Raw genomic sequence first — 55,702 nt, 5'->3', positions numbered from 1 at the left:
GTCGGTGGTCGCCGTGGACGAGTCCGGGCTGGTGATCGGACACGCCCTGCTGACCCGGCTGCGGGTCGGCGACGGCGGTGGCGGCGTCGGCGGCGGTGACGCGCTGGCGCTCGCGCCGGTCGCGGTCGCGCCCGAGTGGCAGCGCAGGGGCGTCGGCGAACTCGTCGTCCGGGCCGCGCTGTCGGCGGCCGAGGGGGCGGGGGAGAAGCTGGTGGTCGTCCTCGGCGATCCCGACTACTACGGCCGGTTCGGCTTCACCCCGGCCGGGCGGCACGAGGTCACCGGCCCGTTCGAGGTGCCGGACGCGTACCTCCAGGTGCTGCCGCTGGCGGCGTACGACGGCGGGCCGCGCGGGCTCTGTCGCTATCCGGAGCCCTTCGTCGGGGCCTGACCGCCCTTTTCGTTCCGCGCCGACCTGCGAGGTCACCGTTTCGCGCCTACGGTGAAGGGTCATCGGCAGCAGTCGGACGGAGGACCCGAGGGTGACCACCGAGCAGCGGACCGCGAAGCCGGAGCCACTGGCGAGGAAGCCGTACGAGCAGGAGCTGTTGCGGCTGCAGCAGGAGTTGGTGAAGCTCCAGGAGTGGGTGCGGGTCGAGGGGGCCCGCGTGGTGGTCGTCTTCGAGGGGCGGGACGCGGCCGGCAAAGGCGGCGCGATCAAGCGGGTGACGGAGTACCTGAACCCGCGCATCGCCAGGATCGTGGCGCTTCCCGTCCCGACCGAGCGGCAGAAGACCCAGTGGTACTTCCAGCGGTACGTCGAACAGCTGCCGGCGGCCGGGGAGATCGTGCTGTTCGACCGCAGCTGGTACAACCGGGCCGGGGTCGAGCGGGTGATGGGCTTCTGCACCGACGAGGAGTACCGGCAGTTCCTGCACCAGTGCCCGACCTTCGAGCGGATGCTGATCGAGGCGGGCATCCTGCTGCGCAAGTACTGGTTCTCGGTGAGCGACATCGAGCAGGAGCGGCGGTTCCGGGACCGGCTGGAGGACCCGATGAAGCGCTGGAAGCTCTCCCCGATGGACGTCGAGTCCATCAAGCACTGGGAGGACTACTCGCGGGCCAAGGACGAGATGTTCCTGCACACCGACACCCCGGACTCGCCGTGGCACGTGGTGGAGAGCGACGACAAGCGCCGGGCCCGGATCAACATGATCGCCCATCTGCTCTCCACCGTGCCGTACCACGAGATCACCCCGCCCATGATCGAGCTGCCGCCCCGCCCGGCCCCGCGCGGCTATCAGCGGCCCCCGCGCGATCTGCAGAAGTACGTTCCGGATCACGCTGCCGGACTGGAGTAGGCGGGGCTTCCGGGCGGCGGCGGTGGGCGCGCTGGGCGCCACCGCGCGGTCGGTGGAGGAGTTCGAGGTGGTCCTGCCGGACCGCCGTACCCCGCGGGGATACCGGGCCCGTCTCCGGGGTTCTGTCGGGACCCGGCAAGGAACCAGGAGTCAGGCTCCGGTGTCGGCGGCCTCAACTAGGCTTCCGGTGTGGACGAACCGGACCTCTTCACCGCCGCCGCCGAGGAACGCCAGAGCAAGGAACCCGGGCGGGCGCCCCTGGCCGTACGCATGCGCCCGCGCACCCTGGACGAGGTGGCCGGCCAGCGGCAGCTGCTGAAGCCCGGCTCCCCGCTGCGGCGGCTGGTCGCGAACTCGCGCGGGCCGGCGGCCACCAGCTCGGTGATCCTCTGGGGGCCGCCCGGCACCGGCAAGACCACCCTTGCCCATGTGATCAGCCAGGCCGTGGAGGGCCGCTTCGTCGAGCTGTCCGCGATCACCGCCGGGGTCAAGGAGGTCCGGGCGGTGATCGACGGCGCCCGGCGGGCGGTCGGCATGTCCGGCCGGGAGACGGTGCTCTTCCTGGACGAGATCCACCGCTTCTCCAAGGCCCAGCAGGACTCGCTGCTGCCGGCCGTGGAGAACCGCTGGGTCACCCTGATCGCGGCGACCACCGAGAACCCGTACTTCTCGGTGATCTCCCCGCTGCTGTCCCGCTCGCTGCTGCTCACCCTGGAGTCGCTGACCGACGAGGACGTCCGGGCGCTGCTGCGCCGCGCGGTGGCCGACGAGCGCGGCCTGGAGGGCGCCCTGGAGCTGACCGCGGAGGCCGAGGACCACCTGGTGCGGCTGGCCGGTGGGGACGCCCGGCGGGCGCTCACCACGCTGGAGGCGGCGGCCGGGGCGGCGCTGGAGAAGGGCGAGGCGAGCATCACACTGGCTACCACCGAGACCGCCGTCAACCAGGCGGCGGTGCGCTACGACAAGGACGGCGACCAGCACTACGACGTGGCCAGCGCGTTGATCAAGTCGATCCGCGGCAGCGACGTGGACGCCACCCTGCACTACCTGGCCCGGATGATCGAGGCGGGGGAGGACCCGCGGTTCATCGCCCGGCGGCTGATGATCTCGGCCAGCGAGGACGTCGGCCTGGCGGACCCGACGGCGCTGCAGACGGCGGTGGCGGCGGCCCAGGCGGTGGCGCTGATCGGCTTCCCGGAGGCCCGGATCATCCTGTCCCAGGCGGCGATCGCGCTGGCGCTGGCGCCGAAGTCCAACTCGGCCTACCTGGCGATCGACGCGGCGCTGGCGGACGTCCGGCAGGGTCTGGCGGGCGCGGTGCCGCCGCACCTGCGGGACGCCCACTACGGCGGTGCGGGCAAGCTCGGCCACGGCAAGGGCTACCAGTACCCGCACGACCTGCCGGAGGGCATCGCGGCCCAGCAGTACGCGCCGGACGCGGTGCACGGCAGGGAGTACTACCGGCCGAACCGGCGCGGCGGCGAGGTCCGGTACGCGGACACCGTGGAGTGGACGCGCGGGCGGCTGCGGGGGGAGCGCAGAGTGGAGAAGAAGGCGGAGAAGGTGGAGCAGGTCGACAAGGCGGACAAGGCTGAGAAGAAGGCGGATCAGCAGCCCGGGGAAAAGGGCGACTGAGCCGCCGGTATACTTCGTCGGAGTGCCGTGTCCCGGGACGGCGGCGGGGGAGACCCCACCGACCGGCCGCACCAGCGGGGCATCGGCCGTAGGCCTCCGTCAGGAGGCCCGCACCAGGAGCGTCGCGCACCGTTTTCGGTGTCGCGGACGGCCCGGCTTCCGGGCCCTTCGTGTGACCAGCACTTTCGTGCCCGGCTCCGGAGAGCGGCTGATCCCTTCGCGCACGCGTCGGGGTTTTCTCCGGGTCGCGACATGCGACCTCCGTCAACACCTGGTGAAAGCCGTATTCGCAAGCAAGGAAGGTTTGGTTCATGGCGAACCAGAAGCGTCCCAAGGTCAAGATCGCGCGTGCGCTCGGCGTGCCGCTGACCCCGAAGTCCGTCAAGTACTTCGAGGCCCGCCCGTACCCGCCCGGCCAGCACGGCCGTGGCCGCAAGCAGAACTCGGACTACAAGGTCCGTCTGCTCGAGAAGCAGCGTCTGCGCGCCCAGTACGACCTGAGCGAGAAGCAGATGGCGCGCGCGTTCGACCGCGCCAAGAAGGCCGAGGGCAAGACCGGTGAGGCGCTCGTCGCCGACCTGGAGACCCGTCTGGACTCCCTGGTCCTGCGTTCGGGCATCGCCCGCACCATCTACCAGGCCCGCCAGATGGTCGTCCACGGCCACATCGAGGTCAACGGTGGCAAGGTCAACAAGCCGTCGTTCCAGATGAAGCCGGGCTACGTGGTCACCGTCCGCGAGCGCAGCAAGGAGAAGGTCCCCTTCCAGGTCGCCCGTGAGGGTGGCTACGCGGGTGAGGGCCAGACCCCGAAGTACCTCGAGGTCAACCTGAAGGCCCTGGCCTTCCGCCTGGACCGTGCGCCGCAGCGCAAGGAGGTCCCGGTGATCTGTGACGAGCAGCTGGTCGTCGAGTACTACTCGCGCTGACCCGCGCTCGGTTCCGCAGTTCGCGAAACCACAGCGAGCCCCCGTCGCCTTTCGAGGCGGCGGGGGCTCGCTGCTTGGTGCGGTCAGATGCTCTCGCCGGTCATCGCGGCGGCCAGCCGCAGGTGCGGGCGGGCCTCCTCGGCGCGGCCCTGGCGCTCCAGGGTGCGGCCGAGCATCAGCCGGGCGTAGTCCTCGGCCGGGTCGAGGTCGAGGATCCGGCGCAGTTCGGCCTCGGCGCGGCCGAGCTGGGCGGAGTGGTAGTAGCTGCGGGCCAGCAGCAGCCGGACGGAGAGGTTGGCCGGCTCCTCGGTCAGCACGCCTTCGAGCGCGCGGGCGGCATCGGCGTACGCCTTGGACTCGAAGTAGAAGTTCGCGAGCCGGTACTCGTCGTGGACGGCCATGGTGTTCCTTCCGGGCGGTTCCTTGCCTCCTCCAGCAATGGACAAGTTTCAACTATTCCGCACCGGCGAGGGTGCCGGCGCGGGCGGCGCCGAGCAGGGGCGGGGGCCCGGCTCCGGGCCGTCCGCCGAGCCCCCGTCGCCGAGCGCCCGGGAGACGGCGGCGTCCAGGTCCAGCCGGGTGCCGGCCCGGTAGCACTCCTCGTACTCCTGCTCGGTCAGCCCGGCCCGGGCCCGCTCGGCGCACTCCTGGTGGGTGCCGAAGAAGGAGCGCGAGCCCAGGAAGGGGTTGCCGACCGTCCGCCAGATCCGGTGCGCGGAGCCCTGCAGCACCCGGGCCTCGCACAGGTCGGCGGGCTCGCCCGGGCCGGCCGGCTCGGTCTCCAGCAGCGCCAGCAGGTCGATCCCCAGCACGATGCCGAGCAGGTCGTGGAAGAGGTGGTTCAGCCGCACGCACTCCCGGGCCATGGTGCGGGCCGGCTCTACCGCGCCGTCCAGGTAGTGCGAGTACGCCGTCGCGTACAGCACGTAGGCATACGCCCACTGCTCGCCGTGCTCCTCGCACACCTGCCGGGCCTGGCCGAACCAGAGCGCGCCGCTGTCCCGGTCGCCCTGGAACAGGTAGGCGAGGCCCAGCTCGATCATGCCCATCACGACGTTGCTGTTGAGCTCGCCGATGGTCCGGTAGTGCCAGAGCGCCTCCTCGAACAGCTCGGCGGCGCGCTCCGGGTCGTCGCCGATCAGGGCGGCGCAGCCCTGGCGGTGGACGGCGTAGGCGAGGGCCCGGTCGTCGCCGGTGTCCAGGGCCTGGCGGCGGCACTCCTCCAGCGCCGGGCGGGCGGCGCCGAGGTCGCCCTGCAGGGTGGCCATGTAACCGGTCACCCAGAGGGCCTTGGCGCGGGCCTCGGTGGGTTCGCGGCCCAGGGTGAGCGCCCGGTCCAGCCAGTGCCGGCCCTCGCCGAGGTGGCCGCAGCCGACCCAGTAGAACCACAGGGTGCCGGCCAGCAGCAGGGCGATCTGCTCCTCGCCGGGCTCGGCGAGGCAGAACTCCAGCGCGGCCCGCAGGTTGGTGTGGGCGAGCCCGGTGCGTTCGGCGGTCTCGGCCTGCCGGGGGCCGAACCACTCGACCTCGCCCCAGGTGGCGACGCCCAGGTACCAGTCCCGGTGGCGGCGCAGCAGCCTCTGCTCCTCGCCGGCGGCGCGCAGCCAGTGGCCGCCGTACTCGCGCAGGGTGTCCAGCAGGCGGAAGCGGACGCCGAAGGTGCTGTCCTCACGCAGGACGACGGACTTGGCGATGAGTTCGTCGAGCAGGTCGAGCACGTCCTCGGGCTCGATGCCGTCGCCGGCGCAGACGTACTCGGCGGCCTCCAGGTCGAAGCTGCCGGCGAAGATCGACAGGCGGGCCCAGAGTAAACGTTCCTGCACCGCGCAGAGCTCGTGGCTCCAGCCGATCGTGGTGCGCATGGTCTGGTGTCTGGGCAGCGCCGTGCGGCTGCCCCCGGTGAGCAGCCGGAACCGGTCGTCCAACCGGGCGGTGATCTGCTCCACCGACAGCGCCCGCAGCCGCCCGGCGGCCAGCTCCACGGCCAGCGGGATGCCGTCCAGCCGGCGGCAGAGCTGGCCGACGGCCTCCGCGTTGGCCGCGGTCACCTCGAAGGAGGGCAGCACCGCCCGGGCCCGGTCGGCGAACAGCCGCACCGCGTCCGGCAGCGCGCCCGTCGGTCTGTTCGGCAGCGGGTCGACCGGCAGCGGGGCCAAGGTCAGCACGTGCTCGCCCGAGGCCCGCAGGGCGGAGCGGCTGGTGGCCAGCACCCGTAGCCCGGGCAGCGCGCGCAGCAGCGCGTCGGTCAGCTCGGCGCAGGCCTCCACCAGGTGCTCGCAGCCGTCCAGCACCAGCAGCAGGCGGCGCCCGGCCAGCCGCTCGCCCAGCACGTCCAGCGGCGGGCGGGCGGTGCCGTCGGTCAGTCGCAGCGCCTCCAGCACGGCGTGGCCGAGCAGCAGCGGGTCCTGCACCGGGGCCACGTCCACCAGCCAGGTGCCGTCCGGGAAGGCGCCAGCCGCCCGGGCCGCGGCGCGCAGCGCGAGCCGGCTCTTGCCCACCCCGCCGGGCCCGGTCACGGTCACCAGCCGGGCGCCGGCCAGCAGGCCCGCCAGCTCGGCCAGTTCCCGCTGTCGCCCGACGAAGCCGGTCACCTCGGCCGGCAGCCGGCCGGGCTCCGGCTCGCGCGGCCACGCCGCGGGCTGTGCTGTCCAGTCGCCGGCCAAGCGCTGCTCCCCGTTGTTCCGGGTCCGGACCGTCGCGGTCCGGATGTGCGTCGGGCCGTACGGGCGACGGCCTGCCTGGCAGAACGAGGTGACCGGCCGGTAGGTTACGCGCGCGGTTCGCACACCCGGGCGAGGCCACCGGCGACAGCCCGGTCCGGAAACCGGGTGTGGGCGCGATAGGGTTCGGTTTGGAGAACAGCAAGGCGAGGGAGCGCGCAGAAGTGTCCGTGGGAGAGCTGGCCGGATTGCTCGTCGCCGTGTTCTGGGCGGTCCTGGTCACCCTGCTCGCCGTGGTGCTGGTCCGCCTCTCGCGGGTGCTGAAGGAGGCCGCCGTCCTGGTCTCCGCCGTCACCGAACAGGCCGTGCCGTTGCTGACCGAGGCGGGCGCCGCGGTGCGCAGTGCCAACGAGCAGCTGGAGCGGGTGGACGAGATCACCGCCAACGTGCAGGACGCCGCCGCCAACGCCAACGCGCTGTCCTCCACCGTCGCCGCCACACTGGGCGGACCGCTGGTGAAGGTCGCGGCCTTCAGCTACGGCGTCCGCAAGGCCGTCGCCAAGCAGCAGGGCGGTCTGTCGACCGTGCCGACCCAGGCCGGTGACCGCGAGGAACTCGCCCGGCTGATCAGGGCCGAGGTGCGCGCCGCGACCGCGCCGAGGAACGGTTTGCTCTCCAGGGTCCGGCGCGCGGTGAGGGGCTGACGACATGGCACGCATCTTCTGGATGGCGGTCGGCGCCGGCGCCACCGTCTGGGCCATGAAGAAGGCCAACGCGGCCGTCCACCGGCTCACCCCGGACAGCCTCTCCGGCACCGCCGCGCGCGGTGCGCTGCACCTGGGCGACCTCGCCAAGCAGTTCGCCCAGGACGTGCGGGCCGGCATGGCCGAGCGCGAGGAGCAGCTGAAGGACGACCTCGGGCTGCACGGCACCGCCGTCGTCGAGCCCCGCAGCACCCGCCGGGTACTGCGCGGCGAGCCGCAGTACCGAGCTATCTCGGCGGCGCCCGGTCGCCCGGCCGCCGCCCTGCCTCCCGCTCGCAGTGCTCGAACCACCCCACAGACCATTGAAGAGACGCCCCGCCGAGCCCTGCCGCGGGGCGGAACGAACCGGAAGGACCACTAATGGAGTCGGCTGAGATCCGCCGCCGCTGGCTGCGCTTCTTCGAGGAGCGCGGCCACACCGTCGTTCCGTCGGCGTCCCTGGTCGCCGACGACCCCACGCTGCTGCTCGTCAACGCCGGCATGGTGCCGTTCAAGCCCTACTTCCTGGGCGAGGTCAAGCCGCAGTTCTCGCGCGCCACCAGCGTCCAGAAGTGCGTGCGCACCCTGGACATCGAGGAGGTCGGGAAGACCACCCGGCACGGCTCCTTCTTCCAGATGTGCGGCAACTTCTCCTTCGGCGACTACTTCAAGGAAGGTGCCATCAAGTTCGCGTGGGAGCTGCTCACCACTCCCGTCGCGGACGGCGGCTACGGCCTGGAGCCGGAGAAGCTCTGGATCACCGTCTACAAGGACGACGACGAGGCCGAGCAGATCTGGCGTGACGTCATCGGCGTGCCCGCCGAGCGGATCCAGCGCCTCGGCATGAAGGACAACTTCTGGTCGATGGGCGTCCCCGGCCCGTGCGGCCCGTGCTCGGAGATCAACTACGACCGCGGCCCCGCGTACGGCGAGGAGGGCGGCCCGGCCGTCAACGGCGAGCGCTACCTGGAGATCTGGAACCTGGTCTTCATGCAGTACGAGCGCGGCCACGGCGACGGCAAGGACGGGTTCGAGATCCTCGGCGACCTGCCGAGCAAGAACATCGACACCGGCCTCGGCCTGGAGCGCCTCGCCGCCATCCTGCAGGGCGTCGACAACCTCTTCGAGATCGACACCAGCCGGATGATCCTCGACCGCGCCGCCGAGCTGACCGGCCACACCTACGGCGCCGACCACAAGTCGGACGTGTCGCTGCGCGTGGTCACCGACCACATCCGCACCGCGCTGATGCTGGTCGGCGACGGCGTCACCCCCGGCAACGAGGGCCGCGGCTACGTGCTGCGCCGCATCCTGCGCCGCGCCATCCGCAACATGCGCCTGCTGGGCGCCACCGAGCCGGTGGCCAAGGAGCTCATCGACGTCGCGATCAAGGCGATGGCGCCGCAGTACCCCGAGCTGGAGACCGACCGCAAGCGCATCGAGACGGTCGTCATCGGCGAGGAGTCGGCCTTCCTGCAGACCCTGAAGGCGGGCACCAACCTGCTGGACGTCGCGGTCACCGAGACCAAGCAGTCCGGCGGCGTGGTGCTCTCCGGCGAGCAGGCGTTCAAGCTGCACGACACCTACGGCTTCCCGATCGACCTCACCCTGGAGATGGCCGAGGAGCAGGGCCTCCAGGTGGACGAGGCCGGCTTCCGCCGCCTGATGCAGGAGCAGCGGGACCGCGCCAAGGCGGATGCCAAGGCCAAGAAGATGGGCCACGCCGACGTCGCCGCGTACCGCGACGTCGCCGACAAGTCCGGCGCCAGCGTCTTCACCGGCTACACCCTGACCGAGGGCGAGGCCACCGTGGTCGGCCTGCTGGTCGACGGCGTTCCCTCGCCGGCCGCCACCGAGGGCGACGAGGTCGAGATCATCCTCGACCGCACCCCCTTCTACGCCGAGGGCGGCGGCCAGCTCGCCGACCACGGCCGGATCCGGCTGGAGTCCGGCGCGGTGGTGGAGATCCGCGACGTGCAGCAGCCCGTCCCGGGCGTCATCGTGCACTCGGGCGGCGTGCTGTTCGGCGAGGTCGTCCTCGGCGCCTCGGCGTACGCCACCATCGACACCGACCGCCGCCGGGCGATCGCCCGCGCCCACTCGGCCACCCACCTGACCCACCAGGCGCTGCGCGACGCGCTCGGCCCGACGGCCGCCCAGGCCGGCTCCGAGAACGCCCCGGGCCGCTTCCGGTTCGACTTCGGCTCGCCCGCCGCCGTTCCGGGCAGCGTGCTGGTGGACGTCGAGCAGAAGATCAACGACGTGCTGGGCCGTGAGCTCGACGTCACCGCCGAGGTCATGACGATGGACCAGGCCCGCAAGGCCGGCGCCATCGCGATGTTCGGCGAGAAGTACGGCGACGAGGTCCGGGTCGTGACGATCGGCGACTTCTCCAAGGAACTGTGCGGTGGCACGCACGTCGGCAACACCGCCCAGCTGGGCCTGGTGAAGCTGCTCGGCGAGTCCTCGATCGGCTCCGGCGTGCGCCGCGTGGAGGCGCTGGTCGGCGTCGACGCGTACAAGTTCCTGGCCCGTGAGCACACCGTGGTCTCCCAGCTCACCGAGCTGGTCAAGGGCCGCCCGGAGGAGCTGCCGGAGAAGATCTCGGGCATGCTCGCCAAGCTCAAGGACGCCGAGAAGGAGATCGAGCGCTTCCGCGCCGAGAAGGTGCTGGCCGCCGCGGCGGGCCTGGTCGACTCGGCCGAGGACGTGCACGGCATCGCCGTGGTCGCCGCCCAGGTCGCCGACGGTGTCGGTGCGGACGAGCTGCGCAAGCTGGTCCTGGACGTGCGCGGCCGACTGGGCTCGCGCCCGGCCGTGGTCGCCGCGTTCACCGTGGCGGGCGGCCGCCCGCTGACCGTGATCGCCACCAACGAGGACGCCCGCGGCCGCGGCATCAAGGCCGGCGAGCTGGTCCGGACCGCCGCCAAGACCCTCGGCGGCGGCGGTGGCGGCAAGGACGACGTCGCCCAGGGCGGCGGCTCCAACCCGGCCGCGGTCGGCGAGGCCATCGCCGCGGTGCGCGGCCTGGTCGCGGAGCGCGCCTCCTGATGACCGAGCAGGAGCCGAGGCCCTTCCGGCGTGGGCGGCGGATCGCCGTCGACGTCGGCGACGCCCGGATCGGGGTCGCGTCCTGCGACCCCGACGGGGTGCTCGCCACGCCCGTGGAGACCGTCCCGGCCGGGGTGAAGTCGCAGGCCCGGATCGCCGCGATCGTCGAGGAGTACGACGCGATCGAGGTGGTCGTCGGGCTGCCGCGCTCGCTCAGCGGCAAGGAGGGCCCGGCGGCGGAGAAGGTTCGCGCGTACGCCGCCCGGCTGGCCAACCGGCTCTACCCGGTGCCGGTACGGCTGGTGGACGAGCGGATGTCGACCGTCACCGCGACCCATGGGCTGCGTGCCTCGGGGGTCAAGGCGAAGAAGGGCCGCTCGGTGGTCGACCAGGCCGCCGCGGTGGTGATCCTGCAGACCGCCCTTGAGTCCGAACGGGTGAGCGGACGCCCGCCCGGTGAGAGCGTCGAGGCGGTCGGTTGATCGGCCTGCTCTAACGTCCCGTTGAGGGGTCCGTGCGGACGCGTCCGCACGGACCCCTTTTCGTTTGATTCCGTGTCCGTTTCGGGTCGGTCCAGATCGATGCAGATCCATGCAGATCCATGCAGGTCCATGCAGATCGGTGTGAGTGACTCGGATCGGTTCGGACCGCTTCGAAGCGATTCGGGACCGCAGAGGGGGCGCAAGCCATGACCGACCAGGACTTCCACCCGGGGCTCACGCCCGGACACCTGGGTGCTCCGGTACTGGAGCCGGAGGGCAGTCCCCAGGGCGCGCCCCGGCCGCGCTTCGATGCGCCGGATCCGCACCGACGGCGCAACGAACTGGCCTGCGGGCTCACCGCGCTCGCGCTGGTCGCGGTGTTCGGCGGGATCGGGCTGACCGGCTACACCTGGCTCCAGGGGCAGCGCAAACCCTTGGCCGCCGCCGACTACGCGGGGCAGGGCACCGGCAGCGTCCAGGTCTCGGTGCCGGAGGGCGCGGGCCTGGCCCAGATCGCCTCCGCGCTGGTCCGCAACGGGGTGGTGGCCAGCTCGCTCGCCTTCACCAGGGCGGCGAAGGGCAGTGCGGCCGCCGCCGGGCGGATCCAGCCCGGGACCTACACCCTGAAGCAGAAGATGTCGGCGGTCGCGGCACTGGCCGTCCTGATCGACCCGGCCAACGCCAACGGCCTCACCATTCCCGAGGGTTGGCGCGGCTACCAGATCTTCGCGGCGATCGACAAGAAGCTGAACCTGCCCGAGGGCACCAGCCGGAAGACCGCCCAGGAGCAGGCCGCCGAACTGGGCCTGCCGGACTTCGCCAAGGGCAGCCCCGAGGGCTACCTGTTCCCCGCGACGTACAGCGTCACCGACGGGACCACCGCGCTGGACCTGCTGAAGCAGATGGTCGGGCGGGCCGGCAAGGAGTTCAGCCGGGACGACGCCAACGTCGTGGCGCAGACCCTCGGCCAGAGCCTGTACGGGCTGGTCACCGTGGCCAGCATGGTCCAGGCCGAGGCCGACAACACCGAGGACATGGGCAAGGTGGCCCGGGTCATCTACAACCGGCTGGCCAAGGGCATGCCGCTGCAGCTGGACTCCACGATCAACTACGCTCTCGGCCGCTCGACCCTGAACACCACCGTCACCGACACCAAGCTGGACTCCCCGTACAACACCTACCTGCACCCCGGGCTGCCGCCGTCGCCGATCTCCAACCCGGGGCGGCAGGCGATCACGGCGGCCCTGGACCCGACGCCGGGGGACTGGGTGTACTTCGTCACCGTGAAGCCGGGGGACACCCGCTTCACCGACAGCTTCGAGGTGCAGCAGCGCAACGTGGCGGAGTTCAACGCCGGCCGGGCCTCGGCGAAGCCGAGCGCCACGCCCGCCGCTCCGGCTGCCGCGACGCCCTCGGCCACGGCCGCCACGACGCCGTGACGGGCCCGTTCGCCGAGGGTGAGGTCGCTCACTGACGGTACGTCCCGTCCGGGCCGGGCTACGGCTGCGGTACGGTAACGTCTCCTCCCAGGCGCTGCGCTAGCACGCCGGTTCGAGAATCAGCCGGGACGACGTCGTCCCGGACGGCCGGTCCGATCCTCCGGTCGTCACCGTCGGTTAAGGGGATCAATGACCGATCTGGGTCGGGGCTACGGCCCCCAGGGCGAGCCGTGGCACCCCGGTGATCCCGGGTACGGCGGCCAGCAGCCGGTCCCCGGCCAGCAGGACGGCCAGTGGCAGCAGCAGTACCCGCAGCAGGGCCAGCAGGTCCAGCAGCCGTACGGTGACGTGCAGCAGCAGGCGTACCAGCAGCAGGCATACCCTCAGGGGTACGAGCAGCAGATGCCGCAGCAGGGCCACCCCCAGCAGATGATGGCGCCGCAGCAGATGATGGCGGCCGAGGGCTACCAGCAGCAGATGCCCCAGCAGGGCTATCCCCAGCAGCAGATGCCGATGCAGCCGGGCATGCCGCAGCAGGGCATGCCCCAGCAGCAGATGCAGCAGATGCAGCTGGGCCACCCCCAGCAGATGGCGGCCCAGCAGCAGATGCCGATGCAGCAGCAGGGCATGCCGCAGCAGCAGGTCCAGCAGCCGCCCGTCCAGCAGCGGGGGCCGCAGCAGGCCCAGCCGGCCGCGCCCGCCTCCGGCCCCGGTCCGGACGGGATCGACTGGGAGGCCGAGGCCGCCGCGCTGGAGTCCGGTGCCGACCCGGTCGGCGCGGCGCACGAGCCCGCGGTCGAGGAGTGGGACGGCCACGAGGACGGCCACCACGAGGAGGACGGGTACCTCGAGGAGCACGCCGAGGCCGAGGAGGTCGGCTTCCTCGGCGAGCAGGACGACTCGCGCGAGGCCAAGAAGAAGCGCAAGGAGAAGGGCAAGAAGGCGGGCCGCCGCAACGGCGGCGCCTGCCTGCTGGTCGCGCTGGTGCTGCTCGGTGCCGTGGGCGGCGCCGGCTGGTGGGGCTACGGCTTCTACCAGCAGCACTTCGGCCCGCCGCCGGACTTCACCGGTGACGGCAGCGGCTCCGTCCAGGTCGAGGTCAAGCAGGGCGCGGTCGGCGGCCAGATCGGCCTCGCGCTGAAGAACGCCGGTGTGGTCAAGAGCGTCGACGCCTTCACCAAGGCCTGCAACAACGAGCCCAAGTGCGGCACCATCCAGCCCGGCTTCTACGGGATGAAGAAGGAGATGTCGGCGGCCGCCGCGCTCAAGGAGCTGCTCGACCAGGCGGGCGGCGCGGCCCTCGTGGTCCCGGAGGGCAAGAACTCCTCCGAGATCTACACGATGATCGACACCAAGCTGAAGCTGCAGAAGGGCACCACGGCGAACGTCGCCAAGGCCCAGGTCAACGACCTCGGTCTGCCCGCGTACGCCCAGGGCAACGTCGAGGGCTTCCTCTGGCCGACCCGCTACAACATCGCCGACGGCATGAAGCCCGAGGACCTGCTCAAGGCGATGGTGAAGAACGCCACCGACAAGTACGCGAGCCTGGACGGCCAGGCCGCCTCGGTGGGCCTCAAGAACGGCTACGAGGTGATCATCGAGGCGAGCATCCTGCAGCGCGAGGGCAACAACACCGCGGACTTCGCCAAGATGGCCAAGACCATCCAGAACCGCCTGGCCAACGAGCCCGAGACCCATCACCGCCTCGGCATGGACACCACGCTGCAGTACTCGCTGGGCCGCAAGGACCTCAACAAGAGCGACATGGACAACGCGTCCAACAAGTACAACACCTACCTCAACCCCGGCCTGCCGCCGACGCCGATCTCCAACCCCGGCGACGACGCGATCAACGCGGTGCTGCACCCGGCGGACGGCAAGTGGCTGTACTTCATCGCGATGTCGCCGACCGAGACCCGCTTCGCCGAGACGGCCAAGGAGCACTACGCCAACGTCAAGGAGTACTGCCAGGCGGCCGGCCAGGGCTTCGACGAGGCCCGCGGCCACTGCACCACCAAGTAGTCCGCACCGGTAACCCGCCCACGGAGAGGCAGCGTTGACCACCAAGCACCGGGCGGCCGTCCTCGGCTCGCCGATCGCCCACTCGCTCTCGCCGGATCTGCACCGGGCCGCCTTCGCGGCGCTCGGGCTGGACGACTGGTGCTACGACCGCTTCGAGATCGACGAGGCCGGCCTGCCCGGCTTCATCGCCGGACTGGACGAGGCCGAGTGGGCCGGGCTGTCGCTGACCATGCCGCTCAAGCGGGCGGTCATCCCGCTGCTGGACGAGGTCAGCGCGACGGCCCGCTCGGTGGACGCGGTCAACACCGTGGTGTTCACCGCCGACGGGCGGCGCACCGGGGACAACACCGACGTGCCCGGACTGGTCAACGCGCTGCGCGAGCGCGGCATCACCGAGGTGAGCGCCGCGGCAGTGCTGGGCGCCGGGGCCACCGCCTCCTCGGCGCTGGCGGCGCTCGCCCAGATCTGCACCGGCGAGGTGACGGTCTACGTGCGCAGCGCCGAGCGGGCCCGGGAGATGGCCGAGCTGGGCGAGCGGCTCGGCGTCGTCGTCCGGACCGCCGACTGGGAGCGCGGGGCCGAGGCACTGGAGCGGCCGCTGACCGTCTCCACCACGCCGGTCGGCGCGACGGACGGCTTCGCGGCCGCCCTGCCCGCCGCGCCGGGGGCGCTGTTCGACGTGCTCTACCACCCGTGGCCGACGGCGCTGGCCGCCGCCTGCGCCGAGCGCGGGGCGACCGTCCTGGGCGGGCTGGACCTGCTGGTGCACCAGGCGGTGCTGCAGAGCGAGGCCTTCACCGGGCGCGGGCCCGGGCCGCTGGCGGCGATGCGCGAGGCGGGCGAGAAGGCGTTGGCGGGGCGCTGAGTCGCAGCTTGCGGCCACCCCACGGCCGGATGGTGACCGGTTGCTGTCCGTCACGCGGACTGTGACCCCGGGTGCCGCTGGGGCATGAAAGGATTCAGGCACAAGGCACGTCCGGGGCGGGCCGCGGCGGTGCCGTGGGCCGGTCCGCTGATGAAGGAGCTCCGTTGGGTACGTTGCGCTGGCTGACGGCGGGGGAGTCGCACGGCCCCGCACTCGTCGCGACGCTGGAAGGCCTGCCCGCCGGTGTACCGGTCACCACCGCCATGGTGGCCGACGCGCTGACGCGCCGCCGGCTCGGTTACGGCCGCGGGGCGCGGATGAAGTTCGAGCAGGACGAGGTGACCTTCCTCGGCGGCGTCCGGCACGGTCTGACCATGGGCAGCCCGGTGGCGATCATGGTCGGCAACACCGAGTGGCCGAAGTGGGAGCAGGTCATGTCGGCCGACCCGGTCGACCCCGAGGTGCTGGCCGGTCTGGCCCGCAACGAGGCGCTGACCCGCCCCCGGCCCGGCCATGCCGACCTGGCCGGCATGCAGAAGTACTCGATCGACGAGGCCCGGCCGATCCTGGAGCGCGCCAGCGCCCGCGAGACGGCCGCCCGGGTCGCGCTGGGCGCGGTCGCCCGCTCGTACCTGAAGGAGACCTGCGGGATCGAGATCGTCAGCCACGTGGTCGAGCTGGCCGCCGCCAAGGCGCCGGCCGGCGTGCTGCCGCTGCCCTCGGACGAGGCCCGGCTGGACGCCGACCCGGTGCGCTGCCTGGACGCGGACGCCTCGAAGGCGATGGTCGCCGAGATCGACCAGGCCCACAAGGACGGCGACACCCTCGGCGGCGTGGTCGAGGTGCTCGCGTACGGCGTGCCGGTGGGCCTCGGCTCGCACGTGCACTGGGACCGCCGCCTGGACGCGCGGCTGGCCGCCGCGCTGATGGGCATCCAGGCGATCAAGGGCGTCGAGGTCGGCGACGGCTTCGAGCTGGCCCGGGTGCCGGGTTCGAAGGCGCACGACGAGATCGTCCCGACCCCCGAGGGCGTCAAGCGCACCTCCGGCCGCTCCGGCGGCACCGAGGGCGGCCTGTCCACCGGCGAGGTGCTGCGGGTGCGCGCCGCGATGAAGCCGATCGCCACCGTGCCGCGGGCGCTGCAGACCCTGGACGTGCGCACCGGCGAGCCGGCCAAGGCGCACCACCAGCGCTCGGACGTCTGCGCGGTGCCGGCGGCCGGGATCGTCGCGGAGGCGATGGTCGCGCTGGTGCTGGCCGACGCGGTGAACGAGAAGTTCGGCGGTGACAACGTGTCGGAGACCCGCCGCAACGTGGAGAGCTACCTCGACCACCTGATCATCAAATGAGTGGGCGAAGCGAGCTCATCACCAGGAGGCGCCCGTTGTGGTCATCGCCTGCCGAGCTCAGCGAGGCGGGGGCATGACCAACCCCGTCGTGGTGCTGGTCGGCCCGCCCGGCAGTGGCAAGTCCACCGTCGGGCGGGCCCTGGCCGAGCGCCTGGGCGTCGGCTTCCGGGACACCGACGCCGACATCGAGGCGCTGGCCGGCAAGCCGATCCCGGAGATCTTCATCGACGAGGGCGAGCCGCACTTCCGCGAGCTGGAGGTGGCCGCCGTGCGGACCGCCGCCACCGAGCACGGCGGGGTGCTGGCGCTCGGCGGCGGCGCGGTGATGGCCGGGGCCACCCGTGAGCTGCTGCGTGAGCTGCCGGTGGTCTTCCTGGAGGTCCCACTGGGCGACGCGGTCAAGCGGGTCGGCCTGGACGCCCCGCGCCCGCTGCTGGCCGTCAACCCGAGGGCCCGCTGGCGCGAGCTGATGGAGGCCCGCCGCCCCCTCTACCTGGAGGTGGCCACCGCCGTGGTCGACACCGCCGGCCGCACCCCCGCGCAGGTCGCGGACGCCGTACTGGAAGCACTGGAGCTGAAGACCCCCCATGACTGACAACATCGTCAGGATCCACGTCGGCGGCAGCGCCGGCCATGACCCGTACGACGTGCTGATCGGGCACCAGCTGCTCGGTGAGCTGGCGCCGCTGATCGGCGGCCGTGCCAAGCGGGTCGCGATCATCCACCCGGAGGCGCTGGCCGCCACCGCCGACGCCATCCGGGACGACCTGGCCGGCGAGGGGTACGAGGCGATCGCGCTCCAGGTGCCCAACGCCGAGGACGCGAAGAGCGTCGAGGTCGCCGCGTACTGCTGGTCGGTGCTCGGGCAGACCGGGTTCACCCGCAGTGACGTCATCGTCGGCCTCGGCGGCGGCGCCACCACCGACCTGGCCGGCTTCGTCGCCGCGACCTGGCTGCGCGGGGTGCGCTGGATCTCCATGCCCACCACGCTGCTCGGCATGGTCGACGCGGCCGTCGGCGGCAAGACCGGCATCAACATCGCCGAGGGCAAGAACATGGTCGGCGCCTTCCACCCGCCGGTGGGCGTGCTGGCCGACCTCGGCACCCTGGAGACCGTGCCCAAGCACGACTACGTCTCCGGCCTCGCCGAGGTCATCAAGTGCGGCTTCATCGCCGACCCGGCCATCCTCGACCTGATCGAGGCCGACCCGGAGGGAGCGAAGACCCCGGCCGGCCCGCACACCGTCGAGCTCATCCGCCGCGCCATCCAGGTCAAGGCCGACGTGGTCTCCGGGGACCTCAAGGAGTCCGGCCGGCGGGAGATCCTCAACTACGGCCACACCCTGGGCCACGCCATCGAGCGCAACGAGCGCTACAAGTGGCGGCACGGCGCGGCGATCTCCATCGGCATGGTCTTCGCCGCCGAACTCGGCCGGCTGGCCGGGCGGTTGGACGACGAGACGGCCGACCGGCACCGCACCGTGCTGGCCTCGGTCGGCCTGCCGCTGAGCTACCGGGCGGACGCCTGGCCGAAGCTGCTGGACGCGATGAAGATCGACAAGAAGTCGCGCGGCGACCTGATCCGCTTCATCGTCCTGGACGGCCTCGGCAAGACCTCCGTGCTGGAGGGCCCGGACCCGTCCCTGCTGGTCGCCGCGTACGCGGAGGTCTCGGCGTGACCCGGGTGATGGTGCTCAACGGCCCCAACCTCGGCCGGCTGGGCAGCCGTGAGCCGGACGTCTACGGCGCCACCTCGTACGCCGGACTGGTCGAGCGCTGCACCGCGCTGGGCGAGGAGTTCGGCTTCGAGGTCGAGGTGCACGAGACCAACTCCGAGCAGCAGATGGTGGAGTGGCTGCACGAGGCGGCCGACGGGAAGGTGCCCGTGGTGATCAACCCGGGCGCGTTCACCCACTACTCGTACGCGATGCGGGACGCCGCCGCGCAGCGCACCGCGCCGCTGATCGAGGTGCACATCTCCAACCCGTACGCCCGGGAGACCTTCCGGCACAACTCGGTGATCGCCGCGGTGGCCTCCGGCACCATCGCCGGGTTCGGGATCGGCTCGTACGAGCTGGCGCTGCGTGCCCTGGCGGAGCAGCTCACCACGCGGTGAGCCGCTACCGATCTGAAACGGCGTGGGACGAGCGGAGTTGATCCGAACCGACTCGAACCGACCTGACCCGTTCTGAGTTGCCCCGGGCCGCCTGCGGGTTGACCTGAGCTGATGTCGGCCGAGGTCGGAGCGGAAGGGACGAACCGGTGGCCCGGTGGCGGACTGTGCCCGCCGCCGGGCCGCCGTGTAGTGTCCCCGCTGAGAAGGTGTCGGGAGGTGCCGTGACGCAGTACGCCGGAGGTGGGCAGGTCCCGCCGCGTCCCGCCGCTCCGCCGGTGCCGCCGGGGGGCGGTGCGGGGGTGTCCCCGTCGGGGGCGCCGGTTCCGCCGCCTCAGCCTCCGCCGCCGACGGTTCGGCCGACCGCTGCTCCCGCGCCTTCCAGCGCTGCGGCTCCCGCGCCGGTTCCCGCTCCCGCGCCGGTTCCCGCTCCGGTTCCCGCTCCGGTTCCCGCTCCCGGTCCGGTGCCCGCCGCCGCTCCCGCCGCTGCCCCGGTGCCGCCGCCTCCGGTGGCTCCCGCACCGGCTCCGGCACCCTCTCCGGCACCGGCTCCGGCTCCGGCTCCGGCTACTGCGCCGCCCGCACCCGCACCGGCTGCTGCGCCCGGACCCGCTCCGGCCGCTGCGCCTGCGCCCGCGCCGAGCGCGCCCGTTCCAGCCGGGGGCACCGGGCACTTCGTGCTGCCCACCGGCGCACCCGTCCAGCTCCCCGTCCACCCTCCGCGGCGGCACGCGCCCGCCGGTCCGATCGCCGTGCTGCTGATCGGCCCCGCCGGGGCGGGCAAGACCACCGTCGCCCGGTACTGGGCCGAGCGCCGGGCGACCCCGACCGCGCACATCAGCCTGGACGACGTCCGCGAGTGGGTGCAGTCCGGCTTCGCCAACCCGCAGTCCGGCTGGAACAACGCCTCCGAGGCCCAGTACCGGCTGGCCCGCCGCACCTGCGGCTTCGCCTGCCGCAACTACCTGGCCAACGGCATCTCCTGCATCATCGACGACGCCGTCTTCCCGGACCGTCCGGCGATCGGTCTCGGCGGCTGGAAGCGGCACATCGGCCCCGGCATGATCCCGGTCGTCCTACTGCCCAGCCTGGACTCGGTGCTGCGCCGCAACGCCCGCCGCAGCGGCACCCGGCGGCTCGGCGACGAAGAGGTGGCGCGGATCCACGGGCGGATGGCCGGCTGGTACAACTCCGGGCTGCCGATCATCGACAACTCCTACCTGGACGTCGCCGGTACGGCCGCCGAGCTGGACCGGGTCATCCTGGCCCGGCTGATGGGCATGCCGGTCCGCTGACCTGCGCAGTCGTGGAGCTGTCGGTGGCGGCTGCGATGATGGACCCCGTCCTGCCGTACCACTTCTCGGGGAGCTGACGCCCGTGCCGGAAGGCCACATCATCCACCGCCTCGCCGCCGAGAACCGCAAGGCCTTCGGTGACCGCCCGGTCGCGACCTCCAGCCCGCAGGGCCGGTTCGCCGACGAGGCCAAGGTGATCGACGGGCAGTTGCTCACGGGCGCGGAGGCCACCGGCAAGCACCTCTTCCTCGGCTTCGAGGAAGGCGCCTGGGTGCACATCCACCTCGGCCTCTACGGCGGTCTCACCTTCGGCACCGGTCCCGCGCCCGACCCGGTCGGGCTGGTCCGGCTGCGGCTGGCCAACGACGACGGCTACGCCGACCTGCGCGGACCCAACACCTGCAAGCTGATCACCGATGCCGAGAAGGCCGCCGTCGCCGCCCGGCTCGGCCCGGACCCGCTGCGCGCCGACGCCGACCCGGAGGCCGCCTGGCGCCGGATATCGGGCAGCCGTACGACCGTCGCCGCGCTGCTGATGGACCAGAAGGTGCTGGCCGGGGTGGGCAACGTCTACCGCGCCGAGGTGCTGTTCCGGCACCACATCAACCCGCACCGGGCCGGCCGTGACCTCACCCGCGGCGAGTGGGACGCGATCTGGGCCGACCTGGTCGCCCTGATGCGCGAGGGCGTCGCCGCCGGCCGGATCGACACGGTCCGCCCCGAGCACACCCCCGAGGCCATGGGCCGCCCGCCCCGGGTGGACGACCACGGCGGCGAGGTGTACGTCTACCGCCGCGCCGCGATGCCCTGCCTGGTCTGCGGCACGGACGTCCGGACCGAGGAGCACGCCGCCCGCAACCTGTTCTGGTGCCCGACCTGCCAGGCGGCCTGAACGGCTGATCCGCCCACCGGCCGGAGCCCCGGCCCCGTAGGCTGGGCCCCGACCGGCCGGAGGGAGCACGCGGATGGATCGGCGCGAGGTGACGAACACCGTGTCAGGCGCCACGGTGGGCGGCCACGTGGTGCAGGCCGACAGCATCGGGGCGGTGCACCTCCACCAGCCCGAGCCGGTGCCGAGGCCTCGTCAGGTCCGGCCGCCGCGCGGCCCCTTCGTCAACCGCGAGCCGGAACTCGCCGCGCTGACCGGGGCGTTGGATCGGGTGGAGGCGGGCGGGCTCGGGATCGTGGTGTTCACCGGCCTCGGTGGGGTCGGGAAGACGGAGCTGATCGCCAAGTTCACCGAGGAGCACCGGGCCAGATTCCCGGACGGAGACCTCTACGCGGACCTGCTGGCCTACCGGCACCAGGGCGGGGTGGACCTGCCCGAACTGTTGGCCGGCTTCCTGCGCGCGCTCGGCTCCGAGCCCCCGGCGGTGGAGGCGGAGCGGTTCACCAAGTTCCGGACCGTCACCGCCGAGCGCCGCTGCCTGTTCTTCCTGGACAACGTCGAGCACGCCGCCGAGGTCCGGGCGCTGCTCCCGTCCAGCGGGCTGGTGGTCGTCGCGGGCCGGCGGCGGCTGCCCGCGCTGCGGATGGACGGCGCCGAGGTGCGGCAGCTCGGGCCGCTGAGCGGGACGGCGGGAACGGAGCTGGTGCGCCGGTGGCTGGGCGCCGGGCGGGGCACCGAGGTGGAGTTGGCGGCGCTGGTCGAGGAGTGCGGCGGGCTGCCGCTCGCGCTGAACGCGGTCGGCAGCCAGCTGCTCGACCGGGAGCACCTGCCGGTCGGCCGGGTGGTAGCCGAACTGCGCCACCGGGAAGGCGGGTTGGCCATGCTGGACGACGAGGGGAGCGACCTCGGCCCGACCTACGACGCGGTGTACGAGCGGCTGTCGCCGCAGGGCCGGGCGCTCTACCGGCTGATCGGTGTGCACCCCGGCCCCTTCCTGTCGGCCGAACTGGCGCGCGCGGCGGGCGTCGAGCAGGCCGCGAAGGCGCTGACGGAGCTGCGGGCCGTGCACCTGGTGGACGAGGTGCTGGACGCCGACGACTCCGAGGAGCGCTTCCGTGCCCATGACGTGGTACGGCTGCACGCCTACGGCCGTACCCGCGAACTCCCGGGCCGGGCCGAGCTGCTGGCCCGGGTGGTGGCGTACTACCGGGGCCGGTCCTCGCTGGCCGACCGGGCGATGGGGTCGCGGCTGCGGCTGCAGGAGGCCGGCGGCGCGGGGCTGCCCGGCTTCGCCTCCGGGGCGGCGGCGCTGGAGTGGCTGCACGCCGAGCGGTCCAATCTGCGCGCGGTGGTGGAGGCGGCGGCCGAGCAGCGCTGGCACGGCGAGGTGTGGCGGCTCTGTGAGTCGCTGTGGCCGCTCTACCACGGCCGCAAGCTCTATCAGGACTGGATCGCCACCCACCGGCTCGGTGTCGAGTCGGCCCAGTGGGACAACCAGCCGGACGCCGTGGTCCGGGTGCGCAACCAGCTCGCCCGCGCCCACTACGAGCGCAAGGAGTACGGGCCGGCCGCCGAGCAGTTGGCGCTCGCCGCGGAGCAGCTGCCGCTGGTGGTCGAGCGTCGGGTGGCGGGGGTGCTGCTCGAGACGGACGGCCTGCTCTGCCTGGCCGACGGCCGCCCGGGCGAGGCGGTGGACCGGTTCACCCGAGCCCTGGCGGAGAACCGGGGCGATGCGCACGGCGAGATCGTGCAGAGCTACAACCTGGCGCAGGCGCTGATCGCGGACGGCCGCCCGGAGCAGGCGCTGACCGTGCTGGCCGAGGCCGCCGCGCGGGCCGAGGCCACCGCGGACCACGACATGCTGATGAAGCTGCCGCTGGTCCGCGCCCGGGCCCACCAGGCGCTCGGGCAGCTCGACCTCGCCGTCGCGGCCGCGGGCGACTGCGCCCGCCGGGCCGGGGAGCGCAAGCAGTACCCCAAGGAGGCCCAGGCCCACACCCTGCTAGTGGCTCTGGCCGAGGAGCTGGACGACCCGGAGCTGGCGGAGCGCAGCCGGGCCCGCCTGCGGGAGCTGCGGCCCTGAGGCCCGTCTAAGGACCGGTCCGGAAGGACACCCGGGTGCGGTGCTCGCCGGTGCGGACGGTGAGGCCGTGTTCGGGGAGGCCTGCCGGGTCGCCGCCGTCGGCGAGCCAGGAGGCCACGGCGGAGCCGAGCAGCAGCGGGTCGAGGACGGGCTCGGCGCGGCCGAAGTCCCGTTCGGCGAGGGCCTCCAGCAGCTGGCCGGTGTGCAGCCTGAGCAGGTGGCGGGCCGGGCCGAGGGCGGCCACCACGACGGCGAGGCCGGGGAGTTCGGCGGCGGTGTCGGCGAGCCAGTGGACGGCGGGGTGTTCGGCGTGCGGCTCGGTGCGGGCGAGGACCTCGGCGGTGTAGCGCAGGGCGTCGCCCGGGTGGTCGTCGGTGAGCGCGTGGAAGCCGCGCGGGGTGGGGTCGTTCGGGTCGAACGGGTAGCGCCGCAGGCTGACCTCCGTCCCCTCGCTCTTGCCCTCGACGTCGTACGCGGTGGGCCGGTCGGTGCCGCCGGGGCGCGGGACGGGCTTGGGGTAGGGCGGCAGGACGGGTTCGCCCTCGGGTTCGTCCAGGCGCTCCAGGAAGGAGTAGAGCAGCGGGCGCAGCAGCCGGGCGGATTCGCCGCGGTGGGCCAGCGAGCGGTCGGTGATGTCGCTGAGGTCGGCCGGGTCCCGGGCCAGGGCCTGTTCGAGCTGGGCGGCGAGGTCGCCGTCCGGGTCGAGGACGGGCGCGGCCTGGCCGAAGGCGTAGCTGGGGGAGTGCGGGTCGAGTTCGGCGGCGCCGGTGGCGACCAGCAGGGTGCGGCGGCCCAGGGCGGCGCCGTAGACGGAGACCGAGCCGTGGTCGCCGATCAGGCAGTCGGCGGCGACCAGCGCGGCCTGCCAGCCCTGGTGCGGCGGGATCAGCCGCAGGCCCATCCGGCGGGCGTCGTCGAGCAGGGCCTCGGGGTCGTGCCGGCTCCAGATGTTGGGGTGCAGCACGACGGCCACCGTGTACTCGTCGGCGGGCAGCCGGCGGACCAGGCGGCGGGGCAGGTCGGGGCGGCGGCCGAGTAACGAGTGCCCGCTCCAGGTGGAGTTGACGACGACGAGCCGGCGGCCGTCGACGGCGCCGAGTGCGGCGCGGTAGGCGTCCCGGGAGCGTTCGCTGCCGAGGATCCGGTCGAAGCACGGGTCGCCGACCACCCGGGCGACGTCCAGCGCCTCGGGGCAGGAGACCCGCAGCCGGTCCAGCTGCTCGGGGTGGGAGAGGCCGAGGACGTCCACGAACACCCGCCCCCGGTGGGTGAGTTCGTTGCGGGACAGGCCTGCGGCGCTGACCGTGTCACCGGTGGACTCGGTGACCAGGCGGTTGTAGCCGGCGCCGTGCGGGAGGACGACCAGGTGGGCGTCCAGCCGGTGCATGGAGGCGTGGACGGCGCAGGCGACGGCCAGGTCGAAGCGGCGGCGGACGGCGTCCTCCCACTCCAGCACGGTGTAGCCGGGCAGGCCGCGCAGGTAGTCGGTGAGGCCGCGGTCGGCGAAGGCGGAGCCGGGGTTGACGGTGAAGTACCGTTCGATGCCGTCCTGGTTCAGCAGGGTGAGGACGTCCAGGACCCGGGTCGCCGAGGTGAGGGTGCGGGCGACCGCCAGCACGCGGGCCTTGACCGGGCGGGTGTTCCAGCGGTCGGCGGGCCAGACGTGGGGGTGGGACGGCACCTCATGATCGTACTCATCCAGCCGCTCCCGGGGTGCCCCTTGCGAGAGACGGCCGGCCCCGAGTGTCGGTCAGCCCGCCGCTGCGGTGGGTTCGTGGTGCTCTCCGGCGGCGCACTCGTCGAGGAGGGGGCGCATGCTGTCGTCCACGAGCCGGTAGCGCACCACGCGTCCGTCCTTGTCTCCGGTGACCACGCCCGCCGTGCGCAGCAGCCGCAGGGCCTGGGACACGGCGGGGTCGCGCATGCCGGTGGCAACCGCCAGGTCGGTGACGGCGAGCGGGCCGGCCCGGTTCAGGGCGAGCAGCAGGGCGAGCCGTCCGGGGTCGGCGAGCAGGGAGAACCGCTCGGCCCAGGACCGGACGTGCGCGGTGTCGCCGATCGCGGCGATGGCCTCGCAGACCCGGTGGCCGTCGATGGTGCGGTGGCCCGCGCGGTCGGCCGGTACGAGATGCATGCGGACATTCTTGCAGGCAGGGGCCTGTGATCCTGGACACCTGCACAGGTGCGCAACCTTGCGAGGGTGAGGCCGGAGCCCTACGGTGTTCCCCGCCGTGGTGCTCGGGAAGACCGGTGACGGACCCTCAGGGGTCCCAGTCCGGAGCGGCCCTCGCCACTGTGATCGGGGGAGAGTTGTCCGTACCCACGTGCCACTGGGCGCCTCGTGCGCTTGGGAAGGCGGGTCCGGAAGCCCCGTAAGCCAGGAGACCGGCCACGGCATCTCACGAAGTCATTCCACGAGGTGCTGGAGCGTGATCCGAAGATGACCCTGCCCGAAACCGCCACTCCTGCTGAGGCGGCCCCCTCCGTCCTGCCCACCTTCAGGTGGAAGCGCGAGGACACCATCCGCACGGCCGGGCTGATGGGGGTGATCCTGGCCATGCACGTGGTGGCCTTCGGGACGCTCATCTTCCTGGTCGCGCCCCACAACTACGCGGTCGGTACCCAGGTCTTCGGGGTGGGCCTGGGCATCACCGCGTACACCCTCGGCATGCGGCACGCCTTCGACGCCGACCACATCGCGGTGATCGACAACACCACCCGCAAGCTGATGGCGGACGGCAAGCGGCCGGTCTCGGTCGGCTTCTGGTTCGCCCTCGGGCACTCCTCGATGGTGGTCATCATGGCCGCCCTGGTGGCGGGCGGCGCGCAGCTGGCGAACACGCTGATGGACGACGACTCGGCCACCCACAAGTGGCTCGGGCTGGTCGGCACCACGGCCTCCGGCGCCTTCCTCTACCTGATCGGCGCGCTCAACCTGGCGGCGCTGCTCGGCATCCTCAAGGTGTTCCGCTCGATGCGGGCCGGGAAGTACGACGAGGCGGAGCTGGAGGAGCACCTCAACTCGCGCGGCTTCATGGCCCGGCTGCTGAACCGGGCGACCCGCTCGATCACCCGGCCCGGGCAGATGTTCCCGGTGGGCATGGTGCTGGGCCTCGGCTTCGACACCGCGACCGAGGTCACCCTGATGGTGATGGCCGGCTCGGGTGCGGCGGCCGGGCTGCCCTGGTACGCGATCGTCTGCCTGCCGCTGCTGTTCGCGGCGGGGATGAGCCTGTTCGACACTCTGGACGGGACCTTCATGAACTTCGCGTACCAGTGGGCGTTCTCCAACCCGGTGCGCAAGGTGTACTACAACCTGACCATCACCGGGCTGTCGATCGCGGTGGCCTTCATCATCGGCACCATCGAGCTGGTCGGGGTGCTGCACGAGAAGCTCGACCTGACCGATCCGGTCACCGGGTTCATCGCGGACATCTCGCTGGACAACGTCGGGTACGCGATCGCCGGGCTGTTCGTGGTGGTGTGGGCGATCGCGATCGCCTACTGGAAGCTGGCCGGGGTCGAGAAGCGCTGGACGCCCGCGGAGTAGTCCGTCGGTCACGCTGCCGCGAGCAGCAGCGTGCCCGCGACGGCGAGCCCGGCGCCGACCACCTGGACCGCGCGCAGCCGCTCCTTGAGCACTCCCCGCGCCAACAGCGCGGTGACCACGGGGTAGAGCGAGGCGAGCACGGCGGCCACCGCCGCCGAGCCGCCGTGCGAGGCCATCGCGAACGTGGCGTTGCCGGCGACGTCGGCCAGCCCGACGGCGGTGAGCAGGGGCAGCCGGGCGCGCAGCTCCGACAGCAGTCCGGAGGTGTCGGTACCGCGCAGGCCGAACAGCAGCGCGGTGCCGCCGACGGCGATGTTGACGAGCCGCTGGACGCACAGCATGAGCAGCAAGCCGCCGCCGGCCGAGGCCTGGGCGAGCAGGGCCATGTTGGTGCCGAAGCCGAACGCGGCGGCCAGGGTGAGCAGCAGGGCCGTGCGGGCGGCGGACGGCCCGCCGCGCTCGGGGCCGCCGGCCAGCACCACGCCGGCCACGGCCACCGCGGTCCCGGCCACCTGGCCGGGACCGGGCCGCTCGCCGAGCGCCAGCCCGACGCCGACCGGTACCACGACGCCGACGGTGGCCAGCGGGGACACCACGCCCATCGGGCCGAGCGCGAGCGCCCGGTAGAAGGCGAGCATCGCGAACGGGCCGAACACCCCGGCGGCGACGGCGTACCAGAGGGCGGGGGAGGCGTCCGCCCAGCCGCCGGTGGCCAGGACCGCGAGGAGGAGGACGACGGTGGCCGCGGCCTGGGAGACGACCACGACGGCGAGCGCGGGCAGTCGGCGGGTGAGGACGCCGCCGCCGAAGTCGCCCAGGCCGGTGAGCAGGCTGGCGGAGAGGGCGAGCAGGACGGTCACTGGAGGTGCCAGGAGATCGAGGACAGCACAATGCACTCCGAAGTACAGTCGGATGGACTCGTTGCCGAGAAGGCAGCGTAGTTCACTGAACTGAACCTCGACGAACAGTATTCTGCACTTTCCGTATTGTGGACACCGGAGGACTGCCCGCGTGCCGGACCCCGACCTCGTCTCCCAGGCCCTCGCCCGGAACCTCAAGCGGCTGCGCGCCGAGCGCGGCCACACCCTGGACGCCCTCGCAGCCCGCTCCGGGGTGAGCCGCGGCATGATCGTCCAGATCGAGCAGGGCCGCACCAACCCGAGCGTGGCCACCGTGGTCCGGCTCGGCGACGCGCTCGGCGTCTCCATCGCCACGCTGCTCGACTACGAGGAGGGCCCGGACGTCCGGATCATCCCCGGCGACCAGGCCGTGCCGCTCTGGACCGGTGCGAGCGGCGGGACCGGCACCCTGCTGCACGGCATCGAGGCGCCCGGGCCGCTGGAGCTGTGGGAGTGGCGGATGGAGCCGGGCGAGGAGTACTCCTCCGAGCCGCACCCGGCCGGGACGGTGGAGATCATCCGGGTCGACGAGGGTGAGCTGACCCTGGTGCACGACGGTGCGGACCATCCGGTGCCGGCCGGCAGCACGGTCTCCTTCGACGCCTCGTACGCGCACGTCTACCGCAACGCGGGGGAGCGGGCGCTGCGGCTGACCATGGTGGTGTCGGTTCCGCCGCCGCGCTGAGGCCCCTTCCGTACGCCGAAACGGCGCCTCCCCCGGGGGAGGCGCCGTTTCGCTCGTCGTCAGTGCCGGTCGCCGTAGCGGCGGCGGAACTGCTCGACCCGGCCGGCCGTGTCGAGCACCCGGGACCGGCCCGTGTAGACGGGATGGCTCGCCGAGGAGATCTCGACGTCGATCACCGGGTAGGTGTTGCCGTCCCCCCGCTCGACGGTGCGGTCACCGGTGACCGTCATGGGGGTCCCCCCGGCCGAAGGCTGGGGAGGGTGACGAAGGCGAGGCCGCCGACCTTGTCGCGGAAGACGACAGGGCGGTAATCGGGGTGGATTCCGGACTTCACGGCTGGGCTCCTCCAAGGCGGATGCGGGGTGGGCGGGTCAGCGCTCCTCGCGGAAGTCGACGTGCCGACCCGCGGCCGGGTCGTACTTGCGCAGGAGCATCCGGTCCGGGTCGTTCCGGCGGTTCTTGCGGGTCACGTACGTGTAGCCGGTGCCGGCGGTGGAGCGGAGCTTGATCACGGGGCGTAGTTCGCTGCGGGCCATGGGGTTTCCTCCTGGAGCCTCGGGTGCCGGGTTCCGTGGGCTGGGCCGAAACCGTGCACCAAAATGGAAGTCGTTTTCACCGAGTTGGAACGTGAGCTCCCCCCTGCCCATTCCCGGAGGCGCGGGGGGGGTCTGATGGCCGGGAACGCGCAGCGGTGTGCGACCGTCGTCCTCCCCCGGGGGTGCTCGGCGGGCGGTTCGGGCCGGAGGTTCGTAGGCTCGACGCATGGCCGATGCGTACACGGGGCGGCGGGAGCGGGTGAGGGAGCACTGCGGTGCGGCCGGGGCCGATGCGGCGCTGGTCACCCGGGCGGCGAACGTGCGGTATCTGACGGGCTGCGCGCCCTGCGGGGCGACCTTGCTGCTGACCAGGGAGCGGGCGTTGCTGGCAGTGCCGGACGACCTGCCGCCGGACGACTCGGGGGAGCACCTGATCGCCGCCGACATCACCCAGATGCCGGTGCCGGCCGGGGCGGACACCGCGCTGGCCGCCACGGCCGCGGCCGCGCGGCTGGGGGTGCGGGGCCTGGCGGTGGAGGAGCACGACCTGACCGTCACCCGGCACCGGGCGGTGGGGAGTCTGGCGGAGGGCGCCCGGCTGGCGGACCTCGGCCAGGTGGTGGAGCGGCTGCGGGTGGTGAAGGACGAGCACGAGATCGCCGACCTGCGGATCGCCGCCGAGATCGCCGACCAGGCGCTCGGCGAGCTGCTGGAGTCGATCCTGGTCGGCCGCACCGAACGGCACCTGGCGATGGAGCTGGAGCGCCGGATGATCGACCACGGCGCCGACCGGGCCGCCTTCCCGGTCTCGGTCGGCACCGGCAGCCACTCCGGCCAGCCCGCCCACCAGCCGACCGACCGCCGGGTGGAGGAGGGCGACTTCCTCACCGTGGTGATGGGCGCCCAGTACCGCGGCTACCGCGTCTCGACCGCCCGGACCTTCGTGATCGGCGCCGCCCCCGCGCCCTGGCAGGTCGAGCTGCACCGGTTGGTCTTCCGTGCCCAGCGGGCCGGCCGGGAGGCCCTCGGACCGGGCGTGGAGCAGTGCGTACCCGACCGGGCCGCGCGCCAGGTCCTGGAGGCGGCGGGCCACAGCGAGGCCTCGCCGCACCCGGTGGGCCACGGCATCGGGTTGGAGATCCGGGAGGCGCCGCGCCTCGGTCCGTCGGACATGGGTAAACTGGACAGCCGCGTACCGGTCACCGTCGGCCCAGGGGTTCACCTCCCGGGCAAGGGCGGGGTCCGGATCGAGGACACGCTCGTCGTGCGCCCCCTCGAAGAGGGCGGGCCCGAGCTGCTCACCATTACCACCAAGGAGCTCCTCGCCCTGTGACGGCGGCCCCCGAAGGCCGTCGGCGGCAGGACGCGAACCCTTGGTTCCTTGACAGCTATATCCAGGAGTAAGTGCGCCCGTGGCTTCCACGAACGATCTCAAGAACGGCATGGTCCTCAAGCTGGAGGGCGGCAAGCTCTGGTCCGTCGTCGAGTTCCAGCACGTCAAGCCCGGCAAGGGCCCGGCCTTCGTTCGGACCAAGCTCAAGGAGGTCCTGACGGGCAAGGTCGTCGACAAGACCTTCAACGCCGGCACCAAGGTCGAGACCGCCAACGTCGACAAGCGCGGCATGCAGTTCTCGTACAAGGACGGCGAGAACTTCGTGTTCATGGACATGGACACCTACGACCAGCTGACCGTCGAGCCGGCCGTCGTCGGCGACGCGGCCAAGTACCTGCTGGAGGGCTTCGAGGCCCTGGTCGCCACCAACGAGGGCGCGGTCCTGTACATCGAGCTCCCGGCCGCCGTCGAGCTGGTCATCGCCGAGACCGAGCCGGGCGTCCAGGGCGACCGCTCCACCGGTGGCACCAAGCCGGCCACCCTGGAGACCGGTGCCGAGATCCAGGTCCCGCTCTTCATCACCACCGGTGAGAAGGTCAAGGTCGACACCCGCGACGGCAGCTACCTCGGCCGGGTGAAGTAAGTCCGTGTCGGCCGCACGTAGCAAGGCCCGTACCCGGGCCTTCCAGATCCTCTTCGAGGCCGACCACCGCGGGGTCGACCCGCAGCAGGTCCTCGCCGACTGGGTGGCCCGCGCCCGCGAGCCGAAGCCCGACGAGGGCACCCCGCAGGTGGGCGAGTACACCATGGAGCTGATCGAGGGGTACGTCCAGCACGCCCGTCGCATCGACGACCTGATCGAGCAGTACGCGGTGGGCTGGACCCTCGACCGGATGCCGATCGTGGACCGCAACGTCCTGCGGCTCGGCGCGTACGAGCTGATCTGGGAGGACGGCGTCCCGGACGCGGTCGTCCTGGACGAGGCCGTCGAGATCGCCAAGGAGTTCTCCACTGACGACTCCCCGGCCTTCGTGAACGGCATGCTCGCCCGCTTCCTGGAGCTGAAGCCGAGCATCCGCCGGTAACGGTCATGCCCTGCGAAACGGCCGTCGGATCCGGAATCTCGGATCCGACGGCCGTTTCGCTCACCCGGTAGGCGCAAGGTGCACCCGGCAGGCGTAGTGTGGAGCCCTACTCGCCAGTAACTTGAAGGGCAGGCCACCCCAATGACCACTGCGACCCGCAGCGAGTTCGACCAGGGCATAGCCCTGACCAGACACCCCGACGAGGCCGGCCGCTACGACGCCGAGCTCGGTGCCGGCTGGCAGATCGGCGGCGGGGTCAACGGGGGGCTGCTGCTCGCCGTCGCCGGGCACGCGCTGTCGCTGGAGCACGGCGAGCACTCCGACCCGGTGTCGATCAGTGGTTACTACCTGTCCGCCTCGACCCCCGGCCCGGCCACCGTCCGCACCGAGGTGCTGCGCACCGGTCGCGGCCTGTCCACCGGTACCGCCTCGCTCAGTCAGGACGGCGTCGAGCGCCTGCGGGTGGTGGCCAGCCACGGCGACCTCGCCGCCGCCGAGGGTGAGGTGCGCACCAGCGCCGTCCCGCCGCAGCTGCCGCCGCCGGACCAGTGCATCGGCGTCGAGCACGCGCCCCCGCAGCTGATCGAACAGGCCGCCCTGCTGGAGCGCTTCGACCTGCGGCTCGACCCGGCCACCGTCGGCTGGGCGCTCGGGCAGCCCTCCGGCAACGGGCGGATCCAGGGCTGGTTCCGGCTCCGCGACGGCCGCGAGCCCGACCCGCTGCTGCTCCTGCTGGTCGCCGACGCGCTGCCGCCGGTCACCTTCGACCTCGGCCTGCCCGGCTGGGCCCCGACCGTCGAACTGACCGTCCACCTGCGGGCCAAGCCGACCCCGGGCTGGCTGCGGGTCACCCACGCCACCCGTAACCTGGCCGGCGGCTACTTCGAGGAGGACGCCGAGATCTGGGACGAGGCCGGCCGCCTGGTCGCCCAGTCCCGCCAGCTGGCCAGGGTGCCGCGCCAGGCGTGAGGTGACTCGGAGACGGCGACCGGTATTACCGGTGGTTACATTCCTGTGACACGCCGTACGTGTGTGGCGCGCGGAACTGGGGAGTAACACGGTCAGCGGTGAGCCCCCGCCGCTGACCGTCACACCGCCGACGGTCGTCCGCCGACGCCAGGAGCCTCGATGACCAGCCGCAAGGGCCGCGCCCGCCGTAACTCCGACTGCACCGCCGGCGGCCTGCGGCCCGCGCTGCGGGCGCCGCACCGGCCGCCGGTCGAGGGGGCCGAGCAGGCGTTCGTCATCGGGGTGCTCACCAACGCCGCGGACTTCCAGTGGGCCCGCGCCCGGGGCGTGTGCGACGCCCCCGACTTTGATCGCTACCTGGCCGACACCGCCGAGCTGCTGGCCGACGCGCTGGAGCGGTTCGAGACCGTCCGGGCCCGGATGTTCCACCCGCAGGACTTCGAGGAGTTCTGCCTGCTGCACCGGCTGGACCCGGCCGAGCCCGCCGCGCGCGACCGCTACCTGGTCAACCCGCCGCTGCAGACCCAGCTGCTGGCCTACCGGGGCGAGGAGCTGGCCGGGGACTTCGTGCCGCGCCTGGTCCGGGCCCGGGAGAACGGGCTGACGCTCTGCCACGTCGACCTGCTGCTCGACGGCGGCCTGTACGGGGGCGCGGGCGAGGCCGACGAGGAGCAGGCCCGCTGGGTGCGCGCCGCCTACCAGCGCGGGGGCGAGGTGTTCCGCCGGATGCTGGTCGGCGCGGGCGCCGGGGTGTACGAGCTGCGCCTGCGGGTGGACGCGCCGGACGGCAAGCTCACCGCCGCGGCCCGGGTGCTGCAGTGGGAGGACGGCGTGGTGCGGATCAATGACGAGGACCTGGAACTGGTCTGCGCGGTGCTCTGCGCCGGGCTGGCGCTGGAGCTGCCGGGCGTCGCGGTGCTGCACGGCTCGCAGGGCTCGGCCGCCTCCTGCGGCGAGTACCTGCCGGCCGCCTGGGCCTGGTCCAGCGGCGGGCCGGACTGGGCGCCGGCCTCCCGGCCGGTGCGGCTGGACGGCGTCGCGGCGCGGCCGGGCTACAGCCTGGGCACGGTCTGCTGACCGGACGGGCCTGCTGCCGAGCCGAAGGGCGCGCCGGAGCGACGACCGTCGGCACCGGGTCCGAGCGCCCGGAGGCGAGGTGGCGGTCAAAGCGAGGTGGCGGTCACAGGAGCGCCGCGGCGCGGCCCCCGAACCCCGGGACCGCGCCGTGACGTTTCTGCTTGGTACTACTTGGTGTTGCTCACCGATGGGAGCCGGTGCGGCGAGCGTCAGCTCGCGTCCTCCTCGCGCACCGCGCGGCGCGCGTCGGGGTTGAGCACACCCCAGGAGATCAGCTGCTCGGTGAGGATCGACGGCGACTGGTCGTAGATCACGGCCAGCGTGCGCAGATCGTCCTGGCGGATCGAGAGGACCTTGCCGTTGTAGTCGCCGCGCTGGCTCTGAATGGTCGCCGCGTAGCGCTGCAGCGGGCCGGCCTTCTCGGACGGGACCTGAGTCAGTCTCTCCAGGTCGAGGACCAGGCGCGGCGGCGGCTCGGCCGCGCCGCCCGGCGTACCGCCGGGCAGGAGCTCCTGCACCGGAACGCCGTAGAACTCGGCGAGCTCGGCCAGCCGCTGCACGGTGACCGCACGGTCGCCGCGCTCGTACGAGCCGACGACGACTGCCTTCCAGCGCCCCTGGGACTTCTCCTCGACACCGTGCAGGGAGAGACCCTGCTGAGTGCGGATCGCTCGGAGCTTGCCTCCGAGCTGCTTCGCGTAGTCGCTGGACATTGATCTCCCCGGACGAGATTGCTTCGCGTTCAGTGGTGGGTCACGGGCGATTGCCGACGCCGTTACCGGTGGGTTCGACGCGCGTCTCGTAACTCACTGTGAGGTTACGTAGAGTAAGGTGTTGCGTCAAGCCGAATGGGGCAGTCGTGCGAATAGCCCGCATCGTGGGCGCATCCGGGGCGTTAACCCGGTGAAGCGGAATGATGGACGTCCACTTGCCTCCGGGGGCGCTGATAGGATGACCCGAAGCCCACGCCCGGTTCGGCGGGGGCAGATCCCAGACATCCTTTAAGGCCCGTCCCGTGAGGCGGGGAAGGAGGTCCGCTTCGGCATGACCACACACCAAGAACCGACGCCGCGGCCGCCGCACCAGGTGCTGGACGGCACGGACATCGCCCGGGTCGTCACCCGGATAGCGCACGAGATCGTCGAGCGCGCCAAGGGCGCGGAGGACGTCGTGCTGCTCGGCATCCACACCAGGGGCGTCCACCTCGCCCGCCGCCTGCACGCCCGGCTGGCCCAGATCACCGGGAGCGAGATCCCGCTGGGCACCCTGGACATCACCATGTACCGGGACGACCTGCGGCTGAAGCCCGCCCGCGCCCTGGAGCACACCGAGATCCCGCCCGGCGGCATCGACGGCAAGCTGGTGATCCTGGTCGACGACGTGCTCTTCTCCGGCCGCACCATCCGCGCCGCGCTCGACGCGCTGAGCGACATCGGCCGCCCGCGCGCCGTCCAGCTCGCCGTCCTGGTCGACCGCGGCCACCGCGAGCTGCCGATCCGGGCCGACTACGTGGGCAAGAACCTCCCCACCTCGCTGCGCGAGGCCGTGCAGGTGCGCCTGTCCGACACCGACGGCGTGGACGCCGTCCTGGTCGGCGACCGCGACTACGCCGCCCGCAGCTCGCAGGCCCTGGCCTCCCAGCCCACCGAACCGCACCTCCCGGAGTAGCCCGCGTGAAGCGCCACCTCGTCTCCGCCGCCGATCTCAGCCGCGACGACGCGCTGCTGATCCTGGACACCGCCGAGGAGCTGGCCCAGCTCTCCGGTCGGGCCGTCAAGAAGCTCCCCACGCTGCGCGGCCGCACCGTCGTCAACCTCTTCTTCGAGGACTCCACCCGCACCAAGACCTCCTTCGAGGTCGCCGAGAAGCGGCTCTCCGCCGACGTCATCAACTTCTCCGCCAAGGGCTCCTCGGTCTCCAAGGGCGAGAGCCTCAAGGACACCGCGCTGACCCTGCAGGCGATGGGCGCCGACGCGGTCGTCATCCGGCACCACGCCTCGGGCGCGCCGGCCAGGCTGGCCCAGTCCGACTGGCTGCACGGCAGCGTGATCAACGCCGGTGACGGCACCCACGAGCACCCCACCCAGGCGCTGCTCGACGCGTTCACCATGCGCCGCCACCTCAACGCCGGGCTGGGCAGGGACCTCGCCGGACGCCGGGTGACCATCGTCGGCGACGTCCTGCACAGCCGGGTCGCCCGCTCCAACGTGCACCTGCTGACCACCCTCGGTGCCCAGGTCACCTTCGTCGCCCCGCCGACCCTGCTGCCGATCGGCATCCAGAACTGGCCCTGCGAGATCAGCTACGACCTCGACAGCGTGCTGCCCAAGACCGACGCGCTGATGATGCTGCGGGTGCAGCGCGAGCGGATGAACGCCGCGTTCTTCCCGACCGAGCGCGAGTACAGCCGCCGCTACGGCATGAACGGCATCCGGATGGCCCAGCTGCCCGAGCACGCCATCGTGATGCACCCCGGCCCGATGGTCCGCGGCATGGAGATCACCGCCGAGGTTGCCGACTCGCCGCGCTGCACCGTGGTCGAGCAGGTCGCCAACGGCGTCTCCGTCCGGATGGCCGTCCTCTACCTGCTGCTCGGTGGCGTCACCCTGGCCGACGCTGCCGCCGCCCCCCGCACCGACTCCGTGGAGACCGCTCAGTGACCAGCTACCTGATCCGCAACGCCAAGATCCTGGGCGGCGCCCCGCAGGACCTCCACCTCGCCGACGGTGTCATCAAGGCGATCGGCACCGGCCTGGCGGTCGAGGCGGACATCGAGATCGACGCCACCGGCATGATCGCCCTGCCCGGCCTGGTCGACCTGCACACCCACCTGCGCGAGCCCGGCCGCGAGGACGCCGAGACCGTGCTCACCGGCACCCAGGCCGCCGCGATGGGCGGCTTCACGGCCGTGCACGCGATGGCCAACACCACCCCGGTCGCCGACAGCGCTGGCGTGGTCGAGCAGGTCTGGCGGCTCGGCCAGGAGGCCGGCTACTGCGACGTCCAGCCGGTCGGCGCCGTCACCGTCGGCCTGGAGGGCAAGAAGCTCGCCGAGCTGGGCGCGATGCACGAGTCCGCCGCCTCCGTCCGGGTCTTCTCGGACGACGGCAAGTGCGTGGACGACGCGGTGCTGATGCGCCGCGCCCTGGAGTACGTCAAGGCCTTCGACGGCGTCGTCGCCCAGCACGCCCAGGAGCCGCGGCTGACCGAGGGCGCCCAGATGAACGAGGGCCAGGTCTCCGGCGAGCTCGGGCTCGGCGGCTGGCCGGCCGTCGCCGAGGAGTCGATCATCGCCCGCGACGTGTTGCTCGCCGCGCACGTCGGCTCCCGGCTGCACGTCTGCCACCTCTCCACGGCCGGCTCGGTCGAGATCGTTCGCTGGGCCAAGGCCAAGGGCTGGGACGTCACCGCCGAGGTCACCCCCCACCACCTGCTGCTCACCGACGAGCTGGTCCGCTCCTACGACCCGGTGTACAAGGTGAACCCGCCGCTGCGCACCGCCGAGGACGTCCAGGCGCTGCGCGAGGCGCTCGCCGACGGCACCATCGACGCCGTCGCCACCGACCACGCGCCGCACCCGGCCGAGGACAAGGACTGCGAGTGGGCCGTGGCCGCGATGGGCATGGTCGGCCTGGAGACCGCGCTGTCGGTCGTCCAGCAGACCATGGTCGACACCGGTCTGCTGAACTGGGAGGGCGTCGCGGACCGGATGTCGCACCGCCCGGCCCGGATCGGCCGTCTCACCGGGCACGGCCGGCCGATCTCGGCTGGTGAGCCCGCCAACCTGGTGCTGTTCGATCCCGCGTACCGTGGTGTCGTGAACCCGGACAGCTTCGCCACCCGCAGCCGCAACACCCCCTACAAGGGCATGGACCTGCCCGGACGGGTGCACGCCACCTTCCTGCGCGGTCGCGCCACCGTGCTGGCCGGTGAGCTGGCCGAGCAGGGCGGCCCGGCGTGACCAGCGCGACGATCCTGCTCGCCAAGGAGCAGGCGAAGGTCACCAACTGGCCCGGGTACATCGGCTGGACCATCGGACTGCTGATCATCATCGGCCTGGTCTACTGGCTGATGCGCCAGGGCTGGAACTGGCGGCGCACCCTGCAGTCCGGCATCCCGCCGCTGCCCGCCGTGCCGGCCCGCGCCGGCCGGACGATCCTGGAGACCAGCGGCCGGTACCACGGCACCACCACCGCCGAGAACTGGCTCGACCGGGTCGTCGCGCACGGCCTGGGCACCCGCAGCCGCGCCGACCTCACCCTCGGCGAGGACGGCCTGCTGGTGCAGCGCCCCGGCGACGTGGACTTCTGGATCCCGGCCGAGTTCCTGTCGGGTGCCCGGACGGACTCCGGGATCGCCGGCAAGGTGGTCCCCTCCGGGCTGCTCGTCGTCACCTGGACGCACGAGGGCACCGAGCTGGACTCCGGTTTCCGGGCCGACCACCCCGATGAGCACACCGCCTGGGTCGAGGCGATCACCCAGCTCGCAACACGTACGAAGACGAAGAAGACGGAAGAGGCCGCGCAATGACCGCACCTGCCCCCACCACGCAGCGCCAACGGCGGGAGCGCATCCCGGCCGTGCTCGTCCTGGAGGACGGCCGGGCCTTCCGCGGCCAGGCCTACGGCGCCGTCGGCGAGACCTTCGGCGAGGCGGTCTTCAACACCGGCATGTCCGGCTACCAGGAGACCCTGACCGACCCGTCGTACCACCGCCAGGTGGTCGCGATGACCGCTCCGCAGATCGGCAACACCGGCTGGAACGACGAGGACGACGAGTCCCAGCAGATCTGGGTCGCCGGCTACATCGTGCGCGACCCCTCCCGGGTGGCGTCCAACTGGCGCTCCCGCCGCTCGCTGGACGACGAGCTGGTCCGCCAGGGCATCGTCGGCATCAGCGGCATCGACACCCGCGCGCTGACCCGCCACCTGCGCGAGCGCGGCGCGATGCGCTGCGGCATCTTCTCCGGCGAGGCGCTGGCCGACCCGGCCGCCCTGCTCGCCCGGGTGCAGAAGTCGCCGGAGATGAAGGGCGCCGACCTGTGCGCCGAGGTGGCCACCACCGAGCCGTACATCGTGCCCGCGATCGGTGAGAAGCGGTTCACCGTCGCCGCGCTGGACCTCGGCATCAAGGCGATGACCCCGCAGCGGATGGCCGAGCGCGGCATCGAGGTGCACGTGCTGCCGGCCAACTCCACCCTGGAGGACGTCTACGCCGTCAACCCGGACGGCGTCTTCTTCTCCAACGGCCCGGGCGACCCGGCCACCGCCGACCACCAGGTCGCCGTCGCGCAGGGCGTGTTGGAGCGCAAGACCCCGTTCTTCGGGATCTGCTTCGGCAACCAGATCCTCGGCCGCGCCCTGGGCTTCGGCACCTACAAGCTCAAGTACGGCCACCGCGGCATCAACCAGCCGGTGCAGGACCGCACCACCGGCAAGGTCGAGGTGACCGCCCACAACCACGGCTTCGCCGTGAACGCGCCGCTGGACAAGGTGAGCGACACCCCCTACGGGCGGGTCGAGGTCTCCCACGTCTGCCTCAACGACGACGTGGTCGAGGGCCTGCAGGCGCTCGACGTGCCCGCCTTCAGCGTGCAGTACCACCCCGAAGCGGCCGCCGGCCCGCACGACGCCGCCTACCTGTTCGACCGCTTCGTGAAGCTCATGGAGGGCCAGCGTGCCTAAGCGCACTGACATCAAGTCCGTCCTGGTGATCGGCTCCGGCCCGATCGTCATCGGCCAGGCTGCGGAGTTCGACTACTCGGGCACGCAGGCCTGCCGCGTTCTCAAGGCCGAGGGCCTGCGGGTCGTGCTGGTCAACTCCAACCCGGCCACGATCATGACCGACCCGGAGATCGCCGACGCCACCTACGTCGAGCCGATCACCCCGGAGTTCGTCGAGAAGATCATCGCCAAGGAGCGCCCCGACGCGCTGCTGCCGACCCTGGGCGGCCAGACCGCGCTGAACACCGCGATCTCGCTGCACAAGGCGGGCACGCTGGAGAAGTACGGTGTCGAGCTGATCGGCGCCGACGTCGAGGCGATCAACAAGGGCGAGGACCGCGACCTGTTCAAGGGCGTCGTCGAGGCCGTCAACGCCAAGATCGGCCACGGCGAGTCCGCCCGCTCGGTCATCTGCCACACCATGGACGAGGTGCTGGCCGGCGTCGACACGCTCGGCGGCTACCCGGTCGTGGTGCGCCCCTCCTTCACCATGGGCGGCGCCGGCTCCGGCTTCGCCCACAACGAGGAGGACCTGCGCCGCATCGCCGGTCAGGGCCTGGCCCTCTCGCCGACCACCGAGGTGCTCCTGGAGGAGTCCATCCTCGGCTGGAAGGAGTACGAGCTGGAGCTGATGCGCGACCGGAACGACAACGTCGTGGTCGTCTGCTCCATCGAGAACTTCGACCCGATGGGCGTGCACACCGGTGACTCGATCACCGTCGCCCCGGCGATGACCCTCACCGACCGCGAGTACCAGATCCTGCGCGACGTCGGCATCGCCGTCATCCGCGAGGTCGGCGTCGACACCGGCGGCTGCAACATCCAGTTCGCCGTCAACCCCGTCGACGGCCGGGTCATCGTCATCGAGATGAACCCGCGCGTCTCCCGCTCCTCGGCGCTCGCCTCCAAGGCCACCGGCTTCCCGATCGCCAAGATCGCCGCCAAGCTGGCCGTCGGCTACACGCTGGACGAGATCCCCAACGACATCACCGAGGAGACCCCGGCCTCCTTCGAGCCGACCCTCGACTACGTCGTGGTCAAGGTGCCGCGGTTCGCGTTCGAGAAGTTCCCGAGCGCCGACGCGACGCTGACCACCACCATGAAGTCCGTCGGCGAGGGCATGGCCCTCGGCCGCAACTTCCCCGAGGCGCTGCAGAAGGCGCTGCGCTCGCTGGAGAAGAAGGGCTCCCAGTTCAGCTGGATCACCCCGGTCGGCGACAAGGCGGAGCTGCTGGTCAAGGCCGCCGTGCCGACCGACGGCCGGATCAACACCGTGATGGACGCCATCCGGGCCGGCGCCACCCCGGAGGAGGTGTTCGAGTCCACCAAGATCGACCCGTGGTTCGTCGACCAGCTCTTCCTGCTCGACGAGATCGCCGGCGAGCTGGCCGAGGCCGCCGAGCTCACCCCCGAGCTGCTGCGCCACGCCAAGCGGCACGGCTTCTCCGACCAGCAGATCGGCGAGATCCACGGCCTGCGCTCCGACGTGGTCCGCGAGGTGCGCCACGCGCTCGGCATCCGCCCGGTGTTCAAGACCGTCGACACCTGCGCCGCCGAGTTCGCCGCCAAGACCCCGTACTTCTACTCGTCCTACGACGAGGAGAACGAGGTCGCCCCGCGCACCAAGCCGGCCGTGATCATCCTCGGCTCCGGCCCGAACCGCATCGGCCAGGGCATCGAGTTCGACTACTCCTGCGTCCACGCCTCCTTCGCGCTGGCCGACGCCGGGTACGAGACCGTGATGGTCAACTGCAACCCGGAGACCGTCTCCACCGACTACGACACCTCCGACCGGCTCTACTTCGAGCCGCTCACCCTGGAGGACGTGCTGGAGATCGTCCACGCCGAGCAGCAGGCCGGCCCGCTGGCCGGTGTGATCGTCCAGCTCGGCGGCCAGACCCCGCTCGGCCTGGCCCAGGCGCTCAAGGACAACGGCGTGCCGATCGTCGGCACCCAGCCCGAGGCGATCGACCTCGCCGAGGAGCGCGGCGCCTTCGGCCGCGTGCTGCGCGACGCCGGGCTGCCCGCCCCCAAGCACGGCACCGCCTTCTCCTTCGCGGAGGCCAAGGCGATCGCGGACGAGATCGGCTACCCCGTCCTGGCCCGCCCGTCCTACGTGCTCGGCGGTCGCGGCATGGAGATCGTCTACGACGAGGCCTCGCTCGCCTCCTACCTGGAGCGGCACGCCGGTCTGATCTCCGAGCACCCGGTGCTGATCGACCGCTTCCTGGACGACGCGGTGGAGATCGACGTCGACGCGCTCTACGACGGCACCGAGCTCTACCTCGGCGGCGTCATGGAGCACATCGAGGAGGCCGGCATCCACTCCGGCGACTCCGCCTGCGCGCTGCCCCCGATCACCCTCGGCGGCTACGACATCAAGCGCCTGCGCACCTCCACCGAGGCCATCGCGCGCGGTGTCGGCGTCCGCGGCCTGATCAACATCCAGTTCGCGCTGGCCGGGGACATCCTCTACGTGCTGGAGGCCAACCCGCGCGCCTCCCGTACCGTCCCGTTCACCTCCAAGGCGACCGCGGTGCCGCTGGCCAAGGCCGCCGCCCGGATCTCGCTCGGCGCCACCATCGCCGAGCTGCGCGCCGAGGGCCTGCTCCCGGCCGAGGGCGACGGCGGCACGCTGCCCGCCGACTGCCCGATCTCGGTCAAGGAGGCCGTGATGCCGTGGAGCCGCTTCCGCGACATCCACGGCCGCGGGGTGGACACCGTGCTCGGCCCGGAGATGCGCTCGACCGGTGAGGTCATGGGCATCGACAAGGTCTTCGGCACCGCCTACGCCAAGGCCCAGTCCGGCGCGTACGGCGCGCTGCCGACCAAGGGCAAGGTCTTCGTCTCGGTCGCCAACCGCGACAAGCGCAACCTGGTCTTCCCGGCCCGGGCGCTGGTCGGCCTCGGCTTCGAGGTGCTCGCCACCGCCGGCACCGCCGAGGTGCTCCAGCGCGGCGGCATCCCGTCCACGCTGGTGCGCAAGCACAGCGAGGGCGAGGGCCCGAACGGCGAGAAGACCATCGTCCAGCTGATCCACGACGGCGAGGTCGACCTCATCATCAACACGCCGTACGGCACCGGCGGTCGCCTCGACGGCTACGAGATCCGCACGGCGGCCGTCTCGCGCGGGGTCCCGTGCCTGACCACCGTCCAGGCGATGGGCGCGGCCGTCCAGGGCATGGACGCGCAGTTGCGCGACGAGGTCGGGGTGATGTCGCTCCAGGAGCACGCCGAGCTGATCAACGCCGGCCGCAAGTAGCACCACCGCAGTGGGGGGCACCGGAGCCAGTTTGGTGCCCCCCACTCGTATGCCCAAGTCCGGTCTGTGATCGTGGAGTTGACCCACTTGTACAAGCTTCTGTTCGACCTCGTCTTCAAGAAGATGGACCCCGAGAAGGCGCACCACCTCGCCTTCTTCTGGATCCGGCTCGCCTCCTCGGTGCCCGGGTTGCGCACCCTGGTGCGGCTGGTCCTCGCCCCGCGTGACCGGGCACTGCACACCAGGGCCCTCGGCCTCGACCTGCCCGGCCCGTTCGGGCTCGCGGCCGGCTTCGACAAGAACGGCGTCGGCATCGACGGCCTGGCGATGCTCGGCTTCGACTACGTCGAGATCGGCACCATCACCGGTGAGCCCCAGCCCGGCAACCCGGCGCCCCGGCTGTTCCGCCTGGTCGAGGACCGCGCGCTGATCAACCGGATGGGCTTCAACAACCAGGGCTCGGCCCGGGTCGCCGCCCGGCTGGCCGCCCGCCCGCACACCAGCTCCACCCCGGTGATCGGCGTCAACATCGGCAAGACCAAGGTGGTCGAGGAGGCCGACGCCGTCGCCGACTACGTCAAGTCCACCGAGCGGCTGGCCAAGTACGCCGACTACCTGGTGGTCAACGTCAGCTCCCCGAACACCCCCGGGCTGCGCAACCTGCAGGCCGTCGACCACCTGCGCCCGCTGCTGGCCGCCGTCCGCGAGGCCGCCGACCGCACCGCCGCGCACCGCGTGCCGCTGCTGGTCAAGATCGCCCCCGACCTGGCCGACGAGGACATCGACGAGGTCGCCGACCTCGCCCTGGAGTTGGGCCTGGACGGCATCATCGCCACCAACACCACGATCGGCCGCGAGGGCCTGCGGGCCGACGCCCAGCGGGTCGCGGAGATCGGCATGGGCGGCCTGTCCGGCGCCCCGCTCAAGGCCCGCGCCCTGGAGGTGCTGCAGCGGCTTCGCGCCCGCACCGAGGGCCGGCTGACGCTGGTCTCGGTGGGCGGGGTGGAGACCGCCGAGGACGCCTGGCAGCGGATCATCCACGGCGCCGACCTGGTCCAGGGCTACAGCGCCTTCATCTACGAGGGCCCGTTCTGGTGCCGCAGGATCCACAAGGGCCTCTCCGCCCGGGTCCGCGCGGCAGGATTCCGCGACCTCGCGGCGGCCGTCGGCAGCGCCGTCCGCAGCTCGTGACCCCCTTCATCGGTTCCGGCCCGATCGGTTCTGGAAAGTCTGGAAAGGACGACATGACCCTCGCCCCGTTCGGCGCCCGGCTGCGCCAGGCCCTCGACGCCCGCGGCCAGCTCTGCGTCGGCATCGACCCGCACGCCTCCCTGCTCGCCGCCTGGGGGCTCGGCGACGACCTCGCCGGGCTGGAGACCTTCAGCCGCACCGTGGTCGAGGCGCTGGCCGACCGGGTGGCCGTGCTCAAGCCGCAGGCCGCCTTCTTCGAGCGCTTCGGCAGCAAGGGCGTCGCGGTGCTGGAGAAGAGCGTCGAGGAGGCCCGGGCGGCCGGTGCGCTGGTCCTGATGGACGCCAAGCGCGGCGACATCGGCTCCACCATGGCCGCCTACGCGGAGGCCTTCCTGTCGCCCGCCAGCCCGCTGTTCTCGGACGCCGTGACGGTCAGCCCGTACCTGGGCTTCGGCTCGCTGCGCCCGGCCCTGGACCTGGCCCGGGAGCAGGGCTGCGGCGTGTTCGCGCTGGCGCTCACCTCCAACCCGGAGGGCGCCGAGGTGCAGCGCGCGGTCGGTGCGGACGGCGAGCCGGTCGCGGCGGCGGTGCTGCGGCAGCTGGCGGCCGAGAACGCGGGCGCCGCGCCGCTGGGCTCCTTCGGCGCGGTGGTCGGCGCGACGCTGGCCGACGCGGGCGTGGAACTGGCCATCAACGGCCCGCTGCTGGCCCCCGGGATCGGCGCCCAGGGCGCGACGATGGCGGACCTGCCGCGGGTGTTCGGCGCCTCGGTGATCAACGTGGTGCCGAGCGTCAGCCGGGACGTGCTCAAGCACGGCCCCTCGGTGGCCGCGCTGCGGGACGCGGCGGACCGCTTCGTGGGCGAGTTCGCGGACGCCGTCAAGTAGCGGACGGTGGCCGGTGCGTGGCGGGAGCCGTTCGCCGGGTAGCCGGACGGTGACCGTCCGCAGTGTCCGCAGGACGGCGGGGCGGCACCGGAGTTCACGTGAGCGCCGTCACATCGACCCCGTCAAAGTTTCGCAATCACGGTCATTTTGCCCCGGAAAGTCCTGGTCGGCCTTGGCTGACCAGGACTTTTCGTGTTCTTTTCCTGACGTGGCGCCGCAATGCGGGTAGTGTCCGGCGATAGGTCATCGGCGAGTTGCGAAACCTGTAGCTCCCGCAGGTCAGGGCCCTGTGGTTCCCCATTGGGCTCCAATTGCGGACGGTGTCCTCAGTACCGAACCAGTCATAGCTCAATCCCTTCCTTCCACACCCTGAGGTGAACGGCGTGGCTCTTCCGCCCCTTACCCCTGAACAGCGCACCGCCGCGCTCGCCAAGGCCGCCGAGGCTCGCCGGGAGCGCGCCGAGGTCAAGAACCGGCTCAAGCACTCCGGCGCCTCCCTGCACGAGGTGATCAAGGCCGGCAAGAATGACAACGACGTCATCGGCAAGATGAAGGTGTCGGCCCTGCTCGAGTCCCTTCCGGGCGTCGGCAAGGTCCGTGCCAAGCAGATCATGGAGCGCCTCGGCATCAGCGAGAGCCGGCGGGTCCGCGGCCTCGGCACGAACCAGATCGCCTCCCTGGAGCGGGAGTTCGGCGGTGGCGCCGCCTGACCGTGCCCCCGTGGTCCCGGGATCGTCCGCGATCCGGGATAATCGGTGCATGAGTGAGCGTCCGCGGCTGACCGTGCTCTCCGGCCCTTCGGGGGTCGGCAAGAGCACGGTCGTCGCTCATATGAGGAAGATGTACCCCGAGGTCTGGCTCTCGGTGTCGGCGACGACCCGCCACCCGAGGCCGGGCGAGAAGAACGGGGTCCAGTACCACTTCGTCGACAACGACGAGTTCGACAAGCTGATCGCCAACGGTGAGCTGCTGGAGTGGGCCGAGTTCGCCGGGAACCGCTACGGCACCCCGCGCGCGGCGGTGCTGGAGAAGCTGGAGCGCGGCGAGCCCGTCCTGCTGGAGATCGATCTGCAGGGTGCCCGTCAGGTGCGCGAGTCGATGCCGGAGGCCCAGCTGGTCTTCCTGGCTCCGCCGAGCTGGGACGAGCTGGTCCGCCGGCTGACCGGCCGGGGCACCGAGCCGCAGGACGTGATCGAGAAGCGACTGGAGGCGGCCACGGTCGAGCTCGCGGCCGAGCCCGAGTTCGACACGACTCTCGTCAACACCTCCGTCGAGCAGGTAGCGGCCGAACTGCTAGCCTTGCTCGGTGTAGCCTGACCTGTCTGTCTTTTCCACCCTTTCGGAAGGTTTTAGCGTGTCCTCTTCCATGACCGCGCCCGAGGGCATCATCAACCCGCCGATCGACGAGCTGCTTGAGGCCACCGACTCGAAGTACAGCCTCGTGATCTACGCCGCCAAGCGCGCGCGCCAGATCAACGCGTACTACTCCCAGCTCGGCGAGGGCCTGCTGGAGTACGTCGGCCCGCTGGTCGACACCCACGTGCACGAGAAGCCGCTGTCGATCGCGCTGCGCGAGATCAACGCGGGCATGCTGACCGCCGAGGCGATCGAGGCTGCCTGAGGCAGTCCCGTCCCTTTCCCGAAGGGCCCGGCGGAATCGTTTCCGCCGGGCCCTTCGGCGTCTGCGCCGGGGGGCGGGCGCTGTGGGGTGGGGCACCGTGCGGGTGGCAACTGAGGGGTCGTAGGGTGGGCGGGTTCCAGATCCTGAGAAAGGTCGTCGGTACATGAGCGCGAACGCGGACGCGGACGCTCCTCGCGTCGTCCTCGGCGTCAGCGGCGGGATCGCCGCCTACAAGGCCTGCGAGCTGCTGCGCCGGTTCGCCGAGTCCGGCCACCAGGTCACCGTGGTGCCGACCGCCGCGGCGCTGCACTTCGTCGGCGAGGCCACCTGGGCCGCGCTGTCCGGCCGCCCGGCCGCCACCGAGACCTGGGAGCGCGTGCACGAGGTGCCGCACGTGCGGATCGGGCAGCAGGCCGAGGTGGTGGTGGTCGCCCCCGCCACCGCCGACCTGATCGCCAAGGCCGCCCACGGGCTCGCCGACGACCTGCTGACCAACACCCTGCTCACCGCCCGCTGCCCGGTCGTGCTGGCGCCCGCCATGCACACCGAGATGTGGGAGCACCCCGCCACCCGGGACAACGTCGCCACCCTGCGCCGCCGGGGCGTGATCGTGCTGGAGCCGGCCGTCGGGCGGCTGACCGGCAAGGACACCGGCAAGGGCCGGCTGCCCGAGCCGTCCGCGATCTTCGACGCCTGCCGGGCCGTGCTGCGCCGCGGCGGGGCGGTGCCGACCGACCTGGCCGGTCGCCACGTGGTGGTCTCGGCCGGCGGCACCCGGGAGCCGCTGGACCCGGTGCGCTACCTGGGCAACCGCTCCTCCGGCAAGCAGGGCTACGCGCTCGCCGTCACCGCTGCGGCGCGCGGCGCCCGGGTGACCTTGGTCTCGGCCAACGCCGAGCTGCCCGACCCGGCCGGGGTGGACGTGGTGCACGTCGGGACGGCCCTGGAGCTGCGCGAGGCGGTGCTGAAGGCGGCCGAGGACGCGGACGCCGTGGTGATGGCCGCGGCCGTGGCGGACTTCCGGCCCGCCGAGTACGCCACCGGCAAGATCAAGAAGGTCGAGGGGGTCGAACCGGCGCCGGTCGCCCTCGTCCGCAACCCGGACGTCCTGGCCGAGCTGTCGGCCCACCGCCCCCGTTCGGGCCAACTGGTCGTGGGTTTCGCGGCGGAGACCGACGACGTGCTCGCCAACGGCCGCGCCAAGCTCGCCCGCAAGGGCTGTGACCTGCTGGTCGTCAACGAGGTGGGCAACGGCAAGGCTTTCGGGACGGACGTCAACGAGGCCGTCGTACTGGGCTCGGACGGCAGTGAGACGCCGATCCCGGTGGGCCCGAAGGAGGCCTTGGCGGACGTGGTCTGGGACCTGGTCGCGAAGCGTCTCGAATCGGTTGGGAACTGATCGAGTAGCGTTCAGAAGCGGTCTTGATTTTTGGAACTGGGTCACGTTCGACGGAACCAGGCCGTTACACTCCAGGAATCAAGTCTTTCCGGATGTCCCCGGTTCGCCGGGGGCCTTCAGTCAGCAGCCGCTGCAACCCCAGGGAGCGCTGTGTCTCGCCGCCTGTTCACCTCGGAGTCCGTGACCGAGGGACACCCCGACAAGATCGCTGACCAGATCAGCGACACGATCCTTGACGCTCTCCTCCGGGAGGACCCGACCTCCCGGGTCGCCGTGGAGACGCTCATCACCACCGGTCAGGTGCACGTGGCCGGCGAGGTGACGACCAAGGCGTACGCGCCGATCGCCCAGCTCGTCCGGGAAAAGATCCTGGAGATCGGCTACGACAGCTCCAAGAAGGGCTTCGACGGCGCCTCCTGCGGCGTCTCGGTGTCCATCGGTGCCCAGTCGCCCGACATCGCGCAGGGCGTCGACACCGCGTACGAGGCCCGGGTCGAGGGCGATGAGGACGACCTGGACAAGCAGGGTGCCGGCGACCAGGGCCTGATGTTCGGCTACGCGTCCGACGAGACGCCCGAGCTGATGCCGCTGCCGATCACCCTGGCGCACCGGCTCTCCCGCCGTCTGACCGAGGTCCGCAAGAACGGGACCATCCCGTACCTGCGCCCCGACGGCAAGACCCAGGTCACCATCGAGTACGACGGCGACAAGGCCGTCCGCCTCGACACCGTGGTCGTCTCGACCCAGCACGCCAGTGACATCGACCTGGAGTCGCTGCTCACCCCGGACATCCGCGAGTTCGTCGTGGAGCCGGAGCTGAAGGCGCTGGCCGACCAGGGCATCAAGCTGGTCACCGACGGTTACCGCCTGCTGGTCAACCCGACCGGCCGCTTCGAGATCGGCGGCCCGATGGGCGACGCCGGCCTGACCGGCCGCAAGATCATCATCGACACCTACGGCGGCATGGCCCGCCACGGCGGCGGCGCCTTCTCCGGCAAGGACCCGTCCAAGGTGGACCGCTCTGCCGCCTACGCGATGCGCTGGGTCGCCAAGAACATCGTCGCCGCGGGTCTCGCCCGCCGTGCCGAGGTGCAGGTCGCGTACGCGATCGGCAAGGCCGAGCCCGTCGGCCTGTTCGTCGAGACCTTCGGCACCGAGACCGTGCCGGTGCTGGACATCCAGAAGGCCGTCTCCGAGGTCTTCGACCTGCGTCCGGCCGCCATCATCCGCGACCTGGACCTGCTGCGGCCCATCTACGCCCAGACCGCCGCCTACGGCCACTTCGGCCGCGAGCTGGCGGACTTCACCTGGGAGCGCACCGACCGGGTGGATGCCCTGAAGGCTGCCGTCCAGGACTGACGTCCCGGGTCTTGAAGCGGCGCCCACCCCGGTGCGGGGGGGGCCCCGCTTTGTGCGTCGTGTCGGTGTGACCTGGTAGTACTTGGGAGCGATGAGCAGCACAGGGGAGAACGGGGCCGCCGAGCCGGAGCAGCTGGCGTTCATCCGGGAGACGGTCAAGCGGGCCAAACCCCGGACGTGGAAGGGTGCCAAGCGGGCCGAGCACCTGCCGGTGGCCCGGGTCGTGGTGGACAAGGGCGTGCTCACCATCGACAAGCTCTTCGACTACGAGGTCCCGGCCACCATGGCCGAGGAGGCCCGGCCGGGCGTCCGGGTGCGGGTGCGCTTCGGGGCCCGGGTGGTCAAGGGCCAGCGCGAGGGCGGGGAGCTGCACGACGGGTTCATCGTCGCCCGGCTGGAGAAGAGCGACTTCGCCGGTCCGCTCGCGCCGCTCGCCCAGGTGCTCTCGCCCGAGCCGGTGCTCTCCCCGCAGCTGCTGCGGCTGTGCCGCACCGTCGCCGACCGCTACGCCGGGACGCTGGCCGACGTGCTGCAACTTGCCGTGCCGCCCCGACACGCCAAGGCCGAGGCCGAGCCCTCGCCGCCGCCGCTGGCGCGCCCCCAGCCCCCGGCGCCGGGCGGCTGGCAGCGCTACCCGGCCGGCCCCGACTTCCTGTCCTCGCTGGCCGGCGGCGGTTCGCCGCGCGCGGTGTGGGCGGCGCTGCCGGGGCCCGGCTGGCCGTACGAGATCGCCCGCGCGGTGGCGGCGACCCTGGCGGGCGGGCGCGGCGCGCTGGTGGTGCTGCCGGACCGGCGGTCGGTGGCCCGGGTGGACCAGGCGCTCACCGAGCTGCTCGGGCCCGGGATGCACATGGCGTTGGAGGCCGAGCTCGGCCCGCGCGAGCGCTACCGGCGCTGGCTCGCGGTCAGCCGTGGCTCGGTGCACGCCGCGATCGGCACCCGGGCCACGATGTTCGCGCCGGTGCGCGACCTCGGGCTGGTGGTGGTCTGGTCCGACGGCGACGGCAGCCACAGCGACCCGCGCGCCCCGCACCCGCACGTCCGCGAGGTCGCGCTGCTGCGCGCGGCCGAGGAGGGCGCGGCGGTGCTGCTCGGCGGGCACGCGGTGACCGTGGAGGGCGCGCAGCTGGTCAGCACCGGCTGGGCGCGGCCGCTGGTCGCGGACCGGGAGACGGTGCGGCAGGTCGCGCCGAGGGTGCGCACCGTGACCGACCAGGACCAGCACCGGGACGCCGCCGCACAGGCCGCCCGGCTGCCCTCGGTGGCCTGGGAGGCCGCCCGGGAGTCGCTGGCGGCCGGGCATCCGGTGCTCATCCAGGTGCCCCGGCGCGGCTACGTGCCCCGGCTGGCCTGCGGGCGCTGCCGCACCCCCGCGCGCTGTCGGCGGTGCGAGGGGCCGTTGGAGGCGCCCTCGGCGGACGCCTCCCTGCAGTGCGGTTGGTGCGGGGAGGCGGAGGGCGACTGGCACTGCCCGGAGTGCGGCTCCTTCCGGCTGCGGGCGCAGGTGGTCGGTGCCCGCCGTACGGCGGAGGAGCTGGGCAAGGCGTTCCCGCGGATCCCGGTGCGGACCTCGGGGCGGGAGGCGGTGCTGGCCACCGTGCCGGACGAGCCCTCACTGGTGATCTCCACGCCGGGCGCCGAGCCGGTGGTCGAGGGCGGTTCCGGGTACGGGGCCGTGCTGCTGCTGGACGGCTGGGCGCTGCTGAGCCGACCGGACCTGCGGGCCGGGGAGGAGACGCTGCGGCTCTGGCTGGCGGCGGCGGCACTGGCCCGGCCCTCGACGGAGGGCGGGACGGTGGTGGTGGTCGCCGAGCCGTCGGCCCGTCCGGTGCAGGCGCTGGTGCGGTGGGACCCGCTGGGGCACGCCGGGCTGGAGCGGGACGAGCGGGCGCAGCTGCACTTCCCGCCGGTGTCGCGGATGGCCTCGGTGAGCGGCAGCCCGGCGGCGGTCGCCGACCTGCTGAACCTGATCCGGCTGCCGGAGGGGGCGGATGTGCTCGGGCCGGTGCCGGTGCCAGCCCTGCGGGGGGAGGAGCAGGAGCGAGCGCTGCTGCGGGTGGCGCCCGGGCAGGGGGCCGCGCTGGCGGCGGCGCTCAAGGCGGCGCAGATCGCCCGGATCGCGCTGCGGACGGCGGAGCCGGTACGGGTGCGGGTGGATCCGACGGACATCGGGTAGCGCCGGCCAGGCCGGTGGGGCGGGGTGAGTGGGCCACCCCGCCCCGGGTGGCCCGGGGGTGCGGGGCCCGGTCAGCCGCGCAGGGGGATGCCGGTGCGGTCGGCCTGCGGGCGGTCGATGCTGCTGCCGCGCTCGACGGGGGTGCGGTCGATGGGCGTGCGGTCGACGGGGGTGCGCTCGATCGGGGCGCGGTCCAGGGCGGTGCGGTCCAGGCCGCCCTGGCGGGCGGCGGGGACGGTGGTGGCCAGGCCGCCGCGTTCGGCGGGGGCGGACAGGTCCTCGGAGCGGTCCGGGCGGCTCGGGCCCGGGACGGCGCCGCTGGCGGCGAGGAGCTCACTGGTCGGGCGGCGCATGCCGTATCGGCGGTGCACGGCCTGCTTGGTGACCCCGAGGGCGGAGCCCACCGAGTCCCAGGAGAAGCCCAGCGCCCGGTCGAACTCGACCGCCGCCGCGACCAGGGTCTCCACGCTCTCCCGCAGCTCCTGGGCCAGGCGCACGGTCGGCGCGGGCGCGCGTCCGTACACCACGAAGCCGGCCGAGGTGCTGGGGCGGCGCGGTCGGTAGACGTTGCCCAGCTGGGCGGTGAGCGTCCGCAGCGCGTCGACCTGGCGCCTCACCCGCTCGATGTCCCGCACCAGCAGGTGCAGGCTCGCCCTCGCCCGGGCGTCGTGGTTGATCTGCTCGGCCATGGCTTACGTGCCACCTTCCGTACGGTTCAGCTCGGCCGGGGCGCGGTGTCCCGTGCGCCCGGCCCCGGTCAATCTCTCTTGACCAACGCCGAAGCGGGGGCCGGGGTAACGCGGCTCGGCAGACTCGGGATATGCCGGATACCGGCGCGGTTGTCCCAGGACGGCCCGACAGGTCCCCCGGGAGGGTTGCATAGACTTGCGGTGAACCAGTCGTTGCCCGTAGCCCGTGCCCTTACGGACAGGAGCCCGTACCCCGTGGCGATCCAGCCGATCCGTCTCTTCGGAGACCCCGTCCTGCGGGCCACCGCCCAGCCGGTGACCACGTTCGACAAGGAATTGCGCAACCTGGTCCGCGATCTCACCGACACCATGCTGGAGGCCCCCGGCGCCGGCCTCGCCGCGCCCCAACTCGGCGTCTCGCTTCGGGTGTTCACGTACCACGTGGACGGCGTCACCGGGCACCTGATCAACCCGGACCTGTCGCTGAGCGAGGAGGAGCAGGACGGCCCCGAGGGCTGCCTCTCGCTGCCCGGTCTGCGCTACGACACCAAGCGGGCGTACGGCGTGGTGGCCAAGGGCTTCAACATGTACGGCGACCCGGTCACGCTGGAGGGCACCCAGCTGCTCGCCCGGTGCATCCAGCACGAGACCGACCACCTGGACGGCATCATCTTCATCGACCGGCTCGACCGGGAGCAGCGCAAGGCCGCCCTGAAGGCGATCCGGGAGACGGACTGGGGCGGCGGGCCGGCGCCGGTCGTCAAGGTCTCGCCGCACAGCACCTTCGGCACTGCCCGCTGATCTTGCCGGCTTCCTGAACTTCCTTTTACAGAAAGGCACTTGATGCGTCTCGTGTTCGCCGGCACCCCCGAGGTCGCCGTCCCCGCCCTGGAGGCGCTGCTCGCCTCCGACCGGCACGAGGTCGTCGCGGTGGTCACCCGCCCCGACGCCCCGGCCGGGCGTGGCCGCAAGCTGGTCGCCAGCCCCGTCGCCCAGCGCGCCGAGGAGGCCGGGATCGAGGTCCTCAAGCCGGCGAAGCCCAGCGACCCGGAGTTCGTCGCCCGGCTCACCGAACTCGCCCCCGACTGCTGCCCGGTGGTCGCCTACGGCGCGCTGCTGCGGCCCGGCACCCTGGAGATCCCCAAGCACGGCTGGGTCAACCTGCACTTCTCGCTGCTGCCCGCCTGGCGCGGCGCGGCCCCGGTGCAGCACTCGGTGCTGGCCGGCGACGAGGTCACCGGCGCCTCCACCTTCCTGATCGAGCAGGGCCTCGACTCCGGACCGGTCTACGGCGTGATCACCGAGGAGATCCGCCCGAGCGACACCAGCGGTGAACTGCTCACCCGGCTGTCGGTCTCCGGCGCGCGGCTGCTCGCGGCCACCATGGACGGCATCGAGGACGGCTCGCTGCACGCCGTGCCGCAGCCGGCCGAGGGCGTCACGCTCGCGCCGAAGATCACCGTCGAGGACGCGCGGATCGACTGGAACCACCCCGCGCTGCGGATCGACCGGGTGGTGCGCGGCTGCGCGCCCGCGCCGGGGGCGTGGACGGAGTTCCGGGGCGAGCGGCTGAAGGTCACCGGGCCGGTCAAGCTGCTGCCGGAGTCGGCCGAACTGGCGCCGGGCGAGCTCGCGATGGTCGGCAAGAACAGCGTGCGGGTCGGCACCGGGAGCCACGACCTGGAGCTCGGGGAGGTGCGTCCGCAGGGGAAGAAGGAGATGCGGGCGGCCGACTGGGCGCGCGGGGCGCGGCTGGAGGCGGGGGAGCGGCTCGGCGTCCCGGCCGGCCGCTCCGAGGGCTGACCGTCGGGTTTGGCGTTACTGTTCGTTCGAGATCTTCTGATAACCACCGCAGCACCTTGAGGCACCTGTGACCACTCCCAGCGCCAAGCGCGCCCCCCGCCCGCACCGCCGACCGAAGAAGGACCCGGCCCGGATCGTCGCGTTCCGCGCGCTGCGCGCCGTCGACGAGCGCGACGCGTACGCCAACCTGATCCTGCCCTCCCTGCTCCGCGAGGCCGAGCAGAAGGGCATGGACCGGCGCGACGCCGCCCTCGCCACCGAGCTCGTCTACGGCACCCTGCGCCTGCAGGGCACCTACGACGCGATCATCGCGGCCTGCATCGACCGGCCGCTGAGCAAGGTCGACCCGCCGGTGCTGGACGTGCTCTCGCTCGGGGCCCACCAGCTGCTCACCACCCGCATCCCCAGCCACGCGGCCGTCTCGGCGACCGTCGAGCTGGCCCGGGTGGTGCTCGGCGACGGCAAGGCCAAGTTCGTCAACGCCGTGCTGCGCCGGATCAGCGCCCACGACCTGGACACCTGGATCGAGCAGGTCGCCCCGCCGTACGACCAGGACGCCGAGGACCACCTCGCCGTCGTGCACTCGCACCCGCGGTGGGTCGTCTCCGCGCTCTGGGACTCGCTCGGCCGCTGGCAGCCGGACGCCTCCGGGCGCACCGCCGTGGAGGAGCTGCTGCGGGCCGACAACGAGCGGCCCGAGGTCACCCTGGTCGCCCGCCCCGGCCGGGCCACCGTCGGCGAGCTGGCCGACGCGCTGCCCGAGGCCGAGCCGGGCCGCTGGTCCCCGTACGCGCTGCGGCTCGCCGAGGGCGGCGACCCGGGCGCGCTGACCGCCGTCCGGGAGAACCGGGCCGGCGTGCAGGACGAGGGCAGCCAGCTGGTGGCGCTGGCGCTGGCCTCGGCACCGGTGGAGGGCCCGGACCGGCTCTGGCTGGACGGCTGCGCCGGGCCGGGTGGCAAGGCCGCGCTGCTCGGCGCGCTGGCTGCCGAGCGGGGCGCGGCCCTGGTCGCGAGCGAGAAGCAGCCGCACCGGGCCCGGCTGGTGGCGCGGGCGCTGGAGGGCAACCCCGGCCCGTACACGGTGATCGCGGCGGACGGGACGCGCCCGGCCTGGCGCTCCGGCGGCTTCGACCGGGTGCTGGTGGACGTGCCGTGCTCCGGCCTGGGCGCGCTGCGCCGCCGTCCCGAGGCGCGCTGGCGGCGCCGGCCGGCCGATGTCGCGGCCTTCGGGCCGCTGCAGCGGGACCTGCTGCGCTCCGCGATCGAGGCCACCCGGATCGGCGGGGTGGTCGGCTACGCGACCTGCTCGCCGCACCTGGCGGAGACCCGCGCGGTGGTGGACGACGTGCTGCGCGACGAGGGCGGCCGGGTCGAGTGGATCGACGCGCGGCCGCTGCTGCCCGGTGTCCCGGCGCTCGGGGACGGGCCGGACGTCCAGCTGTGGCCGCACCTGCACGGGACGGACGCGATGTACCTGGCGCTGCTGCGGCGGACGGCCTGAGGGGCGGTCGCGGCGGCTTGCATCTCCCGTAGGGGGAGGCGCCAGGGTGGTGGCCATGAACGGTGACGCGCTCCCCGCGCTCTTCACGATCGGCGAGCTGGCCCGGCGGACCGGGCTGACGGTGAAGACCGTCCGCTTCTACTCGGACCAGGGGATCGTGTCGCCGGCCGACCGCAACCCGGCCGGCCACCGGCGGTACGGCGCGGACGCCGTCGCCCGCCTGGATCTGGTCCGCACCCTGCGCGAGCTCGGGCTCGGACTGCCGGTGATCCGGCGGGTGCTGGCGCGCGAGCTCGCGCTGTCCGATGTCGCGGCGGCGCACGCCGAGGCGCTGGACGTCCAGATCCGGGTGCTGCGGCTGCGGCGGGCGGTACTGGGGGCGGTGGCGGGGCACGGGTCCACCACGGAGGAGTTGACGCTCGTGCACCAGCTGGCCCGGTTGACGGGGGAGGAACGGCGGCGCCTGGTCGGGGAGTTCCTGGCCGAGGTGTTCGGCCCGGACGGTCGTTTCGAAGGGGTGGCCCGGTCGCTGACGCCGGAGCTGCCGGAGGACGCCTCGGTCGAACAGGTCGAGGCGTGGGTGGAGTTGGCGCGGCTGGCCGGGGACGCGGGGTTCCGGGAGCTGCTGCGTGGCCTGGCGGCGGACGAGGCGGCGGAGTGCGGTGCGGGCGGCCCGCCCAGGCCCGGACTGGCCGTGCTGGTACGGGAGTCGGCCGGACGGGCGGTCGCGGCGGGGGTGGCGCCGGAGTCGGCGGAGGCGGCCGGGGTGGTCGCCGGGCTGCTGGAGCGGTACGCCGGGCTGCCGGGCGTCGCCGGGGCGGGCCGTCCGGTGCGCGCCCGGCTGCTGGAGCGGCTGCGGGCCATGGCGGATCCACGGCGGGAGCGCTACCTGACGCTGCTCGCGGTGGTCAACGGGTGGGCGGCGCCGGAGAGTTCGGCGCCGGCGCTGGACTGGGCGGTACGGGCCGTGCGCTCGTAGCGGGCCGGGCCCTGGGCCATGTCTGGCGATTACTGAAATTGAATGAGTGGTGTCGGGGGCTGGCCGGGGTCAGCCATCCATGATCAGTCCGGCTTGGGTGAGGCATCCGTCGATCAGATCCGGGC

The 55,702-nt window shown here is 72.7% G+C and carries 52 protein-coding genes, 1 pseudogene and 1 riboswitch; of the genes and pseudogenes, 43 read left to right on the top strand and 10 right to left on the bottom strand.

Annotated elements, in window-relative coordinates:
• From ACFQ87_RS30560 to rpsD, 4 genes are all read left to right on the top strand, one after another.
• A partial coding sequence (locus ACFQ87_RS30560) for a GNAT family N-acetyltransferase (RefSeq protein WP_380614091.1) occupies positions 1–391 on the top strand: 391 nt, incomplete at its 5' end.
• A gap of 91 nt (positions 392–482) precedes the next feature.
• Positions 483–1,301, top strand: coding sequence for a polyphosphate kinase 2 (ppk2, locus tag ACFQ87_RS30555; RefSeq protein ID WP_380614090.1), 819 nt, complete (start codon positions 483–485; stop codon positions 1,299–1,301).
• A 189-nt stretch (positions 1,302–1,490) separates the two neighbouring features.
• On the top strand, positions 1,491–2,936 hold the full coding sequence (locus ACFQ87_RS30550) for a replication-associated recombination protein A (RefSeq protein WP_380614089.1): 1,446 nt from the start codon (positions 1,491–1,493) through the stop codon (positions 2,934–2,936).
• 311 nt (positions 2,937–3,247) lie between these two features.
• Entirely contained in the window at positions 3,248–3,862 is a 615-nt protein-coding gene (gene rpsD / locus ACFQ87_RS30545) for a 30S ribosomal protein S4 (protein ID WP_030056230.1), read from the top strand.
• Between the two features lie 83 nt (positions 3,863–3,945).
• Here rpsD and ACFQ87_RS30540 read toward each other — a convergent pair whose 3' ends face one another.
• Entirely contained in the window at positions 3,946–4,263 is a 318-nt protein-coding gene (locus ACFQ87_RS30540) for a tetratricopeptide repeat protein (RefSeq protein ID WP_380614088.1), read from the bottom strand.
• A 48-nt stretch (positions 4,264–4,311) separates the two neighbouring features.
• A complete protein-coding gene (locus ACFQ87_RS30535) occupies positions 4,312–6,525 on the bottom strand; it encodes an ATP-binding protein (protein WP_380614087.1) in 2,214 nt (737 codons plus the stop codon).
• A 221-nt stretch (positions 6,526–6,746) separates the two neighbouring features.
• Between ACFQ87_RS30535 and ACFQ87_RS30530 the strand changes: the two genes are divergently transcribed.
• The 5 genes from ACFQ87_RS30530 (at position 6,747) to mltG (ACFQ87_RS30510) (ending at position 12,237) form a co-directional block, all read left to right on the top strand.
• Positions 6,747–7,226, top strand: coding sequence for a DUF948 domain-containing protein (locus tag ACFQ87_RS30530; protein WP_380614086.1), 480 nt, complete (start codon positions 6,747–6,749; stop codon positions 7,224–7,226).
• Between the two features lie 4 nt (positions 7,227–7,230).
• Positions 7,231–7,647 (top strand): DUF6167 family protein, encoded by a 417-nt coding sequence (locus tag ACFQ87_RS30525; RefSeq protein WP_380614085.1) that lies wholly within the window; start codon positions 7,231–7,233, stop codon positions 7,645–7,647.
• Complete coding sequence (alaS, locus tag ACFQ87_RS30520; protein WP_380614084.1) at positions 7,647–10,316, top strand: alanine--tRNA ligase; 2,670 nt, start codon at positions 7,647–7,649, stop codon at positions 10,314–10,316. Before ACFQ87_RS30525 ends, alaS begins: the two co-directional genes overlap by 1 nt.
• Positions 10,316–10,798, top strand: a complete 483-nt coding sequence (gene ruvX / locus ACFQ87_RS30515) for a Holliday junction resolvase RuvX (protein WP_380614083.1) — start codon at positions 10,316–10,318, stop codon at positions 10,796–10,798. Before alaS ends, ruvX begins: the two co-directional genes overlap by 1 nt.
• A gap of 206 nt (positions 10,799–11,004) precedes the next feature.
• Complete coding sequence (gene mltG, locus ACFQ87_RS30510) at positions 11,005–12,237, top strand: endolytic transglycosylase MltG (RefSeq protein WP_380614082.1); 1,233 nt, start codon at positions 11,005–11,007, stop codon at positions 12,235–12,237.
• Positions 12,238–12,423: 186 nt separating this feature from the next.
• On the opposite strand, the gene ACFQ87_RS30505 is transcribed toward mltG (ACFQ87_RS30510), so the two are convergent.
• Positions 12,424–12,657 carry a hypothetical protein gene (locus tag ACFQ87_RS30505; protein ID WP_380614081.1) on the bottom strand — a complete coding sequence of 78 codons (234 nt, stop codon included), beginning with the start codon at positions 12,655–12,657 and terminating at the stop codon, positions 12,424–12,426.
• Between ACFQ87_RS30505 and mltG (ACFQ87_RS30500) the strand changes: the two genes are divergently transcribed.
• From mltG (ACFQ87_RS30500) to ACFQ87_RS30460, 9 genes are all read left to right on the top strand, one after another.
• On the top strand, positions 12,640–14,259 hold the full coding sequence (gene mltG, locus ACFQ87_RS30500) for an endolytic transglycosylase MltG (RefSeq protein WP_380614080.1): 1,620 nt from the start codon (positions 12,640–12,642) through the stop codon (positions 14,257–14,259). The genes ACFQ87_RS30505 and mltG (ACFQ87_RS30500) overlap by 18 nt on opposite strands.
• A 34-nt stretch (positions 14,260–14,293) precedes the next feature.
• Positions 14,294–15,124: a shikimate dehydrogenase gene (locus ACFQ87_RS30495; RefSeq protein ID WP_380614079.1), complete on the top strand. Its 831-nt coding sequence runs from the start codon at positions 14,294–14,296 to the stop codon at positions 15,122–15,124.
• 164 nt (positions 15,125–15,288) lie between these two features.
• Entirely contained in the window at positions 15,289–16,473 is a 1,185-nt protein-coding gene (gene aroC, locus ACFQ87_RS30490; RefSeq protein WP_380614078.1) for a chorismate synthase, read from the top strand.
• Between the two features lie 73 nt (positions 16,474–16,546).
• Positions 16,547–17,068 carry a shikimate kinase gene (locus ACFQ87_RS30485; protein WP_380614077.1) on the top strand — a complete coding sequence of 174 codons (522 nt, stop codon included), beginning with the start codon at positions 16,547–16,549 and terminating at the stop codon, positions 17,066–17,068.
• The gene (gene aroB / locus ACFQ87_RS30480; RefSeq protein WP_380614076.1) at positions 17,061–18,152 is read left to right on the top strand and encodes a 3-dehydroquinate synthase; all 1,092 of its coding nucleotides are present in this window, start codon (positions 17,061–17,063) and stop codon (positions 18,150–18,152) included. Before ACFQ87_RS30485 ends, aroB begins: the two co-directional genes overlap by 8 nt.
• 8 nt (positions 18,153–18,160) lie before the next feature.
• Complete coding sequence (gene aroQ, locus ACFQ87_RS30475) at positions 18,161–18,589, top strand: type II 3-dehydroquinate dehydratase (RefSeq protein WP_380614092.1); 429 nt, start codon at positions 18,161–18,163, stop codon at positions 18,587–18,589.
• A gap of 461 nt (positions 18,590–19,050) precedes the next feature.
• Positions 19,051–19,881 carry an AAA family ATPase gene (locus ACFQ87_RS30470; RefSeq protein WP_380614075.1) on the top strand — a complete coding sequence of 277 codons (831 nt, stop codon included), beginning with the start codon at positions 19,051–19,053 and terminating at the stop codon, positions 19,879–19,881.
• 82 nt (positions 19,882–19,963) lie between these two features.
• Entirely contained in the window at positions 19,964–20,773 is an 810-nt protein-coding gene (locus ACFQ87_RS30465) for an Fpg/Nei family DNA glycosylase (protein WP_380614074.1), read from the top strand.
• 88 nt (positions 20,774–20,861) lie between these two features.
• Positions 20,862–22,853 (top strand): AAA family ATPase, encoded by a 1,992-nt coding sequence (locus ACFQ87_RS30460; RefSeq protein ID WP_380614073.1) that lies wholly within the window; start codon positions 20,862–20,864, stop codon positions 22,851–22,853.
• Between the two features lie 7 nt (positions 22,854–22,860).
• Here ACFQ87_RS30460 and ACFQ87_RS30455 read toward each other — a convergent pair whose 3' ends face one another.
• Together ACFQ87_RS30455 and ACFQ87_RS30450 are read right to left on the bottom strand one after the other, a co-directional pair.
• The gene (locus ACFQ87_RS30455; RefSeq protein ID WP_380614072.1) at positions 22,861–24,534 is read right to left on the bottom strand and encodes a hypothetical protein; all 1,674 of its coding nucleotides are present in this window, start codon (positions 24,532–24,534) and stop codon (positions 22,861–22,863) included.
• A gap of 69 nt (positions 24,535–24,603) precedes the next feature.
• A complete protein-coding gene (locus tag ACFQ87_RS30450) occupies positions 24,604–24,987 on the bottom strand; it encodes an ArsR/SmtB family transcription factor (protein ID WP_380614071.1) in 384 nt (127 codons plus the stop codon).
• Between the two features lie 81 nt (positions 24,988–25,068).
• Positions 25,069–25,262: riboswitch (cobalamin riboswitch) on the top strand.
• A 31-nt stretch (positions 25,263–25,293) separates the two neighbouring features.
• On the opposite strand from ACFQ87_RS30450, the gene ACFQ87_RS30445 reads away from it, so the two are divergent.
• Positions 25,294–26,403, top strand: coding sequence for a HoxN/HupN/NixA family nickel/cobalt transporter (locus tag ACFQ87_RS30445; RefSeq protein WP_380614070.1), 1,110 nt, complete (start codon positions 25,294–25,296; stop codon positions 26,401–26,403).
• Positions 26,404–26,411: 8 nt separating this feature from the next.
• Here the strand turns inward: ACFQ87_RS30445 and ACFQ87_RS30440 are convergent, their stop codons facing one another.
• The gene (locus tag ACFQ87_RS30440; RefSeq protein WP_380614069.1) at positions 26,412–27,263 is read right to left on the bottom strand and encodes an EamA family transporter; all 852 of its coding nucleotides are present in this window, start codon (positions 27,261–27,263) and stop codon (positions 26,412–26,414) included.
• Positions 27,264–27,414: 151 nt separating this feature from the next.
• Here ACFQ87_RS30440 and ACFQ87_RS30435 point away from each other — a divergent pair, with 151 nt between their 5' ends.
• Positions 27,415–27,987, top strand: coding sequence for a helix-turn-helix domain-containing protein (locus tag ACFQ87_RS30435; protein WP_380614068.1), 573 nt, complete (start codon positions 27,415–27,417; stop codon positions 27,985–27,987).
• Positions 27,988–28,046: 59 nt separating this feature from the next.
• Here the strand turns inward: ACFQ87_RS30435 and ACFQ87_RS30430 are convergent.
• Positions 28,047–28,321, bottom strand: a pseudogene (locus ACFQ87_RS30430) (type B 50S ribosomal protein L31).
• 37 nt (positions 28,322–28,358) lie between these two features.
• The gene (rpmG, locus tag ACFQ87_RS30425) at positions 28,359–28,523 is read right to left on the bottom strand and encodes a 50S ribosomal protein L33 (RefSeq protein ID WP_380614067.1); all 165 of its coding nucleotides are present in this window, start codon (positions 28,521–28,523) and stop codon (positions 28,359–28,361) included.
• A 226-nt stretch (positions 28,524–28,749) separates the two neighbouring features.
• Here rpmG and ACFQ87_RS30420 point away from each other — a divergent pair, with 226 nt between their 5' ends.
• The 5 genes from ACFQ87_RS30420 (at position 28,750) to ACFQ87_RS30400 (ending at position 32,987) form a co-directional block, all read left to right on the top strand.
• Positions 28,750–29,856, top strand: coding sequence for a M24 family metallopeptidase (locus ACFQ87_RS30420; RefSeq protein ID WP_380614066.1), 1,107 nt, complete (start codon positions 28,750–28,752; stop codon positions 29,854–29,856).
• Positions 29,857–29,935: 79 nt separating this feature from the next.
• Entirely contained in the window at positions 29,936–30,499 is a 564-nt protein-coding gene (gene efp / locus ACFQ87_RS30415; protein ID WP_355669804.1) for an elongation factor P, read from the top strand.
• Between the two features lie 4 nt (positions 30,500–30,503).
• A complete protein-coding gene (gene nusB / locus ACFQ87_RS30410) occupies positions 30,504–30,941 on the top strand; it encodes a transcription antitermination factor NusB (RefSeq protein WP_030290257.1) in 438 nt (145 codons plus the stop codon).
• A 141-nt stretch (positions 30,942–31,082) separates the two neighbouring features.
• Entirely contained in the window at positions 31,083–31,910 is an 828-nt protein-coding gene (locus ACFQ87_RS30405) for a thioesterase family protein (protein ID WP_380614065.1), read from the top strand.
• Between the two features lie 159 nt (positions 31,911–32,069).
• On the top strand, positions 32,070–32,987 hold the full coding sequence (locus tag ACFQ87_RS30400) for a hypothetical protein (RefSeq protein ID WP_380614064.1): 918 nt from the start codon (positions 32,070–32,072) through the stop codon (positions 32,985–32,987).
• 209 nt (positions 32,988–33,196) lie between these two features.
• On the opposite strand, the gene ACFQ87_RS30395 is transcribed toward ACFQ87_RS30400, so the two are convergent.
• A complete protein-coding gene (locus tag ACFQ87_RS30395) occupies positions 33,197–33,700 on the bottom strand; it encodes a transcriptional regulator (protein ID WP_030056198.1) in 504 nt (167 codons plus the stop codon).
• A gap of 331 nt (positions 33,701–34,031) precedes the next feature.
• Between ACFQ87_RS30395 and pyrR the strand changes: the two genes are divergently transcribed.
• The 14 genes from pyrR to ACFQ87_RS30325 all read left to right on the top strand — a co-directional run bounded on the left by pyrR (position 34,032) and on the right by ACFQ87_RS30325 (position 50,605).
• Positions 34,032–34,655 carry a bifunctional pyr operon transcriptional regulator/uracil phosphoribosyltransferase PyrR gene (pyrR, locus tag ACFQ87_RS30390; protein ID WP_380614063.1) on the top strand — a complete coding sequence of 208 codons (624 nt, stop codon included), beginning with the start codon at positions 34,032–34,034 and terminating at the stop codon, positions 34,653–34,655.
• A gap of 5 nt (positions 34,656–34,660) precedes the next feature.
• Complete coding sequence (locus tag ACFQ87_RS30385) at positions 34,661–35,647, top strand: aspartate carbamoyltransferase catalytic subunit (RefSeq protein ID WP_380614062.1); 987 nt, start codon at positions 34,661–34,663, stop codon at positions 35,645–35,647.
• On the top strand, positions 35,644–36,948 hold the full coding sequence (locus ACFQ87_RS30380; RefSeq protein WP_380614061.1) for a dihydroorotase: 1,305 nt from the start codon (positions 35,644–35,646) through the stop codon (positions 36,946–36,948). The genes ACFQ87_RS30385 and ACFQ87_RS30380 overlap by 4 nt, the downstream gene beginning before the upstream one ends.
• Positions 36,945–37,517: a hypothetical protein gene (locus tag ACFQ87_RS30375; protein ID WP_380614060.1), complete on the top strand. Its 573-nt coding sequence runs from the start codon at positions 36,945–36,947 to the stop codon at positions 37,515–37,517. The genes ACFQ87_RS30380 and ACFQ87_RS30375 overlap by 4 nt, the downstream gene beginning before the upstream one ends.
• A complete protein-coding gene (gene carA, locus ACFQ87_RS30370; RefSeq protein WP_380614059.1) occupies positions 37,514–38,671 on the top strand; it encodes a glutamine-hydrolyzing carbamoyl-phosphate synthase small subunit in 1,158 nt (385 codons plus the stop codon). The genes ACFQ87_RS30375 and carA overlap by 4 nt, the downstream gene beginning before the upstream one ends.
• Positions 38,664–41,972 (top strand): carbamoyl-phosphate synthase large subunit, encoded by a 3,309-nt coding sequence (gene carB / locus ACFQ87_RS30365; protein ID WP_380614058.1) that lies wholly within the window; start codon positions 38,664–38,666, stop codon positions 41,970–41,972. Before carA ends, carB begins: the two co-directional genes overlap by 8 nt.
• Positions 41,973–42,059: 87 nt before the next feature.
• Complete coding sequence (locus ACFQ87_RS30360; RefSeq protein WP_380614057.1) at positions 42,060–43,163, top strand: quinone-dependent dihydroorotate dehydrogenase; 1,104 nt, start codon at positions 42,060–42,062, stop codon at positions 43,161–43,163.
• Between the two features lie 53 nt (positions 43,164–43,216).
• A complete protein-coding gene (gene pyrF, locus ACFQ87_RS30355) occupies positions 43,217–44,050 on the top strand; it encodes an orotidine-5'-phosphate decarboxylase (RefSeq protein WP_380614056.1) in 834 nt (277 codons plus the stop codon).
• 383 nt (positions 44,051–44,433) lie between these two features.
• The gene (mihF, locus tag ACFQ87_RS30350) at positions 44,434–44,760 is read left to right on the top strand and encodes an integration host factor, actinobacterial type (RefSeq protein ID WP_030290269.1); all 327 of its coding nucleotides are present in this window, start codon (positions 44,434–44,436) and stop codon (positions 44,758–44,760) included.
• Between the two features lie 49 nt (positions 44,761–44,809).
• On the top strand, positions 44,810–45,367 hold the full coding sequence (gmk, locus tag ACFQ87_RS30345) for a guanylate kinase (protein WP_380614055.1): 558 nt from the start codon (positions 44,810–44,812) through the stop codon (positions 45,365–45,367).
• Positions 45,368–45,404: 37 nt separating this feature from the next.
• Positions 45,405–45,671: a DNA-directed RNA polymerase subunit omega gene (rpoZ, locus tag ACFQ87_RS30340; protein ID WP_030240625.1), complete on the top strand. Its 267-nt coding sequence runs from the start codon at positions 45,405–45,407 to the stop codon at positions 45,669–45,671.
• Between the two features lie 163 nt (positions 45,672–45,834).
• The gene (gene coaBC / locus ACFQ87_RS30335; RefSeq protein WP_380614054.1) at positions 45,835–47,070 is read left to right on the top strand and encodes a bifunctional phosphopantothenoylcysteine decarboxylase/phosphopantothenate--cysteine ligase CoaBC; all 1,236 of its coding nucleotides are present in this window, start codon (positions 45,835–45,837) and stop codon (positions 47,068–47,070) included.
• A 150-nt stretch (positions 47,071–47,220) separates the two neighbouring features.
• A complete protein-coding gene (metK, locus tag ACFQ87_RS30330) occupies positions 47,221–48,429 on the top strand; it encodes a methionine adenosyltransferase (protein ID WP_380614053.1) in 1,209 nt (402 codons plus the stop codon).
• Between the two features lie 91 nt (positions 48,430–48,520).
• A complete protein-coding gene (locus ACFQ87_RS30325; RefSeq protein WP_380614052.1) occupies positions 48,521–50,605 on the top strand; it encodes a primosomal protein N' in 2,085 nt (694 codons plus the stop codon).
• Positions 50,606–50,676: 71 nt separating this feature from the next.
• Here the strand turns inward: ACFQ87_RS30325 and ACFQ87_RS30320 are convergent, their stop codons facing one another.
• On the bottom strand, positions 50,677–51,294 hold the full coding sequence (locus ACFQ87_RS30320; protein WP_380614051.1) for a hypothetical protein: 618 nt from the start codon (positions 51,292–51,294) through the stop codon (positions 50,677–50,679).
• Between the two features lie 255 nt (positions 51,295–51,549).
• Here ACFQ87_RS30320 and def point away from each other — a divergent pair, with 255 nt between their 5' ends.
• The 4 genes from def (at position 51,550) to ACFQ87_RS30300 (ending at position 55,577) form a co-directional block, all read left to right on the top strand.
• On the top strand, positions 51,550–52,095 hold the full coding sequence (def, locus tag ACFQ87_RS30315) for a peptide deformylase (protein WP_380614050.1): 546 nt from the start codon (positions 51,550–51,552) through the stop codon (positions 52,093–52,095).
• A gap of 42 nt (positions 52,096–52,137) precedes the next feature.
• Complete coding sequence (gene fmt / locus ACFQ87_RS30310) at positions 52,138–53,097, top strand: methionyl-tRNA formyltransferase (protein WP_380614049.1); 960 nt, start codon at positions 52,138–52,140, stop codon at positions 53,095–53,097.
• 67 nt (positions 53,098–53,164) lie between these two features.
• Positions 53,165–54,598 (top strand): RsmB/NOP family class I SAM-dependent RNA methyltransferase, encoded by a 1,434-nt coding sequence (locus tag ACFQ87_RS30305; protein ID WP_380614048.1) that lies wholly within the window; start codon positions 53,165–53,167, stop codon positions 54,596–54,598.
• Positions 54,599–54,653: 55 nt separating this feature from the next.
• Entirely contained in the window at positions 54,654–55,577 is a 924-nt protein-coding gene (locus ACFQ87_RS30300; protein ID WP_380614047.1) for a MerR family transcriptional regulator, read from the top strand.
• The last annotated feature ends 125 nt before the right edge of the window (positions 55,578–55,702 follow it).

The sequence above is a fragment of the Kitasatospora sp. NPDC056531 genome (genome assembly GCF_042794375.1).
In the GTDB taxonomy this organism is placed as follows: Bacteria; Actinomycetota; Actinomycetes; order Streptomycetales; family Streptomycetaceae; genus Kitasatospora.
This window is presented reverse-complemented; position numbering and strand designations above follow the sequence as displayed.

Coding starts and splice junctions, on each gene's coding strand:
- ACFQ87_RS30540 (WP_380614088.1), bottom strand. CDS start 4,263: ATGGCCGTCCACGACGAGTACCGGCTCGCGAACTTCTACTTCGAGTCC.
- ACFQ87_RS30420 (WP_380614066.1), top strand. CDS start 28,750: ATGGCCGATGCGTACACGGGGCGGCGGGAGCGGGTGAGGGAGCACTGC.
- pyrR (WP_380614063.1), top strand. CDS start 34,032: ATGACCACACACCAAGAACCGACGCCGCGGCCGCCGCACCAGGTGCTG.
- ruvX (WP_380614083.1), top strand. CDS start 10,316: ATGACCGAGCAGGAGCCGAGGCCCTTCCGGCGTGGGCGGCGGATCGCC.
- aroB (WP_380614076.1), top strand. CDS start 17,061: ATGACTGACAACATCGTCAGGATCCACGTCGGCGGCAGCGCCGGCCAT.
- ACFQ87_RS30525 (WP_380614085.1), top strand. CDS start 7,231: ATGGCACGCATCTTCTGGATGGCGGTCGGCGCCGGCGCCACCGTCTGG.
- ACFQ87_RS30400 (WP_380614064.1), top strand. CDS start 32,070: ATGACCAGCCGCAAGGGCCGCGCCCGCCGTAACTCCGACTGCACCGCC.
- rpsD (WP_030056230.1), top strand. CDS start 3,248: ATGGCGAACCAGAAGCGTCCCAAGGTCAAGATCGCGCGTGCGCTCGGC.
- ACFQ87_RS30395 (WP_030056198.1), bottom strand. CDS start 33,700: ATGTCCAGCGACTACGCGAAGCAGCTCGGAGGCAAGCTCCGAGCGATC.
- ACFQ87_RS30325 (WP_380614052.1), top strand. CDS start 48,521: ATGAGCAGCACAGGGGAGAACGGGGCCGCCGAGCCGGAGCAGCTGGCG.
- gmk (WP_380614055.1), top strand. CDS start 44,810: ATGAGTGAGCGTCCGCGGCTGACCGTGCTCTCCGGCCCTTCGGGGGTC.
- ACFQ87_RS30300 (WP_380614047.1), top strand. CDS start 54,654: ATGAACGGTGACGCGCTCCCCGCGCTCTTCACGATCGGCGAGCTGGCC.
- pyrF (WP_380614056.1), top strand. CDS start 43,217: ATGACCCTCGCCCCGTTCGGCGCCCGGCTGCGCCAGGCCCTCGACGCC.
- ACFQ87_RS30320 (WP_380614051.1), bottom strand. CDS start 51,294: ATGGCCGAGCAGATCAACCACGACGCCCGGGCGAGGGCGAGCCTGCAC.
- aroQ (WP_380614092.1), top strand. CDS start 18,161: ATGGTGCTCAACGGCCCCAACCTCGGCCGGCTGGGCAGCCGTGAGCCG.
- ACFQ87_RS30450 (WP_380614071.1), bottom strand. CDS start 24,987: ATGCATCTCGTACCGGCCGACCGCGCGGGCCACCGCACCATCGACGGC.
- ACFQ87_RS30445 (WP_380614070.1), top strand. CDS start 25,294: ATGACCCTGCCCGAAACCGCCACTCCTGCTGAGGCGGCCCCCTCCGTC.
- ACFQ87_RS30405 (WP_380614065.1), top strand. CDS start 31,083: ATGACCACTGCGACCCGCAGCGAGTTCGACCAGGGCATAGCCCTGACC.
- mltG (WP_380614080.1), top strand. CDS start 12,640: ATGCCGCAGCAGGGCCACCCCCAGCAGATGATGGCGCCGCAGCAGATG.
- mltG (WP_380614082.1), top strand. CDS start 11,005: ATGACCGACCAGGACTTCCACCCGGGGCTCACGCCCGGACACCTGGGT.
- fmt (WP_380614049.1), top strand. CDS start 52,138: ATGCGTCTCGTGTTCGCCGGCACCCCCGAGGTCGCCGTCCCCGCCCTG.
- rpmG (WP_380614067.1), bottom strand. CDS start 28,523: ATGGCCCGCAGCGAACTACGCCCCGTGATCAAGCTCCGCTCCACCGCC.
- coaBC (WP_380614054.1), top strand. CDS start 45,835: ATGAGCGCGAACGCGGACGCGGACGCTCCTCGCGTCGTCCTCGGCGTC.
- ACFQ87_RS30485 (WP_380614077.1), top strand. CDS start 16,547: ATGACCAACCCCGTCGTGGTGCTGGTCGGCCCGCCCGGCAGTGGCAAG.
- carA (WP_380614059.1), top strand. CDS start 37,514: ATGACCGCACCTGCCCCCACCACGCAGCGCCAACGGCGGGAGCGCATC.
- alaS (WP_380614084.1), top strand. CDS start 7,647: ATGGAGTCGGCTGAGATCCGCCGCCGCTGGCTGCGCTTCTTCGAGGAG.